55 protein-coding genes and 1 pseudogene (1 of these 56 only partly in view) are annotated in these 57,671 nt (G+C 50.1%); 29 read left to right on the top strand and 27 right to left on the bottom strand.

What is annotated here, in order from left to right:
- From BLA28_RS30605 to BLA28_RS30530, 18 genes are all read right to left on the bottom strand, one after another.
- Nucleotides 1-157, bottom strand: the beginning of a protein-coding gene (locus BLA28_RS30605; protein ID WP_008978032.1) for a hypothetical protein. The gene continues 797 nt to the left of window position 1, outside the view; only the first 157 of its 954 coding nucleotides appear in the window; the start codon lies at nt 155-157; the stop codon falls past the left edge of the window.
- A gap of 3 nt (nt 158-160) precedes the next feature.
- Nucleotides 161-3,529 (bottom strand): antirestriction protein ArdA, encoded by a 3,369-nt coding sequence (locus tag BLA28_RS30600; RefSeq protein WP_008978033.1) that lies wholly within the window; start codon nt 3,527-3,529, stop codon nt 161-163.
- A gap of 240 nt (nt 3,530-3,769) precedes the next feature.
- Entirely contained in the window at nt 3,770-5,860 is a 2,091-nt protein-coding gene (locus BLA28_RS30595; protein WP_008978034.1) for a DNA topoisomerase 3, read from the bottom strand.
- 15 nt (nt 5,861-5,875) lie between these two features.
- Nucleotides 5,876-6,064: a hypothetical protein gene (locus tag BLA28_RS30590; RefSeq protein WP_002569177.1), complete on the bottom strand. Its 189-nt coding sequence runs from the start codon at nt 6,062-6,064 to the stop codon at nt 5,876-5,878.
- A complete protein-coding gene (locus BLA28_RS30585) occupies nt 6,061-6,762 on the bottom strand; it encodes a DUF4366 domain-containing protein (protein WP_002585094.1) in 702 nt (233 codons plus the stop codon). Before BLA28_RS30585 ends, BLA28_RS30590 begins: the two co-directional genes overlap by 4 nt.
- Nucleotides 6,755-7,033 carry a DUF4315 family protein gene (locus BLA28_RS30580; RefSeq protein ID WP_002569175.1) on the bottom strand — a complete coding sequence of 93 codons (279 nt, stop codon included), beginning with the start codon at nt 7,031-7,033 and terminating at the stop codon, nt 6,755-6,757. Before BLA28_RS30580 ends, BLA28_RS30585 begins: the two co-directional genes overlap by 8 nt.
- Before the next feature lie 38 nt (nt 7,034-7,071).
- Entirely contained in the window at nt 7,072-9,141 is a 2,070-nt protein-coding gene (locus BLA28_RS30575) for a C40 family peptidase (RefSeq protein WP_002569174.1), read from the bottom strand.
- Nucleotides 9,142-9,176: 35 nt separating this feature from the next.
- The gene (locus BLA28_RS30570; RefSeq protein WP_008978036.1) at nt 9,177-10,136 is read right to left on the bottom strand and encodes a DNA-methyltransferase; all 960 of its coding nucleotides are present in this window, start codon (nt 10,134-10,136) and stop codon (nt 9,177-9,179) included.
- Nucleotides 10,133-12,571 carry a VirB4-like conjugal transfer ATPase, CD1110 family gene (locus BLA28_RS30565; RefSeq protein ID WP_067539662.1) on the bottom strand — a complete coding sequence of 813 codons (2,439 nt, stop codon included), beginning with the start codon at nt 12,569-12,571 and terminating at the stop codon, nt 10,133-10,135. The genes BLA28_RS30570 and BLA28_RS30565 overlap by 4 nt, the downstream gene beginning before the upstream one ends.
- A complete protein-coding gene (locus BLA28_RS30560) occupies nt 12,522-12,923 on the bottom strand; it encodes a PrgI family protein (RefSeq protein ID WP_067539664.1) in 402 nt (133 codons plus the stop codon). The genes BLA28_RS30565 and BLA28_RS30560 overlap by 50 nt, the downstream gene beginning before the upstream one ends.
- A 177-nt stretch (nt 12,924-13,100) precedes the next feature.
- Nucleotides 13,101-13,970 (bottom strand): VirB6/TrbL-like conjugal transfer protein, CD1112 family, encoded by an 870-nt coding sequence (locus BLA28_RS30555; protein ID WP_016289915.1) that lies wholly within the window; start codon nt 13,968-13,970, stop codon nt 13,101-13,103.
- Nucleotides 13,971-13,989: 19 nt separating this feature from the next.
- Entirely contained in the window at nt 13,990-14,205 is a 216-nt protein-coding gene (locus BLA28_RS30550) for a Maff2 family mobile element protein (protein WP_002569168.1), read from the bottom strand.
- Between the two features lie 54 nt (nt 14,206-14,259).
- Nucleotides 14,260-14,520 carry a hypothetical protein gene (locus BLA28_RS33915; protein ID WP_169897321.1) on the bottom strand — a complete coding sequence of 87 codons (261 nt, stop codon included), beginning with the start codon at nt 14,518-14,520 and terminating at the stop codon, nt 14,260-14,262.
- Nucleotides 14,521-14,616: 96 nt separating this feature from the next.
- Entirely contained in the window at nt 14,617-14,787 is a 171-nt protein-coding gene (locus BLA28_RS33910; protein WP_002569167.1) for a hypothetical protein, read from the bottom strand.
- Nucleotides 14,774-16,582, bottom strand: a complete 1,809-nt coding sequence (locus BLA28_RS30545; RefSeq protein WP_016289916.1) for a VirD4-like conjugal transfer protein, CD1115 family — start codon at nt 16,580-16,582, stop codon at nt 14,774-14,776. Before BLA28_RS30545 ends, BLA28_RS33910 begins: the two co-directional genes overlap by 14 nt.
- Nucleotides 16,579-17,055 carry a PcfB family protein gene (locus BLA28_RS30540; RefSeq protein ID WP_002569165.1) on the bottom strand — a complete coding sequence of 159 codons (477 nt, stop codon included), beginning with the start codon at nt 17,053-17,055 and terminating at the stop codon, nt 16,579-16,581. The genes BLA28_RS30545 and BLA28_RS30540 overlap by 4 nt, the downstream gene beginning before the upstream one ends.
- A gap of 41 nt (nt 17,056-17,096) precedes the next feature.
- Nucleotides 17,097-17,318 carry a DUF5348 domain-containing protein gene (locus tag BLA28_RS30535; RefSeq protein WP_002569164.1) on the bottom strand — a complete coding sequence of 74 codons (222 nt, stop codon included), beginning with the start codon at nt 17,316-17,318 and terminating at the stop codon, nt 17,097-17,099.
- Between the two features lie 31 nt (nt 17,319-17,349).
- Complete coding sequence (locus BLA28_RS30530) at nt 17,350-18,333, bottom strand: DUF6017 domain-containing protein (RefSeq protein ID WP_008978068.1); 984 nt, start codon at nt 18,331-18,333, stop codon at nt 17,350-17,352.
- A 234-nt stretch (nt 18,334-18,567) separates the two neighbouring features.
- On the opposite strand from BLA28_RS30530, the gene BLA28_RS30525 reads away from it, so the two are divergent.
- From BLA28_RS30525 to BLA28_RS30460, 13 genes and pseudogenes are all read left to right on the top strand, one after another.
- Entirely contained in the window at nt 18,568-20,295 is a 1,728-nt protein-coding gene (locus BLA28_RS30525) for a recombinase family protein (RefSeq protein WP_330393310.1), read from the top strand.
- Between the two features lie 383 nt (nt 20,296-20,678).
- Nucleotides 20,679-20,957 (top strand): hypothetical protein, encoded by a 279-nt coding sequence (locus BLA28_RS30515; RefSeq protein ID WP_010708504.1) that lies wholly within the window; start codon nt 20,679-20,681, stop codon nt 20,955-20,957.
- Nucleotides 20,958-21,025: 68 nt separating this feature from the next.
- Nucleotides 21,026-21,925: an aminoglycoside O-phosphotransferase APH(2'')-IIa gene (aph(2'')-IIa, locus tag BLA28_RS30510; RefSeq protein ID WP_010708503.1), complete on the top strand. Its 900-nt coding sequence runs from the start codon at nt 21,026-21,028 to the stop codon at nt 21,923-21,925.
- Nucleotides 21,926-21,968: 43 nt separating this feature from the next.
- The gene (gene aac(6')-Im, locus BLA28_RS30505) at nt 21,969-22,505 is read left to right on the top strand and encodes an aminoglycoside N-acetyltransferase AAC(6')-Im (RefSeq protein WP_010708502.1); all 537 of its coding nucleotides are present in this window, start codon (nt 21,969-21,971) and stop codon (nt 22,503-22,505) included.
- 147 nt (nt 22,506-22,652) lie between these two features.
- Nucleotides 22,653-23,006, top strand: a complete 354-nt coding sequence (locus BLA28_RS30500) for a hypothetical protein (RefSeq protein ID WP_010708501.1) — start codon at nt 22,653-22,655, stop codon at nt 23,004-23,006.
- A gap of 278 nt (nt 23,007-23,284) precedes the next feature.
- A complete protein-coding gene (locus BLA28_RS30495) occupies nt 23,285-24,832 on the top strand; it encodes a MobA/MobL family protein (protein ID WP_021388693.1) in 1,548 nt (515 codons plus the stop codon).
- A gap of 66 nt (nt 24,833-24,898) precedes the next feature.
- Complete coding sequence (locus BLA28_RS33290; protein WP_079746729.1) at nt 24,899-25,057, top strand: transposon-encoded TnpW family protein; 159 nt, start codon at nt 24,899-24,901, stop codon at nt 25,055-25,057.
- Between the two features lie 27 nt (nt 25,058-25,084).
- Nucleotides 25,085-25,753 (top strand): annotated as a pseudogene (locus tag BLA28_RS30485) (DNA topoisomerase); the annotation flags it as partial.
- 209 nt (nt 25,754-25,962) lie between these two features.
- A complete protein-coding gene (locus BLA28_RS33905; RefSeq protein ID WP_003525506.1) occupies nt 25,963-26,118 on the top strand; it encodes a hypothetical protein in 156 nt (51 codons plus the stop codon).
- A gap of 10 nt (nt 26,119-26,128) precedes the next feature.
- The gene (locus BLA28_RS30480; RefSeq protein WP_003525504.1) at nt 26,129-26,893 is read left to right on the top strand and encodes a hypothetical protein; all 765 of its coding nucleotides are present in this window, start codon (nt 26,129-26,131) and stop codon (nt 26,891-26,893) included.
- 467 nt (nt 26,894-27,360) lie between these two features.
- A complete protein-coding gene (locus BLA28_RS30470; protein ID WP_071699702.1) occupies nt 27,361-32,022 on the top strand; it encodes an LPD25 domain-containing protein in 4,662 nt (1,553 codons plus the stop codon).
- Nucleotides 32,023-32,062: 40 nt separating this feature from the next.
- On the top strand, nt 32,063-32,959 hold the full coding sequence (locus BLA28_RS30465; protein WP_071699716.1) for a hypothetical protein: 897 nt from the start codon (nt 32,063-32,065) through the stop codon (nt 32,957-32,959).
- Between the two features lie 3 nt (nt 32,960-32,962).
- Nucleotides 32,963-33,163 carry a transposon-transfer assisting family protein gene (locus BLA28_RS30460; protein WP_003525496.1) on the top strand — a complete coding sequence of 67 codons (201 nt, stop codon included), beginning with the start codon at nt 32,963-32,965 and terminating at the stop codon, nt 33,161-33,163.
- Between the two features lie 372 nt (nt 33,164-33,535).
- Here BLA28_RS30460 and BLA28_RS30455 read toward each other — a convergent pair whose 3' ends face one another.
- The 5 genes from BLA28_RS30455 to BLA28_RS30435 form a co-directional block, all read right to left on the bottom strand.
- Complete coding sequence (locus BLA28_RS30455) at nt 33,536-33,868, bottom strand: DUF6050 family protein (RefSeq protein ID WP_003525494.1); 333 nt, start codon at nt 33,866-33,868, stop codon at nt 33,536-33,538.
- Between the two features lie 69 nt (nt 33,869-33,937).
- Nucleotides 33,938-34,576 (bottom strand): class I SAM-dependent methyltransferase, encoded by a 639-nt coding sequence (locus BLA28_RS30450; RefSeq protein ID WP_003525492.1) that lies wholly within the window; start codon nt 34,574-34,576, stop codon nt 33,938-33,940.
- 281 nt (nt 34,577-34,857) lie between these two features.
- Nucleotides 34,858-35,211 carry a cysteine-rich VLP domain-containing protein gene (locus BLA28_RS30445; protein ID WP_025491689.1) on the bottom strand — a complete coding sequence of 118 codons (354 nt, stop codon included), beginning with the start codon at nt 35,209-35,211 and terminating at the stop codon, nt 34,858-34,860.
- The gene (locus tag BLA28_RS30440; protein ID WP_071699701.1) at nt 35,208-36,542 is read right to left on the bottom strand and encodes a relaxase/mobilization nuclease domain-containing protein; all 1,335 of its coding nucleotides are present in this window, start codon (nt 36,540-36,542) and stop codon (nt 35,208-35,210) included. Before BLA28_RS30440 ends, BLA28_RS30445 begins: the two co-directional genes overlap by 4 nt.
- Nucleotides 36,503-36,832, bottom strand: a complete 330-nt coding sequence (locus BLA28_RS30435) for a plasmid mobilization protein (RefSeq protein ID WP_071699700.1) — start codon at nt 36,830-36,832, stop codon at nt 36,503-36,505. Before BLA28_RS30435 ends, BLA28_RS30440 begins: the two co-directional genes overlap by 40 nt.
- Before the next feature lie 634 nt (nt 36,833-37,466).
- Here BLA28_RS30435 and BLA28_RS30430 point away from each other — a divergent pair.
- From BLA28_RS30430 to BLA28_RS30360, 12 genes are all read left to right on the top strand, one after another.
- Entirely contained in the window at nt 37,467-38,417 is a 951-nt protein-coding gene (locus tag BLA28_RS30430; RefSeq protein ID WP_071699699.1) for a helix-turn-helix domain-containing protein, read from the top strand.
- 132 nt (nt 38,418-38,549) lie between these two features.
- Nucleotides 38,550-39,161 (top strand): MptD family putative ECF transporter S component, encoded by a 612-nt coding sequence (locus BLA28_RS30425; RefSeq protein ID WP_003505039.1) that lies wholly within the window; start codon nt 38,550-38,552, stop codon nt 39,159-39,161.
- Complete coding sequence (locus BLA28_RS30420; RefSeq protein ID WP_069159485.1) at nt 39,158-39,856, top strand: energy-coupling factor transporter transmembrane component T family protein; 699 nt, start codon at nt 39,158-39,160, stop codon at nt 39,854-39,856. The genes BLA28_RS30425 and BLA28_RS30420 overlap by 4 nt, the downstream gene beginning before the upstream one ends.
- 10 nt (nt 39,857-39,866) lie before the next feature.
- Nucleotides 39,867-41,345, top strand: a complete 1,479-nt coding sequence (locus BLA28_RS30415; RefSeq protein ID WP_025491684.1) for an ABC transporter ATP-binding protein — start codon at nt 39,867-39,869, stop codon at nt 41,343-41,345.
- 2 nt (nt 41,346-41,347) lie between these two features.
- Nucleotides 41,348-43,162 carry an ABC transporter ATP-binding protein gene (locus BLA28_RS30410; protein ID WP_025491683.1) on the top strand — a complete coding sequence of 605 codons (1,815 nt, stop codon included), beginning with the start codon at nt 41,348-41,350 and terminating at the stop codon, nt 43,160-43,162.
- Between the two features lie 3 nt (nt 43,163-43,165).
- A complete protein-coding gene (locus BLA28_RS30405) occupies nt 43,166-44,899 on the top strand; it encodes an ABC transporter ATP-binding protein (protein WP_025491682.1) in 1,734 nt (577 codons plus the stop codon).
- 21 nt (nt 44,900-44,920) lie between these two features.
- Complete coding sequence (locus BLA28_RS30400; RefSeq protein WP_025491681.1) at nt 44,921-45,283, top strand: metal-dependent transcriptional regulator; 363 nt, start codon at nt 44,921-44,923, stop codon at nt 45,281-45,283.
- Between the two features lie 513 nt (nt 45,284-45,796).
- Nucleotides 45,797-46,240, top strand: coding sequence for an RNA polymerase sigma factor (locus tag BLA28_RS30395; RefSeq protein WP_071699698.1), 444 nt, complete (start codon nt 45,797-45,799; stop codon nt 46,238-46,240).
- A complete protein-coding gene (locus tag BLA28_RS30390; protein WP_025491679.1) occupies nt 46,237-46,476 on the top strand; it encodes a helix-turn-helix domain-containing protein in 240 nt (79 codons plus the stop codon). Before BLA28_RS30395 ends, BLA28_RS30390 begins: the two co-directional genes overlap by 4 nt.
- Before the next feature lie 428 nt (nt 46,477-46,904).
- Entirely contained in the window at nt 46,905-47,108 is a 204-nt protein-coding gene (locus BLA28_RS30375) for an excisionase (protein WP_002566648.1), read from the top strand.
- A gap of 79 nt (nt 47,109-47,187) precedes the next feature.
- A complete protein-coding gene (locus BLA28_RS30365) occupies nt 47,188-48,465 on the top strand; it encodes a site-specific integrase (protein ID WP_071699696.1) in 1,278 nt (425 codons plus the stop codon).
- Nucleotides 48,466-48,719: 254 nt separating this feature from the next.
- The gene (locus BLA28_RS30360) at nt 48,720-49,157 is read left to right on the top strand and encodes a rhodanese-like domain-containing protein (RefSeq protein ID WP_069155459.1); all 438 of its coding nucleotides are present in this window, start codon (nt 48,720-48,722) and stop codon (nt 49,155-49,157) included.
- A gap of 94 nt (nt 49,158-49,251) precedes the next feature.
- Here BLA28_RS30360 and BLA28_RS30355 read toward each other — a convergent pair whose 3' ends face one another.
- Together BLA28_RS30355 and BLA28_RS30350 are read right to left on the bottom strand one after the other, a co-directional pair.
- Entirely contained in the window at nt 49,252-49,518 is a 267-nt protein-coding gene (locus BLA28_RS30355) for a CD3324 family protein (RefSeq protein ID WP_009253968.1), read from the bottom strand.
- A 636-nt stretch (nt 49,519-50,154) separates the two neighbouring features.
- Entirely contained in the window at nt 50,155-51,054 is a 900-nt protein-coding gene (locus BLA28_RS30350; protein WP_069155460.1) for a hypothetical protein, read from the bottom strand.
- A 288-nt stretch (nt 51,055-51,342) separates the two neighbouring features.
- Here BLA28_RS30350 and BLA28_RS30345 point away from each other — a divergent pair, with 288 nt between their 5' ends.
- The 4 genes from BLA28_RS30345 (at nt 51,343) to BLA28_RS30330 (ending at nt 55,688) form a co-directional block, all read left to right on the top strand.
- Entirely contained in the window at nt 51,343-51,867 is a 525-nt protein-coding gene (locus tag BLA28_RS30345) for a helix-turn-helix domain-containing protein (RefSeq protein ID WP_009253966.1), read from the top strand.
- A 3-nt stretch (nt 51,868-51,870) separates the two neighbouring features.
- On the top strand, nt 51,871-52,584 hold the full coding sequence (locus tag BLA28_RS30340; protein ID WP_069155461.1) for an ABC transporter ATP-binding protein: 714 nt from the start codon (nt 51,871-51,873) through the stop codon (nt 52,582-52,584).
- Complete coding sequence (locus BLA28_RS30335; protein WP_069155462.1) at nt 52,577-54,190, top strand: hypothetical protein; 1,614 nt, start codon at nt 52,577-52,579, stop codon at nt 54,188-54,190. The genes BLA28_RS30340 and BLA28_RS30335 overlap by 8 nt, the downstream gene beginning before the upstream one ends.
- A gap of 172 nt (nt 54,191-54,362) precedes the next feature.
- On the top strand, nt 54,363-55,688 hold the full coding sequence (locus tag BLA28_RS30330) for a M18 family aminopeptidase (RefSeq protein ID WP_081329760.1): 1,326 nt from the start codon (nt 54,363-54,365) through the stop codon (nt 55,686-55,688).
- On the opposite strand, the gene BLA28_RS30325 is transcribed toward BLA28_RS30330, so the two are convergent.
- On the bottom strand, nt 55,670-56,971 hold the full coding sequence (locus BLA28_RS30325) for a sensor histidine kinase (RefSeq protein ID WP_069155463.1): 1,302 nt from the start codon (nt 56,969-56,971) through the stop codon (nt 55,670-55,672). The two genes, BLA28_RS30330 and BLA28_RS30325, sit on opposite strands and share 19 nt — an antisense overlap.
- 1 nt (nt 56,972) lies before the next feature.
- A complete protein-coding gene (locus BLA28_RS30320; protein WP_069156524.1) occupies nt 56,973-57,647 on the bottom strand; it encodes a response regulator transcription factor in 675 nt (224 codons plus the stop codon).
- Nucleotides 57,648-57,671 lie beyond the last annotated feature (24 nt).

Below are 57,671 nucleotides of genomic sequence, written 5' to 3'. Positions count from 1 at the left end.
AAAGGGTCTTGTCCTCCCTGTTGGGGCTTGCCGCCGCCTTTGCGATAATCTCTTTGTCAATGTCTAAGTCGCTCTGGTAAAAGCCTGTGTTCTGCTTCATAATCGCTTCAAGGGAAGCGAACAAATCCACGTTTTCAAATTTACTCTGTTCCGGCATGGGTCAGCTCCTTTCCAAGTCCTGTGACTTCTGCTTTGCGTTTTTCTTCTGCGCCTTTTCCTTGTCGGCTCTAAGCTGCGCCCGGATAGAGGGCTTTTTTTCCGGCTTCGCTCCCTTGCCGCGCTCCTTGTCGGCTTTGACAGCGTTAGCCAGGTCAACAAGGGAAATCTGCTCGCCCGCCTTTACCTTTGCTTCCAGTTCGTCAACGGTGGGGGTGTTGTTGATGATACCGTCAATCATGTTTCCGTTCTGCTCTATGGTCTGCTCGGCGGTTTTCAAGGGATTGTCCCGCTGCGCCTGTTCTGCGGCAACGGCAAACGCCCGCGTCCCATTCCCCATAATCAGATACTTTCCGTCGTCCGACTGGTGGTGAAAGCCATATCCGGCGGCTTCTATCTGCTCCCGGCTCATAGCGGTTACATGGAAAGTCCCTCTCGGTGTTTTGACAGTTTCGCCCGTTTCCAAGTCGTCCGGGGTAAGCTGCTTCTGCTCCTGTAAAAACTCCGGCACTTCCCGGAAACCTACACTGTCAACGAAATGCGCCGCGTCCTGTCCGTCCTGATGAAGCACTACCACGTCCGAAACGGAAAGGCTGTGTCCCTTAAAATCTTTGGGGTGGTCGATATTGAAACGGGTGTAAATATCTTCAAGGGAAGTTTCCGGCGCAAGGGGCGCGGAATAGACAAGCTCATAGTTCGCCCTGTCAACCACATTTCCCGCCGCCTGCAGGCGGTCGTATGGCTCAAAGCGGAAATCCCTTGTTTCGTCCCCGCCTTTTATCTGGTAAATGGAAAAGGTGTCTTTGTCCTGTCCGGCGGTCTGCGCCGTTTCCTGTGCCTTTGCGTAAAGCTGCTTTACGTCGCCCTCGGTCAGCCCGCCGCTTTTGAGCTGCCCCATAAGCTCGCGGCATTTCTCCGGCGTTCCCGTATAAAGCACGTCGCCCATTTTCGCCCGCCCGTTCTCCTGTGTCACATAGGCTTGCAAGAGGTGGCTGTTTTCCGGGCTGTCGCCGTAAGGGTTCCGGCGCATCTTGTAAATCGTTTCCGGGGTAAAGGCTTCTTTCGGGGCTGCGCCCGCCTTTTCCTGTGCGCCGGATTTTCCCGGTGCGGCTGCTTCCGGCTTCTCTTTCCCGGCTGTATCTGCCTTTGCCGGGGCTTCCGGCTGCGGCTGTTCTTTCGGGGCTGCCTTTTCCTCTCTGGTGGGCTGCTCCTGTCCGGCGGTCTGCTCCTTGTCCTGTGCCTTTTGCAGCTCCGCAAGATTTTCGTCTATGGAATTGATAATCTCGGCGGCTGCGCTGCGTATCGTTTCAAGGGAGCTTTTCAGCTCGGACAGCTCCCGCCCGCTGCTCCACCCGGCGACATAGCCGAAAGAGTAGTCCGACGTGTCAAGCCCGTAATGTTGGCAGACAGTATAGGCGACGCTTTCCGCTTCGACTTCGCGGGTGCGGCGGTCAACGTGGGGCTGCTGCTCGTCCTTTGGCGCGTTGAGGTCAATGTCGTGCAGCTTCGCATGGGCGATTTCGTGAATGGCGGTCTTTAAGGTCTGTAATTCGCTCATGCCCTCGTTGATAGCAATGCGCTTGTCCTCCAAGTGGTAGTAGCCATGAGAGCCGCCCTCGATATTCTCAAAGGCGATAGGAACGGGGGAAGTCTTTTCAAGGGCTGCGAAAAAATCCTTGTAGCGGTCAACGTCGCCCGTCAGCTCGTCAACGGCAATATCCGGCAGCTCCTTTCCCTCGGTCTGGGAAACGTCAAAGACGGATACCACCTTGTAGGCGGGTATGGTGACTTCCTTTTCCTCGGTGACGGGCTTTCCATCCTTGCCGATTATGGGCTTCTGTGTGTGCGGGTCGATTTTCTGCATTTCCTGTTTGATTTTATAGGGCGACGGGGCAATGATTTTAATTCCCTTTTGCCCTTTCATCACGTTTCGCTCAAAGTTATTCTTCCAAGCGGAAAAGCCCGCCACAAGGGAAGCGTCCGGCTTCTGCATGGCGATAAGGACGGTGTTTCGGAAGCTGTAATTATGGAATTTTGACATGACTTTCAGATATTCCTTGTAACGCTCGCTGTCAAAGAGTTCCGCAATACCCTGTTCCAGACGGTCGGTAATCTCTTTTAATTTCTCGGCGGGCTTCTCGCTCGTCAGCACGATAGGGATAACCGGGCGCGGCTCCTGTGGCTGCTCTGCGGTCTGCGCGGTTCTCTGCCCCGGCGCGGCTGCGTCAAAATCTGCTTTTTCCGGGTCGGGGCGTGACCGCTGCGGGGGCTGCGGCGTTACCCGGTATTCCTGTGGAACGTCGCGCCCGTCGTACCATTCTGTAAAGGTGTTGCGGTTGTTGTAGATATAGCCCTTTTCGGTAAACATACCGTCGTCGTTAATGGAAGCGTCGCGCCCGTATTCCTCATACATGAAATACTTTTTCGCTTCTTCGGGCAGTTCGGGTTCTTCCAGTTCATCAACCAGATAACGCCCGTATTCTTCTTCATTGTGGACGGACGGATAAATCCAGTAGCAGTCAAGGTTTTGTGCAAGGTTGATGATGTCCTGTAAGCTGTCGGCATGGTCGCCGTATTCAATGGCTGCAATGAATTTCTCCCGGTCGTCGTCAAACTGCATTTCCAAGAGCTTCCCTAAATAGTTCAGCTCGTCGGGGTGGGAATACTCGCTTAAATGTTCCGCCAAGCCGGGGATAGGGGATTGAAATTCTGTGAAATGCCATTCCTCGTAATGCTTGAAGTCAATCCCGATACGGTCAAAGACTTCTTTCAGATGTTCGGCAGTCGTGGGGAACGTCACCCATTCGCCCGCGGGTCTGCCCTCGGTGTACTTCCCAAGATTGGAAAGATAGCCGCTTAAAATCGGTTCTGCCATTTGTTCGCTCCTTTCTTTTTCAATCATGCGGTGCATAAGCTCAAAATCCTCAATGCTCATGCTCCCGTCAAATACATAGGGGTTAAAATCCTCTCCGTCCCGGTAGGGCTTTTCGGAAAAGGGAAGCCCCGCTTCATGGGCGGCTGCCCTCGCTTCCTCGATAACCTCCGGGGGAAGCCTGTCGTCATGCGCCCCGATAAAACCGTCAATGTCGTTCATGCTGTTTTCGTAGTGGTAGCGCACTCCGGCGGTCAGCTCGTCAAGGCTCATGTCCTCGCCTAAATGCCCGCAGTAATAGCCGTTTAGGATAACGGCGGCGGGGTCGGTGCTTTTGATTTCCTCTAACCGGCTCCTGTCCTCCGGGTAGAGGGTGTCGTCCATATCAAGATGAAAATATTCCGCGTTCCATGAACGCCCCTGTTTCCAGAACGCCACCCATGCGATACCGTCCCTAAGCTCGTCTTGATAGTCCTTTACGGTGTCCCGTAAACTTGCCATAGTGAAAAACCTCCTTTCTTTGGGGCAGCGTCACAAGCTGCATTTTTGGGCTGCATGGTCTACTACGGGTACGCCCGCATTTCTGCCAAAGATTTCTCAAAAATTTTTAGAGGGTGAAGCCCTCCGCAAAAGAGGGTTTGGGAAACTTCCCAACAAGCAAAATCCCCGTCCGGCGCGTCAGCGTCGCAACGGGGATTTACGGAAGTGGGTACCCGCTTCCTATGCTTGCTATTCAAGTTTTTAGTTCTTCTGTACTTCGATACGGTAGTTGACGTATTTCCCGCCAGTGTCAGCCAGAACGATAGTTCCGTCATAGGTCTTGCCTGTTTTCGGGGAATAGAGCTTCTTCACATTCACTTTGCCGGATTTAAGGAGCGCGGCGGCAATCTTCGCGGAAAAAGCGGTCTTGCGTTCCTCGAAAAAGCGGTCATTCTTCCACATGACAAAGGCACATTCTTTGTTGCTGCAATAATAGTTTTTCTTCCCCTCATGGACGGGGGAACCGCAACGGGGGCATTTGCCGACAGAGGGCTTTTCCTCCCGGAACAAATCCTTTTTCCCGTCCAGTGCTGCGGCGTGTGTCTGCACAAGCTCCCGCGCCATAGCTTCAATGCCGGACAGAAATTCGCCGGGGTCTGCGGCTCCCTTTGCTATCTGCGTCAGATTGTTTTCCCATTCTGCGGTAAGCTGCGGGGAAGTGAGCATATCCGGCAAGACTGATATAAGGGCGGCTCCGTTCTGCGTGGGGATAAGCTGCTTCCCCTTGCGCTCTGCAAAGCCGCCCTTTACCAGTTTTTCAATGACGGCGGCGCGGGTGGCGGGAGTGCCAAGCCCCCGGCGTTCCGCGTCCGGGTCGGTGTCCCCGTTCCCGGCTCGCTCCATAGCAGAGAGAAGCGACGCTTCGCTGTGGGGCTTCGGCGGCGTTGTGGTATGCTCCGTTACTTTTGCGGCGGGGTTAGGAAAGTTCTGTCCCTCGGAAAGCTCCGGCAGCGTCACGCCCTCATTTTCCCCGTCCTCTGCTTCGGGCTTATCTTTCAGCGTCGCCCGGTATCTGCGTTCAAGCTCTTTCCAACCCTCCGCAAGTACGGTCTTTCCCCTTGCGGTGAAGTCTGTCCCGGCGCATGAGAAAACCGCCGTAACCGCTTCATAAATATGCGGCTCGGCGGTGGCAAAAAGCAGACGCGCCCCCGCAAGGGTAAGGATATTCTTCTCGCTTTCCGGCAGCGCGTCCGGGTCAGCCTTTGCAAGCTCCATAGTGGGAATGATTGCGTGGTGGTCTGATACTTTCTTGCTGTCTAATACCTTTGCAATCTCCGGCGTGAAGTCCGCGCCCGCCATAAAGGGGAGCTTTTCGCAAAGCAGCGCGATAATGTCCGCTGCGGTGCCGCCCATGTCGTCAGTAAGAAAGCTGCTGTCCGTCCTCGGATAAGTAAGGAGCCGCTTTTCATAAAGGGATTGTGCAAGGTCAAGGGTCTGCTTTGCGGTGTAACCGAAAATGCGGTTCGTTTCCCGCTGCAAAGAGGTAAGGTCAAAGAGCTTTGGCGGGGCTGCGGTTTTCTTCTCTCTGGTAAGGGAAACGCATACCGCCTTTCCCGCTTCGCAAGCCCCTTTCAGCGCGTCGGCTTCTGCCTTGTCCGAAATCCTTTCGCTTGCCGCGTCCGCGCCGGATAAATCAAGGCGAACATGATAATATTTTTCTTTCTGGAAATGGGAGATAGCCGCGTCCCGGTCGGTGAGCATTTTTAAGGTCGGGGTCTGGACGCGCCCCACGTTCAAGGTCTTTCCATACAGGCAGGAGAAAAGCCGGGTGGCGTTAATGCCGATAAGCCAGTCAGCCTTTGCGCGGCAGAGGGCGGACGCAAAGAGCGCGCCATAGTCCCGCCCGTCTTTGAGGGAAGCAAAGCCCGCCTTAATCGCCCCGTCCTCCATTGAAGAAATCCACAAGCGGCGCATGGGCTTCTTGCAGCCCGCCACTTCGTAGACAAAGCGGAAAATCAATTCACCCTCGCGCCCCGCGTCACACGCATTTACCACTTCGGAAACGTCGGCGCGGTGCATAAGCTCTTTAATGGTTTTGAATTGCTTCCCCTTGTCCGGGTCAACGGCGTACTGCCATTCCTCCGGCAGAATGGGTAAGCTGTCAAAACTCCATTTTTTATATTGCTCCCCGTAGGCGGCAGCTTCCGCAAGCTGTACCAAATGCCCGACGCACCATGAAATGAGGTAGCCGCCGCCCTCGATATACCCGTCCTGTTTCCCCTTAATGCCAAGCGCGGCGGCGATAGTCTGCGCCATGCTCGGCTTTTCTGCAATCACAAGTCTAAATGCCATGAAAAAATCCTCCTTTCAGCGTTCCGGCGCGGTGTGCTTCTTCTCCTGTGCCTGTTTCAGACAATAGCCGATACAGGGGGATTGCGCCTTATAAGGGCAACGCATACACGCCGGGGATTTTGGAACGGGCGGCGCACTGTCACGCCGCCCGGTGGGTCTTTGTACCATCATTTTTTCTAAAGGGTTTTCGGTGAAAAGCGTCATGCTTCCTCGTCCTCCTGTTCTTCATCAGAAAGCCCGTCCCCCTCGTCCTCGTCGTAATCGTCAAAATCGAAATCTTCAAGGTCGGTGTCGCCCTTGACGTTCTGCTTTGGCTTCATAAACTTAAAATAATAGAACGCGCCCCCGCCGCCAAGAAGTGCCACGACAAGGAAAAGCACAAGCCCGCCTGTATTGCCTTTCTCTTTGGGCTGCTCTGTTGGTTTCTCGGTTTCCGGCTCCGCTTCCTTGCCGCTGCAAGCGGTCATGTTGTCCTTGCAGACAGGGCAGCTCACATTTACCTTTCCGGCTTCGCATTTATCGGTGCAACTGCAAACGGCGGGCGGGGCTGCTTCGGTGCTTCCGTCCTCCATAAGTGCTAAGAGGTCGGCTTCGTCCACTTGATTAAGGAAATGTACGGTGTCCTCGCCCTCGTCGTCCCGGTCAATGAGGATATAAAAGTAATTGCCGTTTTTGGTCGTTACGGTGATAAGCTGCTTGTTGCCGCCGAAATCGTCTACAAGGGTCGCGTTCCCGTCCGGGGTAAGGGGTTCTTCCTTTTGGGGTTCCTCGTAGACAACGCCGCTGTCGTTGGTGTCGTCCTCTCCCTCCGGGGTCTGTGCAAAAGCGGTGACGGAAAAGCCGCCCATAAGTACAAGGGCGGCGCAAAGTGCGGTCAAGGTTCTAAGGATTTTCTTATTCATTCTCGGTGTCCTCCATTTCTTCGGTGTCATGGTCTGCGGGTTCTGCGGGGTAGCCCGGCGCGGCTTCCATACCCGGAATACCGCCCCCGGAAAGCATAGCGGAAAGCTCATGCGGGGAAAGGCGCATGGAGCGCACAAGCTGTACGATTTGCAGGTTTTCCGCTTCGGTTTTCTGCGCTTCAAGCCCCCTTAATCTGTTCTGGTACTCGGTGATTTTCTCGCGGGTCTTTGCAATCTCTTTGTCGATACGTTCAATTTTGTTCATAGCCATCAATAAATTTCTCCTTTCAGATTTTCATTTTTTTGTTGTCAGTTCCAATTCATTAAGCCGTAGCCCTTGATACAGGAGTAATTGACGGGGTAGCTCTTTATCTTGCAGGCGTCGCCGGAATTGCCCTCGACGGTATAGACGCGCTCCCCGTCCGTTCCGATAACAAGCCCCACATGGTCTGCGCTCCCGTCCCCGTCCCAGTCGAAAAAGATAGCGTCGCCGGGGGCGATATTCTCATAGCCCCTCGCGCCCCATTGCCCGCGTGACTGGAACCAGGGTACGCCCTGTGACTGGCACCCGGCAAAGCGCGGCTCGCTCTTTCCGGCTTGATTGTAGCACCATGAAACGAAACAGGCGCACCATTCCACGCGGCTGTTAAATCCGTACCAGCTCCAAAAGGGTCGCCCGCCCACGTTGCCGACTTGCCGCTTCGCAAGGTCTACAACGGCGGTGTTGCCGGGGCGTGTGCCGTTTACAAGCTGTACGCCGCTTAAATCCTCGGACGCGCCCATATCGGGGGAGCCGCCGCCGAAAATCAGCGGTTTGTTTCCGCTTGTTTCCAGATAGACGCGGTACATTTCAAGCTGCTGTGGCGTTAGAAGTTCCTCCGCAATCTCGGAAATGGGCTTGTTCGTCAGCTTCACGTTGAGGATATGGTACTCGTAGGGTACTTCCTCGGTGGTCGTTTCCCCTGTTTCCGGGTCTGTGCTTGTTTCTGTGCGGTAGCGGATTTCCGTTTCTTCTGTCAGCGTCAAAGTGTACTGCATGGCAAAGACGCGATTTAGCTCTGCCTGTGCGCTCTGCGGGGTGTAGGTCTGCAAAAGGGCGGTGAGGTAGGACGCTAACTCATGGGGGTTATGCCCGATACTGTCAAGGTCATAGCGGTATTCGTCATAGCCGGGGTGGGTGCTTTCGATATTGTCAATCTGCTGCTGAAGCTCGTTTTCCTTTGCGGCGTAATTGTTCTCCGTCGCCACAAGGTCGCTGTCCTCCGACGTGTAGGAAGTCCCAAGTATGCCGTTCATCAAGCCGGAGAACATGGAACCGCAAGAGGAAAGCCCCGCCGATACCATGATGAATAAGAGCAGCGCGGCAACGGCGATACATACGCCCGCCGGGTGCCGCCCTACAAAAGCGATTGCCTTTTTTGTTTCCTCGGCGGTCTTTTTTGCCGCCTTGCGGGTGTTCTCTGCGGCTTTCTGCGCCGTTTTTGCGCCGCCTTTCCTTGCCGACTTTGCATACTGCCGCTTGATTTGCTGCTTCTGCATGAAGCGGGAAAGGGGATTGCCCGCAATCTGCGGATTGTCATGCAGGGCTTTATGGTACTGGAAATCCACATTCGCCTTGAACGCCGCTTTCTCTGCCTTTGCCGCCGCCCGGTAGGGTTTGAGCTTGTGGCTGTGGTAGCCCTCCTTGACTTTCCGCGCCCCGTACTTTGCGCCGCGCTCTGCCAGTTCTTCGGATTTGTGCGCCCCCTCAACGCCGGAATTGTCCTTTTCAACGGAATGTATCTTGTTGTGGACGAAAATACCCGCTTCCTGTGCGGGGCGGGATAGCGGGTTATTGTGGGGCTTATTCTTTCCTATGGGCTTTTCCTGTTCCTCAAAATGTAGGCGGGTCTTGCCTTTCCCGGTGGCTTCATCAAAGGTGCGCTCCCGTACAAGTTTCTTTTCTTTGGGGATAGCCGCCTTTGCCGCGTCCAGACGGTCGGCTGCTTTGTCCGATTTTCGGATATACCTTTCAAGCTCCGGCGTTGCCCGTTCCTCGTCGGTAAACTGCAAGCGGGAAGATTTTTCTTTTGCTGTGGCTTCTGCCTGTGCTTTCCTCGCCGCCTTTTTGCTCGCCTTTCTGGTACGCGCCCCGTCGATACGTTCCAAGACGCGCTCGGCTGCTGCGGTGTCCTGTTCCCGTTCTGCCCCCGGCGCATGGGGAAGCGGCGGCGTGTCGGTTAAGGGCGGGGAAGTTGCGCCGCCCGGTAGGGGCTGCGCTGCCTGTTCCGGCTGCGGTGGGGCTTCGGTCTTTGCAAAGTCCGCGTCCCTTATCCGCTTGCTGATACGTTTCTTTTTCCCGGTAGCGGCGTTTACCTCGACAGCCCCCTCGCGGGTCATTTTCTGCGTGACTTTTTCACGCGCCTTATATTGTTTTATGTGTCTGTCCCTCCAATCCGCGCCCTTGCAAGGGCGCAATACTCGGCGTTTATCTCAATGCCTATATAATGCCTGTCAAGCTGCTTTGCGGCTGCCCCCGTCGTGCCGCTGCCGAAAAAGGGGTCAAGCACAACGCCGCCTTTCGGACAGCCCGCCTTGATACAGGTTTCGGCAAGTTTTGGCGGGAACGCGGCGAAATGCCCGCCCTTGTAGGGAACGGTATTGATAAGCCACACGTCCCGCCTGTTCCGCATGGTCGGCATGAGGGCTTCGTCGTAGTAGCTGCCGCTTCGCGCCCGGTTAAGCCCCTGTACGTTCCCCTGTCCGGGTACTTCGTCCGCATATTTCTGTCCCGCGCTGCGCCCGGTGCGGTACCGCGCCGCCGTTGTGGGGGCTAACGGCTCGGCTATGGCGGCTGCGTCATAAAAATACTTCTTTGACTTCGTAAGCAGAAAGATATGTTCATAGCAGCGGGTAGGGCGGTCTTTCACGCTCTCCGGCATGGGGTTTTCTTTCTGCCAGATAATGTCGCTCCTTAAATACCACCCGTCAGCGCGTAGGGCAAAAGCTAAAAGCCAGGGAATACCGATTAAGTCCTTTTGTTTGCAGCCGGAAACGCGGTTGTTTCTTGCAATCTGCTGTCCGTTTCTCCCTTTCGGGTTCTTCGGGTCTGCATGGTAGCCTTTATTTCCTGTGCCGCAGTAGGTGTCCGCGATATTCAGCCAGAGCGTACCGTCAGAACGCAGTACCCGGCGCAGTTCGCGGAAAACCTCGGTCAGCCTGTCAATGTACTGCTCCGGCGTGTCCTCCCGCCCAATCTGCATATCAAGCCCGTAATCCCTAAGCGCATAGTAGGGCGGGCTTGTGACGCAACAGTGTACGCTTTCCTCTGGAAGCTCCCGCAAGGCATAGAGCGCGTCCCGGTTGATAATGGTGTCTGTCCTTAATTTTGTCATGCTTCGCCCACTTCCTCCGGCTTCGTCGTCATTACCCGGTAAAGCTCGGTGTCTTTCGGGAAGCGGTCTACAAAGGGCAGCACCACGTTCCCGTAGAAGATAAGCCCCTCGCCCGCTTCGGTGTGGGTGACATACTTCATCTGCTGCGGGGAGATGTTGAGCTGCTTTGCAAGGATAGCCCGGTCGCCCGCCGCCTGATTGAGCATGAGGACAAAATCAGAGTTTTCAAAGATATTCTCCACTTCGCGGGAAGCAAGCAAATCCTTGACGTTCTGCGTAATGGCTGTGGGTATGCCGCCCCATTTTCTGAAACGCTTCCAGATTTCAACGGAATAGGCGGCGGTCTGTTCCTCTTTCAAGAGAAGATGAAATTCGTCCATAAAATACCGGGTGGATTTCCTTTCTGCCCGGTTGACGGTGACGCGGTTCCATACCTGGTCCTGCACAATGAGCATACCTAACTTTTTGAGCTGCTTCCCAAGCTGCTTGATGTCAAAGCAGACAAGGCGGTTAGAAAGTTCCACGTTGGTACGGTGGTTAAAGACGTTCAAGCTGCCGGAAACGTAAAGCTCCAATGCCGCCGCGATACGCGCCGCTTCCGGCTCCGGCTGCTTCAAAAGCTCGTCGTAGAGGTCGCCCAAGATAGGCATTTTCTCCGGGTCGGGGTCTGCAAGGAAAGGGCGGTACACGTTCCTAACGGCGCGGTCAATGACGGTCTTATCGACGGGCTGCAAGCCCTCCTTGCCGCCGATTACAAGCTCGCAGAGGGAGAGGATAAAGTCGGATTTCAGCGCAAGGGGGCTGTCGTCCTCGGAATAGTTGAGGTTAATATCCATAGGGTTCACATACTGGGGCTTCCCGTCAATGCCCTTGCCCGTAGGCGATAACCGTATCACTTGCCCGTCAAGCCGCTGCACAAGGGAAAAATACTCTGCTTCCGGGTCGCAGATAATTATGTCGTCGTCGGTAATGAGGAAAGCGTTTGTCATTTCCCGTTTGGCGGCAAAGGATTTCCCGCTTCCCGGCGTACCCAAGATTAAGCCGTTGGGGTTCTTTAGCTGCTTGCGGTCGCAGAGTATCATGTTGTTAGACAGGGCGTTTAAGCCGTAGTACAAAGCCGCGCCCGTCTGGAAAAGCTCCTGTGTGATAAAGGGGATAAAGATAGCGGTGCTTGACGTGGTAAGCCCTCTTTGAATGGGGATAAGGTTCTCCCCAAGCGGTACAGAGGACATAAGCCCCGCTTCCTGTTGGTAGTCAAGGCGGGTCAAGGCGCAGTTGTTCTTCTGTGCAATGCCCGCCGCCGCGAATACGTCATTTTCCAGTTTCCGCTTCGTGTCCGCCATGTTCACCACAAGGAACGTCAAGAGGAACATTCTTTCATTCCGGCTCTGCAAGTCCTGTAAGAGGTTCTTCGCTTCGCTGCCGAACGTGGCAAGGTCGGACGGGATTATATCCATGTCGTAGCCGCTGCGTACCGCTTTTTTCTGTTCCTCGATTTTCATTTTGTCAAGGTCGGTGATTTTCCGCTTGATTGTCTTTATGGCTTCGGTCTGGTCGATACTGTGGATATGCAGATTGACGATAACGCCCGTTTCCAAGTCCAGAATATCCGATAAGATACGGTCGTTTAATTCCGGCGCAAGGATTTCAAGGAATGAAACCGCGCCGATTTTGCGCCCCATGCGGAAATAACGCCCCTCGCCAAAACGGAAAGAGGATGGGGCGATAAAGTCCTTTGTGGAAAGCCCGGACGGGGCAAGCCATGAAAAATCAAAGGCAAACTGCCCGCCCTCCGGGTGGAAAATGCCATGCAGCATTTTAAGGCGTTCATAGCCTGTCATGGGGCGGGCAGACACGCCCAAGAGCTTAAAGTTGTTGAGTACGTCCGTTTCGATACGGGCAAGGCGGGATTTCGCCGCGCCCAGACTGTCGGCTTCAATGGCAAAGGTGATATATTTTGCTTTGACAAGCCCGTTGTTTCCCTTTGCAAGCTGGTTTTTCAGCATATTCCGGTATTCTGTGCGGATAGAGTTGAAAGCGTCCTCCTGTGCCGGGATATTGACCGCCTTTTCCGCTTCGCCCCGCTGCGTCCCCTGATTGATGAAAGAGAGCTGCACCGAAACGGAAGCGTCAAAGTAGTTGAGGAAGTCGCACCAGTTCTCAAAAATGGCGGTCTTGTCGTCTGCCTGTGCAAGCTGATAGTTAATATCTTCAAAGGCGACGGTCTTTGAGTATTTCCGTCCCGTAACCTTGCAGATACCGTCCGGGTACATCTGGATATAGGGGATTGTCTGCTGTGCGGTGTGGGCTTTCCCGTCGCCCTTTGCCTGTCTGATGATTTCCGCAATCTGCTTTTTCTCGGCGCGGGTGAGCTTGCGGGGCGGGTTAGGCTTTGCGCTTCCCGCCGCGCTGTTTCTTCGTGTTTCCTTTTGCAATCGCTGATACCTCCTTTTCAAGTTTTCTCTGCCGTTCTAAGACGGAATAAAAGTTGTCTGTCCTGTATGGTCGTTCTTTGGGGGCTATGAATTTCGTCCGTATGATGTTCTTCACCACCACTTCAAGGGGCTGTCCATGCTTTTCATACATGGCGAACAGGAAACAGGGCAGCATGACGGCAATCATAGCCATAGACGCAAGGCTTGTGCCTGTGCTGTCTTTGAGCAGAAAGAAAAGCGGAAGCCCTAACAGGAGAGCTACCGCAAAACATACAATCTGCCGTTTGGTAAGGTTGAAAGCTACTTTTGTCTTGACTTTGGATAAGTCTTTGGGTACGGGTACATACGCCAAGTGGAAACCTCCTTTCTCTGGGTTTTTTGCTGCTGTAAGTTCCCATAGGGGTAATCAAGGCAAAGGTCAATTTCTGCCCTTTGCCCGTCCCTATTCTATGGGGTTTTCCCGCGTCAAGGTCGGGTAGTATTTTCGCCGCTTTGCTCTGAAAATCTCCACCCTACCCTTGACACGCCGCTAATGCGCGGAGAAAATCGACTTCGCCAGTGCGCCGGATTTGAACAGGGAGAAACAGAGGATAACGGTATAGGCTGCAAGGGAAAAAATCGCGCTGTGCAGGTTGTCCGCTATTATCATGTTGTTCACCAAAACCGCGTAAATGCCGACGCATATCATTATGAGGAAGCCTTGAAAGCCAAGCGCGAACAGGGATTTTAGGTAGTTGTTCCCTATCTGTCCCCATTCCCGATTAGTCATTGTTGCGAACGGGATAGGCGATACCGAACAGTAAAGGTAAATTTCTATCATTCTGCCGTAGAGGATAACGGTTATCAGTACGGACATGATTTTCATGCACAAGCTCACAAGGCTTGTTTCCATGACAAGTAAGAGCAGTTCGGGGATTTCCATAGCGTCAAGCCCGCTTTGCATGGAAGCAAGGGCGGCGGCAACATCAATCTCTGTGCTGCCGCCGATTACCCCCGCCGCGCCGGAAACAACGTGCTGCGCCATATCGAACACCGCCATAGTGATGTCAAAGGTGTGCGTCACAAGGTAGACTGCCACAAACGCCTTGAACACCCACTTGAAGAACATGGAAGTGTCAACGTCGTGCATATTGTTCTTTTCCGTTACCATGCTGATAAGCTCATAGCATAGGACGTAGGTAATGACAAGCCCCGCAATGGGTACGATTACATTCTCACTAAGCGTCTGTATCATGGAGAATATATTTGCGTTCCACCCTTGCGGGGTCTGCCCTACCTCTGCGGCGATAGTGCCGACTTTCTCGTTTACGTCCCCGAACATAGTTGACAGATTACCGTTTATGGCTCCTATGAGGATTTCCTTTATCCATTCGTTAATCGCGTCAAGTATGCTCTGCATAAGCCTTTACCCGCGCTTCTTAACCGAACAAGCCGGAAAGCAGCGGTACAAGGGTCATGCCGATAAGGGCAACGCCGCCGCCCGCCATAAGCTGCTTCATGCCCTGGCTTTTCGCGCCCGGATTGTCGTTGCCGTAGCCTTCCATGAGGTTAATCACGCCCCAGATACCAAGCCCGGCTCCAAGTGCTACAACAAGGGTCTGCAAAACGTCTACTGCGCTATTGAAAAATGCCATAAATATATCCTTTCTGCCGCGTCTGCGGCTGTCCGGCAAGCGGACAAAAGGCGGTCAGCGTATGGTCGCCGCCGCATAAAAAAACCGCCCTCTGGTAAAGGCGGCTGTCCCCGCGCTGCGTAAGTCCTGCGGCGCGGCGGTATTCAGTTGTAAGGGGTGCGGCTCCTGCCGCTGTGTACTGCGCCGGAAAGTGGGGGCGCGTATCATGTAGCCGGTATGGATAGATGTGATTGCTTCAATCGCTCCTTTCTGTGTCCCGCTGTGCTGCCGGACGTTTTTTTCAGACTTGCGGGAAGTGAATAGCTTGCGTAGCAAGGTGTTCGCTTCCCGCAAGTTCACAAAGGGGTAGCTGCCGCAAGGCAGCGTAGGGGAAGTGTAGCTTCCCCTGTCCCCCGGCGGTCTGCCATGCTGTCACTGTTGCGGGATAAGCCCCCGGCGCGTGACATACTCCGTTGCAAAACGGCGGTGTTCCGCTTCCTTTTCCCGCCAATACTCCCATAATGCAGCGTCGGCGGCTTCCGCAACATTCATTAAAAACCGTTCAAGCTGCTTTTGTTTTTCCTCTGCGCTACGTTTCCTCATGGTCTGCGTCCTCCTGTAAGTCTGCTGCGTCAATCTCGTAATAGTCAAAAACCTCGTCGGGCTTGACAATGGCGGGGCGGCGTTTAAGGTGCTTTTCCATGTCAAAGGCGTTCTTCGGGTCTGCGTCGGATAGGTACTTGTATTTCGGGTGTTTCGTTATGTCGAATTTGTCCGAAAAGAACGGGCGCACCCCGCGTAGCTGCAAGATACATTTCCCTCCGTCCATGACTGCGATTTCATCTTCCGTCATAAGCTGCTTTCCCAATTTCTGATAGTTCAGCCCATGCGAAAGCTCCCGCCCTCTGGTTTCGGAAGTGTTGAAGCTGTCTATCGTTTCCTTGCCTAAAATCTCCGATATTTCTTTGAGGGTGGTTTTCTCCTTGCCGCCCAAGAAAAGCGTGGTGTCGCAGTTGCCGACTATGGTATCGGCGTTGTCCTTGTAGATTGCCTTTAGCTGTGACTGGCTCTGCAAGATGATTGACGCGGAGATTTCCCGGCTCCGTATCGTTGCAATGAGCTTTTCAAACTTTGGTATCTGCCCGATATTCGCAAATTCATCAAGTAAGCACCTAACATGGACGGGAAGCCGCCCGCCATATTCATCATCTGCTTTGTCGCATAAAAGGTTGAATAACTGTGTGTAGAGAATACTCACGACAAAGTTAAAGGTGTCGTCGGTGTCGCTGATAATCACGAAAAGGGCTGTCTTTCTGTCGCCTATGGTGTCAAGCTCCATTTCGTCGGTTTCCATAAGCTCCCGCAGCTCCTTAATGTCGAATGGGGCTAACCTCGCGCCGCATGAGATAAGTATGCTTTTTGCGGTCTTGCCCGCCGCAAGTTTGTATTTTTTGTACTGCTTGACTGCAAAATGCTCCGGGTCTTTTTCTTCCAGACGTTCAAACATGAGGTCAACCGGGTTCTGGAAGTCCTCGTCGTCCTCGCGGGCTTCCGACGCATTTATCATTTCAAGCAGCGTCGTGAAGTTCTTCTCGTCCTCCGGGGCTTCATACCAGATATAGCCGATTAGCGCGGTGTAGTAGAGCTTTTCCGCTTTCACCCAGAAATCCTCGCCGGATTTTTCCCCGTCGCCTTTGGTGTTGGCGATAATGGTATTGACTAACTTCAAAATGTCCTTTTCGCTCCGCAGATAGGCAAAGGGATTGTATTTCATGGATTTTTTGAAGTTAATCGTATTTAGCACTTTGATACGGTATTTGTACCGCTGTAACATTTTCCCGGTTTCCAAAATCAGTGTTCCTTTCGGGTCAGTGACGATATACGACGTTGGAAAATCCTTTGACGTACATTGCATGAGCGACGGTTTCACAAAGAACCGGGTCTTGCCGCTGCCGGAACCGCCGATTACAAGGATATTTTTGTTTCTTGCGTATTTCGGCTGCTTCGGGCGGCTGTTCATGGTAAGCCGTTCCGTCTGCGTTAGGGGGATATTGTTCTCAAATACCGGGTCGGTGTACGGCTTTATGTCGTCAGCCCCGCCCCAACGCGCCGAACCGTATTCTGTCCCGCGGCGGTATTTCTTCGCGTTCTTGCCTTTGGTGTAGATAATCAGCCGGACAATGACCGCCCCCGCAATGCCTAAAGCTAAGTCTGCCGGGTGGAAGCTCGGCGCGATACTGGAAAAGGCGGCGGTAAAACCGTCCCCAAGATGTAGCAGCTTTGCGCTCGCGTCCGCGCCGGGGGAGAGCCGGACAGCCGCGCCCACTTTATCAAAGAGCCAGACAAAGAGCAGATACGGGAGATTTAAGATAAGCAGCTTCTTGATTTCCGGCTTCATAGCGATACCTCCCTGTCTTTGTTCTTGACCTTTGCCCGTTCCGCGTTCTTGCCCTGTGCAGCTTCTTTGAGGGTAGAGAGCAGCTTTCGGATTGAGGGCTTTTTCTCCTGTGTCAGCTTTTTTGCGGAAAATTCCTTAAAGGCGGCGGTCAGCACGTCCGCGTCCCGCCCCTTGAAGAAAACCAGATAGCGGGGCGGGCTTTCCGTCGCGTCCTTTTTCAGCGCAAAGTCGATACCGTACTTTTTCGCCGTACTCTCAAAGGCTTTGATATTGCCCTCGGTAATCTCAATGTTGGAAACGCCCGCGTTCTGCTTCATAAGCTGCTTTAAGCTCTGCTTGCCCTGTGGCGGTTTTGCAAGCTGCTTTTTGCCCTTTGACAGTATGGCTTTCATTGCCTTTTGGAGCGTCTGCGCGGTCAGCTTCCCGGTCTTGATGTAAAGGGCTATGGTCTTTTCGTTTACTTCGTCCTGCAATTTGTCGCGTCCTCCTTTCGCGTTTCTTTATGGGGCGGCGGTCAGATACGCACCCGCAGCCCGTTCAAGTCCTCGGCTCTGATACCCACAAGATACCAGTTGTCGCCGTACTCAATCCGGGTCGGCTTCCACTTGCCCCGCACGAATACGTCAAAGCACTCGCCGCAATGCAAGCCCCCGTAGTAGCTGTTTAAGTCAAAGCGGATGTCGTAACGGTCGGTGCGCTCGTCAAATACCAATGCTCCTGTCATTTTCTGTGCCATAATAAAATCCTCCTTTTGTGGTTGTGGGTGGTTACAGGCTTTCGCCCTCGTTGCATGAATAATAGTCCGGGTCGCCGTACTGCGGCTTTTTCGGTGACAGTGCGCCGCTTGCCATGTCATGGGCGACAAGGGAAGTGTAATAATTGCCGATAGTGGACGGGGCGTTGAAAAGGGCTGCTTTCAGATATTGCTTGATGTTGCGGATTTTCGTTGTGTTCTCCCGCATACAGTCAAGCACAAAGCGGATATGCTCGCCGTCCAGTTTCATAAACTTAGATTTCACAAGCTCTGCCGGGTAGTCGTCCCCCGCAATCCGTACCCGCTTTCTGGCGGTGCATACGGTTTCAAGCATGAGGTCTACAATCTCGTCAAGCCTGTCACTGTCAAACTTCATGTCCTGTTTGAGAATGTCGTAGTCGATATTGTCCTTGATGATTTCCCGGTATATATCAACTGCGCTCTGTGCTGTCGCTTCCGTTCCTTTCCGTTCCGGCGGCGTAGCCGCTTCTCTGCAAGGAGAGGGGTTAGGGGAAAGGATAGGAATGGAATGGGTACTTTGTTCATCAGTAATTATTTTTTCTTTTTTTGGTAAGTCAGTTCTTTGTATATCTTTATTTAATTGCGTTGGATTTTCCAACGTAGGTTTTTCCAATGTTGGTTTTTCCTGTGTTGGATTATCCAATGTTGGATTTTCCAATGTTGGTAAATCCGGCGTAGGCGGCTGCGGCTGCTCGAATATCACATAGTCCGCGCCCCGCAAGCGTCCTTTCTCGTCGCGCTCCCTTGAACGGACGATATACCCGGCGCGTTCAAGCTCCTTAATGGCTTCGCGGATAGCGTCTATCTTCTCCCGGTTGATAAGGGATAAGCCTTTCAAGGTGTAGTCCCAATCTTCGGGGAGTGACAGCATTTGCGACAACAGCCCCTTTGCCTTTAGGGAAAGCTCCTTGTTGCGTAGGTGGTGGTTGCTCATTACGGTGTAGCCCTTGTTCCGTTCCACTCTGAAAACTGCCATAGTTCATAGCTCCTTTGCTTTGGATTTGTTACGCAGTAGAAGCGCGGTTTCGGGGAATAAGGTATAAATCCCTTGCCGCGCCAGATACACACCCGCAAAACCGCTTGTAGCAAGGCTTTTTCTGCCCCTACTGCGTAACAAAGGGCATGAAAAAAGCGGCGTTCCTGTTCTCCCATGTAGAGAGTAAGAAACGCCGCTTCTGCGTCGTATTCAGTTTTTAGTACAATACCCTGCTTGTCCGTCGCTCGAAAAACCTTGATTTTCCAGTGTTTTCAAAAGTATCGTTATCTAACGTCAGCTTTTGACAGACCCGACTGGAAGAGAATGCTTGCAGATATTGAAGCTGGAAAGGTGGGAACAGTCATTGTAAAGGACATGAGCCGTATCGGTAGAGATTATTTGCAAGTAGGATTTTACACAGAAGTCATGTTTCGGGAAAAGGGAGTGCATTTTATAGCGATTTCCAATGGTGTTGACAGCGAGCGCAGGGAGAGTGCAGAATTTGCCCCATTCTTGAACATTATGAACGAGTGGTATGTGCGTGATACCAGTCGGAAGATAACAACGGTGTTAAAAGCAAGAGGTATGAGTGGGAAAGCACATACAACCAACCGCTGTTGCTATGGATATAAAAAGAGTGCAGATAACCCCGATAAATGGGTAATTGATGAAGAAGCTGCCGAGGTTGTTCGTAGGATATTTAATATGTGTCTGAATGGGAAAGGACCCTATCAGATTGCAAGGGAACTGGCAGAGGATAAGGTGGAAAGACCCGAATATTATTTGGGTATTCGTGGCAGGGGAGTTAATATAAAGTCATTTGATATGGAACATCCGTATATGTGGAGAGGTGGCACTGTTAAGACCATATTAACAAGAATGGAATACACTGGATGTACTGTTAATTTTAGAACAAAAAAGGAGTCGTACAAGGATAAGCGACCTACTAAAGTAGACTCATCCGAATGGATTATCTTTGAAGATACCCAAGAACCGATTATCGACAAGCATACATGGGAAACAGTGCAGAAGCTGGTAGATACTCCAAGAAGAAAAGGTGTATTTGATGAGAATAATCCTCTTACCGGTAAAGTGTTTTGTGCAGATTGTGGAGCAAAAATGTATCATCACAGAAATGCGCAGGGAATATGGAAAAAGAATTATTTTAAGGCAGGGGAGATGATATATCATGCACCCGAAGATAGGTACGATTGCTCCAACAATATAAGAGGCAGACAGCGTTATGAAAAATTGTGTTGCAGTCATTCCGTTACTACAAAGGCGCTGGAAACGCTTGTGTTGGAAACCATAAAAAGAACTTGTGATTATGCAGTGGAGAATGAAGCAGAGTTTAGGGAAAAGGTATGTAGTATTTCCGAAGAACAGCAGGGAGAGTTATCAGTCAGACTGGAGAAAAGGCTTGCTAAAAAGCAGAAACGAGTGAGTGAAGTCAATCGTCTGATTAAGAAGTTGTATGAGGACAATATCAGCGGTAAATTGAATGATAAACGCTTCAATGCCATGCTTAGTGATTATGAATCGGAGCTTGAAACATTAGAAGCGGATATTGACAGAGATAATGCTGAATTAGAGGGTATGAGTGCAAAGAAAACGGATGTGGATGTGTTCATGGAGCTTGTAAAAAAGCATACGACATTCGAGGAACTGACACCAGCCATGCTGAATGAATTTGTTGATAAAATCATGGTATATAAGGCGGTCGGAAGTGGTGCAAACAGAACGCAGGATGTAGATATTTATTTGAATTATATCGGTAGATTTGTAGTTCCTGAAGTGGTTGTGGAGCTGACGGAAGAAGAGAAGCTGGCAGAAGCCAAAAGGCAGGAAAAACTGGAGAAAAAGCGAGCAAGTAACCGCAAATATATGGCACGAAAAAGAGAAGAAGCGAGGAAAGCGTGGGCAGAAATAGAAGCGGAGAAAGCAAAGGCAGTAGGGCAATAATTATCGTGAATTTGCGATTGTGAAAATGGCAGACTAGGAAATTATCAAGTGAATAATAAGGAATGGTTTTGCTACGATATTTAACGAGCAAAATCAGAATAAAAAGGCATTCAAAACGAACAGTGGAACATGTTTGTAGTGGATGTCTTTTTTGATGGTCTTGTCAGTGCAACCTTCCCTTCCCCTTCCTTCTCTTCCTCTTCCTAGAGAAAAAAGAGAAAAAGAAAAGCAGAAAAGAAAGAACCAAAGAAAAGAATAAAATAAAAAGATAAAAAAGAGATATACCATCTCTATCTTATCCTATCCCATCCTATCCGCCTGCCTACGGCAGGCTTTATTATTTGCCCGCCAAAAGTACGAGTCAGAGAGAAAGGAGTGGTTTAATGGGCAGTTTATCCAAGTATGAGCAGGAAACGGTCATCAATTTTAATGCAGGGGAGCAGACAGCAGTTGTTTATACCCGAGATAAGGCAGTTATGAGAAAACTTGACGCATTAGTTATCGCATTCCCAGAGGTTTATAAGCTGGTAGGCGAAACAGATATTGATAAGACCTATTCCATGCCTAAATCATGCGTTAGTTATCGTAAGCCGAGAAAACTGGATGATAAATACAGAGAACAAAAAAGAAGGCAAATGGCACAGTATAATATGCAAAGGTAAATCGTTGAAAAAATGTATGTTCAATGATATAATTCTCTCTACTGAAGGTATGTGTAAAGGAGACTAAAATGGTTAACTTGGACGCTGAGATATATGAGCACTTAAATAAACAGATAAAAATAAATGAACTCCGTTATTTATCGTCCGGCGATGATAGTGATACTTTTTTGTGTAATGAACAATATGTTGTGAAAGTTCCTAAACGAGATTCTGTTAGAATTTCTCAGAAACGAGAGCTTGAATTGTATCGTTTTTTAGAAAACTGTAAGCTATCTTATCAAATCCCTGCGGTAGTGTATCAAAGTGACCGATTTAATATTATGAAATATATTAAAGGGGAACGTATTACTTATGAGCAGTATCATAAGTTGAGTGAAAAGGAAAAGGATGCCCTTGCATATGATGAAGCGACGTTTTTGAAAGAGTTACATTCCATAGAGATTGATTGTTCTGTCAGTTTGTTTTCAGATGCTCTGGTGAATAAGAAAGATAAGTTTTTGCAAGATAAAAAATTACTTATAAGTATTCTGGAAAAGGAGCAGCTGTTAACTGATGAGATGTTGGAACATATCGAAACAATATATGAAAACATATTAAGCAATGCTGTTTTATTTAAATATACCCCTTGTTTGGTACATAATGATTTCAGTGCAAATAACATGATTTTTAGAAATAATAGACTGTTTGGAGTTATTGATTTTGGCGATTTTAATGTAGGTGACCCGGATAATGATTTTTTGTGCTTGCTGGATTGTAGTACAGATGATTTCGGGAAAGAATTTGGCAGGAAGGTATTAAAATACTATCAGCATAAGGCGCCGGAAGTAGCAGAAAGAAAAGCAGAGCTTAATGATGTATATTGGTCGATAGACCAAATCATTTATGGTTATGAAAGAAAAGATAGGGAAATGTTGATTAAGGGTGTTTCTGAATTGCTACAAACACAAGCAGAGATGTTTATATTTTAGCAGGAAAAGATGATGTGAAATTATATTATGGAAGAGGTGAATTATGTTGGAAAAAAAGCGAGTTTCCTTTCGCCCGATGAATGAGGATGATTTAGTTCTAATGTTAAAATGGCTGACAGATGACCGTGTTCTTGAATTCTACGACGGTAGAGATAAAAAACATACACAGAAAACGATTCGTGAGCATTATACAGAGCAATGGGCGGATGAGATTTATCGAGTCATCATTGAATATGATACAATTCCTATCGGTTACGCACAAATATATAGAATTCAGGGGGAACTTTTCGACGAATATAATTACCATGAGACGGAAGAAAAGATTTATGCGATGGACCAATTTATCGGTGAGCCGGAATATTGGAATATGGGAATCGGTGCAGAATATTGCAGAGTAGTATGCCAATATCTACGAACGGAAATGGATGCCGATGCGGTGATTCTTGACCCACGAAAAAATAATCTACGAGCAGTACGAGCATATCAGAAGGCAGGATTTAAAATAATTAAGGAACTTCCCGAACATGAGCTACACGAGGGGAAAAAGGAAGATTGTGTGCTGATGGAATGGAGAGTGTAATGCTAAAAGATTCCCGCTTATGTAGGGTTAAATTTTCAGTTCCATAAAGCAGTTTATTTAAATATCGCACACCCAAAGGTGGCATGGAAATTAAAACCATGACCACCTTTTTTATTATACAAAATCAAGGAAAAGGAGATTGAAAATATGTTACAGAACAATGAAAAATCAGCAGAGGTTTTAAAAGCAGAGAAGATTGTGGAACAGGCTAAGGCAAGACTGGCAGAAGCCAAGAGAAAGGCAAGTCAGCAGAAGCGAAAAGAGGAAAATCAGCACAAGTACATGATGGGTGGCATTGTTCACAAATATTTCCCAGAGTGTTATCAGTTTGATGAGCAGGAGCTGAACAGAATTATTGCTTCGGGGATGAAGTCGGAGCAGTGCCAGCGCATTATTGAAATCGTGAAAAAGGAAAGTGCTGACAAGCGTGAGAATGCAGTTGTAAAAGCTGAAAGTGAGGTGGCAGGGGATGAAGGTACTGGCAAAAGTGAAAATGCCTAAGACCAGTCAACGAGATTTTCTCGTTGCGCACAGATATACCATCTGCGATGGTATGTGCGCTCTCCGAGGGGTCTTGCAGACAGCTGTTGCCTGCCCAAGGCAGTCAAAAGGGAACACTGCGTTTTCCCTTCGGTGCAGAGGGCGCACCTACCCATTTGCATACTTTGCGTTCAGTGAAGCTCTAAAGAGCGGAGCTGCACTGCCCACAAAGTCAACCGATACCGCACAATCCACAGTATCGGTCTGCCACAGCCTATGCAGGAGAGTGAGGTGTGGCTATGGCAGTTAAAAACCTAAGTACCCGAGTTGCCATTATCGGAAGAGGTGCAAAGTGCAGAGGTGGTTCATCCGCAGTTGACAAGTCTGCATATATCAGCCGTACCACCATGTACTCTGAATATGACGGAACAACCTATTACCCGAAGTATACCGAGGATTTGGTGCATAATGAGGTCATGCTTCCGGTCAATGCACCAGCAGAATATTCAGACCCATCGGTGCTATGGAACTCCGTTGAAATGAGGGAGAGTAAATCTGCCAAAGCACAGCTGGCGAGGTCATATAAAATCAATCTGCCGAATGAGTGGAGTTATGAGCTTGCCATAGAGGTAATGAGGGATTATGTGAAAAGGAATTTTGTGGATGATGGAATGTGTGCGCAGTTTGCCATCCATGACTCCGAAAACCCGAATACGCACCAGCGCAATCTTCACTGTCATATTATGCTTACCATGCGCCCGATTTTGGAAGATGGTTCATGGGGAGATAAGCAGAAGAAGATTTATGCACTGGACGCAGACGGAAACAAGATAAGAAAAAAGAATGGGCAATATAAATGCACCACGCAGGATGTGACTGGATGGAACAGCAGGGAGAATGCCAGGAAGTGGCGCAAGGATTTAGCTGACACCATAAATGCGGTCAATGATAAAAACGGATTAAGGGAGAATTTTTGGGAGCATAGGTCATTTGCGGAGCAGGGCCTTGATACCATACCACAGATACATTTGGGAGAGAAAGCCAGTGCGCTGGAAAGGGCAGGAATACAGACAGAGAGAGGGAATGTCAACCGCAGGATAATGGAGCAGAATAAGGCTATTCTTACTGCAAAAATGCTTGTGGCAAAAGCAGAGGAACAGTTGCAGAAGCTTGTTAATTCCAAGCCAGTTGAAGCAGTACGCAATACTGCAAATGAAGTCCTTGATATGATTAGGGCAGTTGTCGGCAAAAAGGGCAGACTGGAATTGCCAGTAATCAAGAGCAAATATTTGAGGAAGATTTCTCAAAGACAGGCATTGCAGGAGCAGGAGAGAATGGAGCGTTTTGTTGTGGTAAATCAGATTGAGAGCTTTGAGCAGTTGCAGGAGTTTAAGGAACAGCGAGAGCCAGCCTATGAGAAGCTGTCAGCGGAGCGACAGCAGATTGCAGAGCAGATAGCAAGACTGGAGCAGTTGCTTGTGGCATACAGCGAGTATGAGCCTTATATCGTGTATCATAAGACAAGTAATTCGCTGAAAGGATTTGCCAAGCGTAAATATGATAAGGAGCATGAAACGGAGCTTAGAGAATACGACAGTTATCGTGCGAAATTAAAGAAAATGCTGTCCTCTGATGAGAAGATTACACCGAAGAAATGGACAGCGGAAAAGGCGAAGCTGGAAGGGCGATTGCAGGAGAGCAATCCCGACTATGCAAGAGTGGTTACAGAGCTTGCATCCACAGAGGTTATTGAGCATAACCGTAAAATGCTTGCCATGACACGAGAAGCCGAGCAGAACCAACGCAGTCAGATACACAGCAGGAATAAAAATGAACAGTTATTATAACAGCGAAAGGGCAGTTTACAAGTAATGGTTTGTAGCTGTCCTTTTTGCATGAAGGGAGAGAAGAACATGGAAGAAGTAAAGAAAGTGAATACAGAGAATTTCAAGAAAAGGATAGGAAATACCACTTATCGTGTAAGGGTGCATTTTCCGCAGAATACCAAGCGCACTTTTACGGACAGCGTGAATACGCTGATTATGAATGAATGTACCAGCAAAAAGAAATAAATCCACATCCTACCTTGACAAATACTCACAGAAGATACCCTCCTTTCCGCTATGGAGCGCGCCGGTGCGGACGATCTGCCGGAGGACGCAGAACGGCAGGGATTGGGAACCCCGGCCACCCGCGCCTCCATCTTAGAAAAGCTGGTGCAGATGGGCTTTGTAGAGCGCAAAGGCAAACAGCTACTTCCCACCAAGGACGGCCACAACCTTGCCTGCGTACTGCCGGAGGTGCTGACCTCTCCCCAGCTTACGGCACAGTGGGAAACGGAGCTGACGGCCATTGCCAAGGGGCAGGCCGACCCGGAGGGCTTCATGCAGGGCATTGCAGAAATGACAAGGGGCCTGATCGCAAACTACTCCCAGATCAGCGAGGACGCGCAGAAGTTGTTTCAAGCCGAGCGTGTGGTTATCGGCAAATGTCCGCGCTGCGGGGAAAGCGTCTACGAGGGCAAAAAGAACTACTACTGCGGAAACCGAAGCTGCCAGTTTGTCATGTGGAAGAATGACCGATTTTTTGAGGAACGGGGCAAGGCGTTCACCCCGAAAATCGCCGCCGCGCTCCTTAAAGACGGAAAGGCAAAGGTAAAGGGCCTGCGCTCCATGAAAACCGGCAAGACCTATGACGGGACGGTGCTTTTGGCCGATACTGGCGGCAAGTATGTGAACTACCGCGTGGAACAGAGGGGCAAGAACTAAAAACAGCAAGCATAGGGAGTGTAGCCACACACCCGGAAAAATCCCTGTCCCGGCCATTCTGCCGGGTCGGGGATTTTCTCTTTGGGGAAGCCCCAATCCCCTGTATGACGGATGCTCTGGTAGGACTAATTTCATTCAGATTTACTTTTCAAAATCGGATAGCCCTGCTATACTATGCGTAAAGAGCATATCATGCAAGGGAGGCACCAATGAAACAACCAGATAAAAAACAACGTTTTCATGGTATGGCTGCGATTGGGATGGGGCTTGGCCTGCTGTTCGGGATTTTATGGGAGAACCTCCCGCTTGGACTTTTGATGGGAGCGGCATTGGCTGGCTTTGGAAATATGACAACGAAAAGGTAGGTGGATGATTATGAACGGACAGATGTATCAGATATGCTCCATAGTGGCAGCCGCCAGAAGGGCATTAAAAAACCGCAGCTCGATTTGTTACATACCCGCAGACTATGAGAACCCCTCACAATTTCTGTGTTTGACGGGGAGTGGAGGCTTACCATATACCGCTCACGATGTATCACAATGGTATGAACATCTCAAAGAGCAACATTTGACAGATATTCAACTCTATTGCCCTACTTCTGTCAGAGATCGCAGCCTGTTAGGGTTTTCCAATACGACCCAGGCAAGTATAGTGTGTTTTTTTAAGGGAAATCGAATGACCTATTTTATTGCTGATTGGAAGTTTGATTCCAAAGAGCGAAAGTGGAATGTCCTCTATACGGAACATCCATGGAATGACCCGCCGAAAGCATGGCCACGTTTTGAAAATAACACGCAAGCGTTCCGAAGTGTCTTGCACGATATTCAGGACTTGGCGCACCGGCTTGGATTTGAAGGTTTTGCAAACATCTTTTATCAAGCAGGAACGATTTTGGACGGCGGCAAGGAATATCCCGATAAAGCATATGGCCTTTCACTGCCGCCACTACCGAACGATCACTTGCGTGTGTTTGAGGCAGCCAGCCGAGCGGATGTATTTGGAGCGATGGGATCATGGAATGATTCGCCTCCGTGGGCAGCGCACGAAAAAGGATTGGAGCAGGAGTATGAAACACTGTCTGCGGAACTGTTGAAACAAATCCGGTTTGGATTATTATATGCCATCAATGAATGGTAGTCCGTCTGCTCTATGCGGATGTCCTACTTGTTGGAAGCGTTCAGCTTGTCAAAATAAACCGGATCGATTAGGCTGAATGAGGTGAGATAATGTATACGAACAGCAGAGAAAACGAAGTACGATTACTGAAACAGTTATGGGCAGGGCTTCCAACCATGTGTCCCAAATGCCGCCAAGCGGAATTAGTGCATCTTCATAAGAAAGCGAAAAAGAGTAATATAGATTGGAAGTGCCCTGCCTGCGGAGAAATTTACCGCACCATAAACATGCTGACGGAGTTACCAGATTCTTAAAAGTCCGTATGACCTTAGACTTGAAATATCGGCACACATTTAAAACAAAGGGCGTGTAGGCCCTCTTATTCACAATTAAATACCAGCCGCCCATGGGCGGCATCACCCAGCAGGAAATCTTTCAAAGGTTTCCTGCTTTTCTTATGCCATTATTTAGAAAGGAAGTGAAACTAAATGTCTTATAGCTCTTACGACTACGACAACTTAGAAACTGCCGACACCATGAAAATTGAGCGCCGGATTTACTTTGAAAGCGGCAAGTCCGATCTGTCCGAGCTTGTGAAGCTCCCCCTTGCGGAGCTTCTTTCCCTGCGGGCGGAAAGCGCCGCCGCAGAACAGGAAGTGTTTGACCGTTTGAAAACGCAGGCCGCCGCATGGGAGGAACAGGCCGGAAAGACCCTGCTTCTGGACAAAGCCCTGGAATATGCCCGGACACTTCCCGTCACCCACACTGCCAACCAGTGGGAGCAGCCGGATCATTACCGGCATATCCGCAGCAACATGGTTTATCAGATGTATTATTCCATTTCCGAGAACACCCGGTACGACAGGGCCGCCCAAGCCTCCGTCTCTTATTCCTGGACATTAAGCTGGAGCCTGCGCACCAACGCGCCGGGCACCTATCGGCAGGCCCGGATCGCCGGACAGGATCGGAAAGTCTTTGCCAGCCGGGAAGCACTGGACAAATATCTGAATGGCCGTATCAAGGCCCACGCCCATTACTTTACGGAAATCTCACCGGCCATCCCCAAGGAATACGCCGACTGTTTCAAGGTCAACGGCTGCCTGCTTCCCGGCTACACCATCGAGGGGGAGGAACCGGCAAAAGCCGCAGCACTTCCCACACAGGAGGAAGCCGCACAGCCGCCGCAGACCGCAGCCACCCCGGAAAGGAGGGAACCTGTGAACGAAGTATTTTCCATTTTTCTTGATAACCGCGCTGAGGCGCAGACCGGCGGGCCGCATGGCTACTGGCTTTCCCTGCCGACTTCCGCCGAACAGGTACAGGAAGCCCTAAAGGAAATCCATATCACCGCCGACAACCAGCAGGACTTGTTCATTGGCGGCTTTTCCGCCCCGGAGGGAAAACCGCTGGAACTGCCGGAGGATTTGATAAAAGCCGCCAGCGTGGACGAACTGAACTTCCTTGCCGCCCAGCTTCAAAAGCTGGATGCCGTGGAGCTTGCGGAGTTGAACGCCGCCATGCAGTCCCCGGCAAAAATGCAGACCATCGGGCAGCTTTTGGACTACACCGAAAACACCGATTGTTTTGTCTTAATCAACGCCAAGGACAACCGCAGTCTGGGGGAATATTATCTGAATGATTCCGGGCTGTTTGTCGTCCCCGACCCGTGGAAACCGGCCATTGACACCGACCGGCTGGGGAGCTTTATCGCCAACGAGGAACAGGGAACCTTTACCGATTACGGCTATATCCTGCGAACCAGCGACGAATGGCAGCGCGTCCATGAGGGCCAGCCAGTGCCGGAGGAATACCGGGTGATGGCCTATCCTGCGTCGGAAATCTTGCGGGAGGAAAGCAAAGTGCAGCCGGAGGCGGCAGCGCCCGCAAAGTCCCCGCAGCCCGTCACCCCCATTATCCTGAACAGCCAGAACAGCGCCGAGCGCATGAAAGAGATTACCGACCGGCTGGAAACCGGCATACAGGAGCTTTTCGAGAGTGAACGCTACAAAGCCTATCTCACCACCATGTCCAAGTTCCACAGTTACAGCTTCAACAACACCCTCCTGATCGCCATGCAGGGCGGACAGCTTGTGGCAGGCTACAACAAGTGGCGGGATAATTTTCACCGCAATGTGAAGAAAGGCGAAAAGGCCATCAAGATACTGGCCCCGGCCCCGTTCAAGGCGAAAAAGGAGGTGCAAAAGCTGGACGCACAGGGCAGGCCGGTGATGGGTAAGGACGGAAAGCCTGTTACCGAAGTACAGGAAATACAGGTTCCGGCCTTTAAGATTGTTTCCGTCTTTGATGTGAGCCAGACCGAGGGGGAACCGCTGCCCTCAATCGGCGTGGAAGAACTGACCGGCAGCGTGGAACGCTACGGGGAATTTTTCAAGGCACTGGAACAGACCTCCCCGGTTCCCATTGGTTTCGAGGATATTCCGGGCGGTTCCCACGGCTACTACCACCTGACGGAAAAGCGGATTGCCATTCAGGCGGCCATGAGCGAATTACAGACCCTAAAGACGGCCATCCATGAGATCGCCCATTCCAAGCTCCACGCCATCGACCCGGAAGCCCCGGCCATTGAGCAGGCCGACCGCCCCGACAGCCGCACCCGCGAGGTGCAGGCCGAAAGCGTGGCCTATGCCGTCTGCCAGCACTACGGGCTGGACACCTCCGATTATTCCTTTGGCTATGTGGCCGGTTGGAGTTCCGGCAAGGAATTGAAAGAGTTAAAAGCCTCCCTTGAAACCATCCGGGCCACCGCCCATGAACTGATTACCACCATTGACGGCCACCTTGCCCAGCTTCAGAAAGAACGGCAGGCCGCACCGCTGGAACAGGCCGCCGAGCAGCCAGACCCGGACAGCGTATTTTCCAAGCTGCCCCCGGAGCAACAGCAGGAAATGACCGACAGCGTAAAAGCCATGCTGCAAATCCTGATTGAAGCGGATTTGAAATCCACCGGCGAAGTGTCGCAGGGAACCAAGGAGGCGGCGCAGGCGCAGGGCTTTACCATTGCCGGGGATGGAACGCTGGAACAGGCAGAAGCCCAGCAAGAGGCCGCCTACCGTCTGGAAAGCGGCGATTATTTGTATATCCAGACATCGGAAACCGGCTATGATTACACGCTGTACGGCCCCGACTACAAAGAATTGGACGGAGGCCAGCTTGACAATCCGAACCTGTCCCTTGCGGAAGCCGGAAAAGAAATCCTTGCCATCCATGAGCTACCGGCTGGGACAATGGAACCCCTGACCGGCGACAGGATGGATGATTTTCTGGAAGCAACCGAACAGGCCAACGCCATTCCCCAGCCGCAGGCGTGGAACGGGATCGACGGCCTTTTGAATGGAAACCCGTTCATGCCGGAGGCGTCCCCGGCGGACCGAGCCGCTGCCCTGATTGCGGTGGCCGAGCAAAACGCCCCGCGTTTGGGCGGCGAGGAACGGCAGTTGATTATGGCCTATGCCGAGGCCGTGGACGATACCGAAAAGGTGATTGGGCTTATCAACCGCCTGTGTGAACAGGGCTATGAAATGCAGCACGGCCACATGGATGATTTTATGAAAAGCCAGATTGAAAGCGAGATTGCCGTTGAAAGGGCAGAACAGACCATCGCCCATGACCCGGCAGCGGAGCCGATTGTCACGATTCTTTGGAGTGAAAGCCCCCATTTAAAAGACGGCCAGCAAATGCCGTTGCACGAGGCCGAGGCCGTTTTCGGGGCGCTGGACAGTTCCAAACGCTTGGAACGGGAACAGCCAGACCACGCGGGGAGCTGGTACGATAAAACCAAGTTCCGCATTGATTTTACGATGCAGGGCCAGCCAGACAACTACGAGGGACGGCAGGATTTTGGCGACGGCGACGGTTCCCTGATCGAGCATATCCAAGGGTATCACGAATACTACGCGCAGGATGAAAGCTGGAAAAACCATGTGCTGCACCACGAGGGGCCGGAGGCATGGGAGGCGGACAAGGCCCAGCGGGAAATGCTTCTCTATGAGTTTGTCCCTTACATGAAGCAGCACTGTACCCTTTCCCGTATGGAACAGGAAGCCCAGCGCCTTTTACAATCCGGCGATTCCCTCCCGCCAGAGCAGACCGCCTATTTGACCGCCCTTGTAGACTATGTAACGGAGTGCCGCCCTCTTCTCAATCAAGGCCAGTATCAGTTGCCGGAGCCGCCGCAGCTTTCCGACTTTGATAAGAGCTTGCAAGACTATAAGGTACAGGTACAGGCCGAGGTCGCACAGGAAGCCGAGGATGCCGGATTGACGGTGGAGGAATATCTTGCCTCTGGTTCCGATGCCCCAGCGCAGCCCAACTTTTCCATTTATCAGGTACCGCGCGGCCCGGAAGGGCGCGACTTCCGCTACCGTTCCTATGAGGGCTTGCAGGCGGACGGGCTTTCCGTAGACAGGAAAAATTACCAGCTTGTCTACACAGCCCCGTTGGATCAGAACACCTCTCTGGACGAGATTTACCATCGCTTCAATATGGAACATCCCACTGATTACACGGGACGTTCCCTCTCTCTGGGGGATATTGTGGTATTCCGGCAGGACGGGAAACAGACTGCCTACTATGTGGATAGCGTCGGTTATCGGGAGGTGCCGGAATTTTTCAAGGAGCAGGGACAGCCGCTTACCCCTGACAAACTGGAAACGGGTGAAATCATTCAAACGCCGAGGGGGACTTTCTATGTAACCGCCATGAACCGAGAACAGATGGAGGCTGCCGGGTATGGCTTCCACCACCAGTCGGAGGACGGTCGGTATCTCATTATGGCAAACGGTACAAGGGCCTTTGCCATCCCGGCCCAGCACGACAGCCACATCAAAACCGCTGAAATGTCCACCGAACAGAACGAAAATATGATTGACGGCATCCTGAACAACGCTCCGTCCATGGGAGAACTGGAAGCCAGAGCAAAAGCCGGAGAACAGGTTTCCCTTTCGGATGTCGCTGCGGCAGTGAAAGCAGAGAGACAAACACAAAAACAGGCCCACAAGAATGCTAAGGCCAACCATAGCAAGAAAAAGCCCTCCATCCGGGCGCAGCTTGCGGCGGCTAAGAAGGAACAGAAGAAACAGCCCCCGGCGAGGGAGAAGTCAAAGGATATGGAGGTGGGAGGCCGTGAATAAGTTTGAGAATGTGGATGTTCTGGCCGCGCTGGAACAAATCATGTGCCAGAATACCGCCTTTTATCAGGATGATTTTGAGATTGACAAAGAAATGATCCGTAAGGCCGCCGCCAGTGATAAGGCCGAAGATAAAACCCTGCTGTGGATGTCGCGCCCCTCCGGGACGTACTGTTTCCGGGAACGTGACGTATTCTTGAAGGACACCCGACAATACAACACATGGAAATTTTATGGGGAGCAGACCCGCGACCATGTTCTTGCCTACGCCGTGGAGCTGACCGGCAAAGTGGGCGGGAAAATCCGTGGAACTCTCTATGAGCTGGACTACCAGCAGCATTTCCGGCACGTTATAGCCGAGGCGGTAAAAGCGGACAATCTCATTTTGCATTATGAAAAGGGCGACAAGGAGCAGCCCGCCGCGCAGTATTTTAACGGGAGCCCTGACCCCAAGTTGGGGGCGTTCCTGCGGTATGAGGCCAAGCCCAACGAGCCGGAAAACCTGCGTGAAGTGCTGCGGCAGGAGCAGAGAAGCCGGGAGCCGCTTGCCCCCGGCGACTTCAAAAGCCACGTCGCTGTCCTGCGGAATGAACTGATTATGAGGGAGGCCCGGCGCATAGTGGCAGGACTGAAAGAGCTGTCCGCCCCCAACAGCCCAAACAAGACACATTTCATGGTGGAGCTGTCCCCATACTTTGTGCAGATCGCGTCCAGCAAGGACACTGACCGCCTCTTTTCCATGCTGCCTTATAAATCCCTGTGCTTTACCGGCATGAGAGATCGGCATGGGCTGTATGCGGTGATACACAAGGACGAAAACCGGGAGAAAGAGGTGCGGAGGCCCCGTGCCTCCATCCGCAGACAGCTTTCCGAAACGAAACAGGCTAGTGCCCCGAAAAAGGCCCCGCCCCACACCAAGAAAAACGAATTGGAGGTATGAGGAATGTATTTCACCGTAGAAGAAGAAAACATGATTGGTATGTATCATAAGAGTGACCGGCGCAGGACAGCGGGAGCAATCCAGGCCGTTCTGCCAGAGGTGAACGAGGATATGGCGGCGCTGGCCCGTCAGTCCCTTGATAAGCTGGAGGCCATGAGCGACGCCGCCTTTGAGGCGCAGCGGTTCTATTTCACAGGCGAATAACCCAAGCAGGCAAAAGCGCCGGGCGCGGGGGCTATATAGCCCTTGCGTCCGGCGCTTTTTTTCGCGTGTCATACCAATCCATCCCGTTTTGATACATCAAACGTGACCGTTTGCAGCAGTGCAGGGATTATTCGCTTTGGCTGCTCTTTCGTTTCAACCTTCCCGATATACAGGCTGCGGCAGAATCAGGCAAACAAGGAGAAAGAAGCTACGCTGCCATTTGTAGAAAAAGTAACCTCTGATTCCGGGGGGAATGATAATAACACGCAGATATACTCCCGACTAAGAAAAAATCCCCCATATTTCAGGGCTTTTCCCCGTTGCTTTTTCTACGTATTCCCTGACATTTTAGAACTCAACCAGAAATCCAACTCAATTTGTGAGCAATCGGTAAATGGTAAGAGGAATATACCATACAGCAACCACCAGACGCCAGGTCAGGATGACCCCGCCGATCAGGCCGCCTATTATAAAGTTCACCGCAATAATACCAACCGAACCGCCTAAGTCATATCCATGGGGAACCAGCCAGACAAACATCCTCCGAATCCCAAAGGGAATCCCGCAACAGAGCCAGACATAAAAATATTCCGTTTCGCCGTTTTTGGTAAAAACAGACTTGAAGATCAAAAACAGAAACAGTGCGATTACCAAGGTCAAAACAGTATGTTTCAAAAAATCTTTCCAAATCTCTCCGCGTGTCATTCTATCCCTCCATCCTATGTTGTAAGTAAGAAATCTCTATAAATCCGAATTTTGAATCGGCGATTCCTCTTACCGTGCTTTCTCCGCCAGGAGACAAATCCAGTGTTGTTTCCGATTTACATGTGCGGCTATCTGGGAAAAGCCTGCATCTTTTAAGTATTGTGTCAACCGCTCCTGCGTAAAAATACGCATTCCATCGATGATACCAGCCCATTTTTCGTCTTTTGTGTTCCTACCATCCGATTCATTCACAATCATAAATGTGCCACCCGGTTTCAGTACCCGCCAGACTTCTTGAAAGCTCTCCACTGGCCCCGGCCAGAAATAGACCGTTTCAAAGGCAGTGATCACATCAAATGTCGCCGCTTCAAAGGGAAGGCGGGACACATCCCCCTGCACAACGTTACATCTCCCAGCCTGCACCTCATTCCGATTGAATTGCTTTGTTTTGTCGCAAGCGACCTTGGAATAATCCAGGGCTGTCACTCTTGCCTCCGGAAACCGTTTTAAAAGTTCTGCGGTATTGCGTCCTCCACCACATCCGAAATCCGCCAGCATAGAATGAGCTGCCCCCGGTACATCTGGAAAATAGGAAAGGCCCCAATCGGAAACAGCGGCATGCCCTTGATTCATACCGTTGACCATCAATTTCCCCATCCAACCGTTCGGCTTTCGGGTGTTGTTAAAAAACTGTTTGAGAATCCCCATGGAATAACCTCCTTGCTCTTACTAAGTTCGCATTAACTAACTGATTTTATTATATAGAAACTCCATCGAAAAATCTACTGATTTTTCAAGGATATATGATTGTGGGGAAAGCCATAGGAAAAAGAAACAGAATGGCAACGCAGAAATGAGAGCGGGATATCGGTATCACCTTGTAGAAAAAGTAAATGCCGCTTCCAGGAGAAAAGGTAGTAACATAGTACCCACCCCTCTGACCAAAGGAAAAAGCCCTGATATTTCAGGGCCTTTTCCCATTACTTTTTCTACGCATGCTCCCGGTGTTTCCTTGCCCACAGCTTCTTGCTCTGGCGCTTGCGTTTCTTGGCACAGTCTGGACAGTAGAGGCAGTTTGGACGTCTGGGAGAAAACAGTGCCCCGCATTCCCGGCAACGCCGCGCTTGGCTTCGCTCCATCAGTTCGGCATAAAGTGTCGCGTCCAGCGGGAGGACGGCAGCCTGAAACCATCGGCACAGCACGGAATAGGAAATGCTCTGCACACAGACACATTCCTCGCCATCGTCCAGCAGGAGGCAGTTTCCGTCACAGTAATTACAACACTCATGCGTGAGCCGCCGGGCCTTGCGGTACTGGCGGTAATTCATTCTCGGTATGTTCATAGCTCCTGTATCTGCTCCTTTCCCGGCGTCACCCGCAAAATGCTGTCCACATTCTGCTTGATAATGCCGTATTCTTTCAGCTCTTTCTTTACCTCGTTATACTGTTCTGACAGCCGTTCCCGTTCTCCGTCCAGCTTTTTATACTCGGCTTTGAGCGCATACAGATTGGGGAGCTTCTTCATCCCGGCCTCTTTGAGCGCCCTCGCCGCAGCTTCATACAAAATAAGCTGGCTCTCATGCTCTCGCCGGAACGCGGCCTTGTCTTTGGCCCTGTGGTATTCCAGCGCCACGGGCCTGGTCTGCTTGTAGGTGGAAATCTGCTTTATCAGCAGAGCCATTTCTCCAAGGCGGCGCTCCACTGCTTTCAGGGCAGCGGCGGCTTCGTCGTTGGCTGTGCTGATCTCGTCCAGCCTGCTTTCCAAGCCCTCGTAGCTCTCAATCTGGTGTTCCGTCAGGAAGTTTAAGGCTTTGGCGGCCTGCTTCAAGTTGTAGAGCTTCGCCCACCGCGCATAGCCCGCCGATTGCTGCGCCTTGATATTGTTTTCAATCTCAATACGCAAGGAAATTCCCTGTTCCACTTTACGCTTCGGCCCTCTGTCCACAGCCAGCCCCTTGATACGCCGGGTAATGGCTTCTTCGGTGTAGTCCACCCCCAAGGTTTTGCAGCGGGTAAAGCGTTCCTGTCCGGGGGAGCGGAATGAAATGAATTTCCCGCGTTTCATCTCGTAGCCCTGCGCCTCCATGAGCCGCAGGAAACTGTCAAAATCTCTGGCCTGCGGGATGGCCGCGTCAATGGCGGTTTTCAGCTTTGCTTTCCAGCTCTTGCCCTTGCGCTGGGCGTCCCATTCGGCATAGCTCTTTCCCTTGTCCTTGCCCGGCATCACCACGGACAGGCCGTGTTCCCTGCACAGCCGGTCATTGGTGCGCCGGATATAGGCATAGCTCTGGCGGTTGGAAATATACTTGCGCTGGTTTGCCATATCCACCGCGCAGAAAATGATGTGGTTATGCAGATGGCCCTTGTCTATGTGGGTGGTTATCACATAGGGATATTTCCCGCCAAGCACTTCATCGGCAAGCTGCCGCCCGATCTCGTGGGCCTGCTCCGGCGTGGTTTCGCCCGGCTCAAAAGCTTGTATCAGGTGGTGAGCCAGATTGTTGCCTTTCTTGAGCGCCTGATCTAACAGCATTTGAAACTCAATATCCGCCGTTTCATAGGAACAGCCATAGGAAGAAACGAACAGCTTTTCATCGGTCTTGTCCGGGTTCTCGATGTAGTCCAGCGCTTTTCTCAGCGTTGACTTGATAGGATGTATCTTTGTAACTGCCATATCTGTGCCAGCGCCCCCTTGATGTCCTCCACGTCCTGCGCGTACACAGCCCCGGTACTGTTGATACGCCTTGCAATCTGGTTGACGTTGACGCCGATTTTTTGCAGCTCTGCGGTCTGCGCCCGGATGTCGCTGGTGTCCATGTGGACGATATAGCCGTCGATCAGCACTTTCCGGGCGTAGGCAGAAAAGTTCCTTGTGCCAAGCTGGGCCATCTTCGCTTGAATGAGCGCCCTTTCCTCCGGCGTCACGGGGACGCGCAGCACAAACTTCCGTTTTCGGTTTGCCATTTTCTCACCTTCCTTCATTCAGGGGTTTGGGGACTTCCCCAAGATACAAACGGGAAGCCGTTTGCCGGGAGTGTAGCCACACTCCCTATGCTTGCTGTTTTTCTTTTCCTCCACTCCTAATACTCTGAAAAGCTTTCAAACTACCCGCAAAATAGCGCTTTGGAAAGAAAAATTTGCAAAAAAATAAGAGGCCTTTTTGTGGCCTCCACAACACACAGAATAGAGAATATTATTTTGTGTACTGGTCAATAATTGTGCTGATAAACTGTGAAAAATGATATTCACTTTGTGTGCCTTCCTCTATCTGTTGGTTAAGAGAAAAATTTTCAGTTCCTAGGCTCTTTCGGTTTGTTCTATATTGTGTTGACATTACTCTTATATCTGATCAGGCTTCATGGTCTGCATATAGCGTTGTTTTCAGAGTTTATTAGCACAGAGGCTTTTGAACGGCTCCAGGCTGCCTGCCCTCATCAAGAAACAATAACATAATTTGCCCGTGCAGCAACGGACAAAGCGTCTTCGCTTCCTCTACCAATACTGTTATCTGCAAGTCTTACTTTGGCTTTATCTTGACTGCTTCCTTCAAATGGCATATTATAGTTAGAAGCAGCTAACCAAAAGGAGGGCTATTCTGATGATCCAACATCATGGCTTAGAATGGTATGGTGAAGGTGCGACATTCGCTGAGGTGTGCAATGATTACACGAAAGTTGAATACAAGTGCAATGGAATAGGGGTTCTATATGATTATGCGCTGTTCCTTGGTATTGATTTGATCTTTATGGACTTTAATTGTACAGACACCTTCCGTGAACCCATTCCAAATAAAAATATCATTGAAATTCGTCATTACCAAAAGGGGCGCGTTGAATTTGAACTAAGGAATAATAAGGTTTTTCATATGAAAGAAGGAGAATTATGTATCAATGCTCTTGCTAATATTCCTGCGGCCTATTCTTTTCCCTTTGGATATGGCGTAGGACTAAGCTGTGTGATTGATAAGGATTCTGTCGATGCGGAAACGCAACAGATTTTTTCGTACTACAACATTGATGTTCTAAATCTGGGACGAGAACTGGAATTAGAAAAAAAGTGGTTTTTATGTCGAACGCCTCAGCGTCTGTTACATATCTTCGATGAATTGTACGCGGCAAAAGGTATTGAAGGGAGAAATTACTTCCGGATCAAATTATTGGAACTATTTTACCATATCAAACAGCTGCGGATTGAAGATCAGTATGAGGCAACGTATTATGCCAAAGAACAAATTGAAATCATCAAACGCATCCGCCAACAGCTCATAGAAAACCTCGACAAAAAAATATCCATAGAAGAACTTTTGCGAAAGGAGCCAATGAGCAAGGTCACATTTCAAGCTATTTTCAAACAGATTTATGGCGATACGCCCTATGCACATATCAAAAAGTATAAAATGAATCTTGCGGCTGTTTATTTGCAGGAAACAGATCAATCAATCACGCAAATAGCCGGTGAACTTGGATATTCAAATATTAGTAAATTTGCGCGAGCCTTTCAAGAAGTGTTTGGAATGCTTCCAAAGGATTACCGTAAAGCAAAAAAGTGATTTAACTTTTGGGCTGTTTTCTTGATTTACTTTTCCCTTTGGAGTAGTTAGAGACTGCAAACCGGTGTAGAATGACAGCGTAGTTAGTTATTACTAACTACGCTGTCATTTTATTTTAAGGAGGTTTCAAAGATGGAACAAACGGTGAAGAAAAAGTTTGGCATTCGCGATATTATGACGATTGCCGCAATGATGGTCATCAATTTTGCTATTGCAATGATAATTGGTATGGTTACATTGCCTTTTCCGGTAGTATATTTGTACGGCTCTGCCGGAATTGATGCATTTATCGGCGCAATCTTTTATCTGGTTGCAGCAAACCGCGTCAACAAACACGGACTGTTGTTTGCATGGGCTGCGGTTTATGGGGTGATTCAAGGAGTTATGGGTTATATGTTCTTGATTCCCTATTTTTTGATTGTAGCTCTCGTTGCCGAACTGTGCATGGTTGGCAAGAATACATACCAAAGTGCGGTTCGTAACCGAATTGGCTGGATGGTCAACTCAATCGGTAATTTTGTAGGTTGTGCCGTACCGTTGTGGTGGTCCTGGGACAGTTATCAGGAAATGGCTGCAAACAGTGGTTTTGATGCCAACACTTTAAATATGCAGCTCTCTATGGTAACGTCTCCTGCGCTGATGCTTTTGGGCGTTGTTATTACTGCGGTTCTTGCAATCCTCGGCACGTTGTTTGGCCAGCGTCTGCTCAGAAAGCATTTCCAAAAGGCAGGCATTGTAGGATGATGGCCGTATCAAAAAGCAGACGGATTGATCGAATTGACGGGCGCACAGTTCTTTTCCTGACGCTGTGCGCTTGTCTTGTTACTTTCCTTACAACAAGTTTTTTAGGACATGGAATTTTTACCCTTTGGATTTGTTTGATCCTGTGCTGGTTTAGTTTGTTTCGTCAGGCGATTGGGTGCTTTTCAATTTATATGGTTGCACTTGTATGGCTACTGATTGAAATGAAATATAAAATCAGTGTCCCATCTCCACTGTTGCTCAGCATGGTCTACAAACTTTTGCTTCCGGCTATGCCTGCCTATCTTCTGGCTAAAATCCCCTCTGGCAAATTAACGGCCAGCTTGAGAAGAATGCCGATTTCTACCCATATCATGCTTGTATTGATCGTCATGCTCCGCTTTGCGCCGACTGTGCTGCATGAATTTGGAGAAGTCAGGGAAGCCATGAAAATTCGTGGCTTCTTAAAATCGGTCGGCAATGTTTTGAGGCATCCAATGGACACGTTGGAATACGCCATTGTTCCGATGGTGTTCCGCTCCTTAAAGATCGCGGACGAGTTAGCAGCTTCTGCCATAGTCAGGGGAATTGAAAGCCCCTACAAGAAAGAAAGCTACTATGTCAGCCGGATCGCTGTGCTGGATTGCGTTTTGATTGTTGTCAGCGTGGGAGCTGCCGTGTGCTGCTGTCTTTTATAGGAGGAATGGAATGGGAAAAGAAATTATGATCCGTGACCTGACCTTTTCCTATGGCGGGAACGGAAATCAACTGGAACATATATCATTAGACATTGCCGCCGGGGAGGTCATTGTTATGACCGGCCCATCGGGAAGTGGGAAAAGCTCTTTGACAAGAGTAATTAACGGCCTGATCCCCTACTTTTACGAGGGAGAATTAAGCGGTGAGGTTTTTGTGGATGGAAAACTGCTGAAAGAGATTCCTTCCTGGGAACGCGGCAAAATCGCAGGAAATGTATTTCAAGACCCGAGGAGCCAGTTTTTTGCCAATGAGGTCGCAGGCGAGATTGCTTTTGGCTGTGAGAACTACGGTTATTCCCATGAGGAAATTCAGAACCATGTTCACCGGGCAGCGGCGAACATCAAGATTCAGGATATTTTGGATCACAGCCTGCACAGCCTGTCCTATGGAATGCGTCAGAAGGTTGCGATTGCATCCGCAGAGGCGATTGATCCTGAAATCTATGTCATGGATGAACCGTCTGCCAATCTGGATATTGCATCTACCTACCGCTTTGCAGATATTATTCACGATTTGAAGAAGAAGGGAAAAACCATCATTATAGCGGAACACCGGCTTTATTATCTGATGGATCTGACAGACCGTTTCCTGTGTGTCCAGAAAGGGAAAATTGTGCGGGAATTTACTGCACAGCAGATGAAAGCTCTGACTAATAAGGAAATCCAGGCGCTGGGGCTTCGCACTCCTAACCTGCATCAGATTGAGCAGACGGAAATCCCGTCTGCGGCAACCAGTGAGGTTGTTCTGGAAGTGAAAAAACTGAACCACTCTTTTGGTGAAACGATTGTATCTAAGGATATTGACTTTCAATGCCATAAGGGAGAAGCGATAGCCCTGATCGGCCCAAACGGGACGGGCAAAAGCACCATAGGGCGAATCTTGGCAGGGCTTTTGAAAGAGAAATCCGGCGAAGTCGTTTTATTCGGAAAGCATTGTAGACCGAAAGGCCGCTTGGGAAAGGTCTGGTATATTCCCCAGGATTTAGACAGTCAGCTATTCGGTGAGGATTTGCTTGACGAACTGACTACCGGTGCAGAAGTCAACCCGGAGCGGAAACAAGCGGCGGAAGAAATCCTGGAGGCCCTGGAACTGACGCCATTCATCAAACAGCATCCCTCTACGCTGTCAGGAGGGCAAAAGCAGCGGCTGGCTCTTGGCGTGGCTCTAATGCACGAAGCGCCGATTATCGTACTGGATGAACCGACAAGCGGGCTGGACGGTACGAATATGCGGAATGTCAGCCGGATGATCCGCAAGCTGGCGAAAATGGGGCGCACCATTATCGTCATTACCCATGACGCGGAGTGTGCGCTTGCCTGCTGTGAGCGGGCAATACGCCTGGAGAACGGCTGCATTACCGATGATTTTCAAATCAGAGGCGCAGAGCTTCTCTTAGACAAAATTGGATATGACAAAAAGGAGGGTTAGAAATGGCACAGCAAAACAAGAAGCAGCCGAAAGCGAAAACCGGACTGGCACGCTGCCTGGAACTGGCTTCCGGCCATAAAGGGCTGGTGTTCCTGGCAGGGTTTTTGGCGGCGCTGGCTGCGATCTGTTCTTTTGTTCCGTACTTATCAATCTACTACATCATTCGGGAAATCCTGTTTGTTTACCCGGATATGTCGCTCTTGAATGTTTCCGCAATCTCGACCTGGGGATGGCTGGCCCTGGCTGGAATTTTGGGGAACATCGTATTTTACTTTTTTGCCCTGTTGTGTTCCCACGTTGCGGCGTTTGGAACGCTTTATGAATTGAAGGTGGCCTTTGCCGACCACATCATGCAGATTCCCCTTGGGTATCATCTGACCCTGGGCAGCGGCAAAATGAGAAAGATCATGGATGAAAACATTGAAAGTGTTGAGAAATTCATCGCTCACCAGCTCCCGGACTTTGTGGCCTCTTTGGTCGCGCCGCTTGTTCTGGTTATCATTCTTCTTGGAATTGACTGGCGGTATGGCGTGGTTTGTCTGGTCGGTATTGTTCTGGCCTTTATCGTGCAGTTTGCGGGCTTCAACGGAGAAGCAAAGGAAAAAATGCACCGTTTTCAGACCGCCCAGGAGAACATGAACAGCGCTTCTGTGGAATATGTACGTGGTATGTCGGAGATCAAAGCATTTAATCAGACCGCCGATTCCTTTAAGCGGTTGGGCAAATCCATTACAGACTATACCTCTTTTGTGTTGGAGTACGCATTGGGCTGGCAGAACTGTATGCCTGCTTTTACCACGATCATCAACAATATTTATCTGCTTTTGATTCCGGTGGGCATTCTGATCGGGATGCACACTACGGATTTCAGGGAGTATTCGCTGACATTTATTTTCTACCTGATTATTGTCCATGCGATTTCCGGTGTCCTGAATAAAATCATGTATATCTCTGAGTCCTTTACGCAGATTGACGGCAGCGTGGAGCGTATGGATGAAATCCTGCGTATCCCGGCCCTGCCCGAAAAGAGTACGGCGCAAGCAATCGAAAACTATGGGATTGCTTTCCGGGATGTCAGCTTTTCCTACGAAGCCGATTCCCAGGTCAAGGCCCTGTCTCATGTTTCTTTCTTTGCGGATCAGGGCAAGGTGACAGCCATTGTCGGCCCCTCCGGTGGCGGTAAAAGTACCATCGCCAGCCTAATCTCCCGGTTTTATGATGTGACGGACGGAAGTATTCAGATCGGCGGCGTTGACATTCGGGATATTCCTCTGGATGCGCTGATGGATAAGGTCAGCTTCGTATTTCAGGATACGTTCCTGTTCAAACAGAGCATCCTGGATAACATCCGTATGGGAAATCCAGATGCAACGGAAGAACAGGTGATTGCGGCGGCAAAGGCTGCAAGATGCCATGATTTTATTGAGCAGCTTCCAAACGGTTATCAGACTGTGATCGGCAGTACCGGCGTCCATCTCTCCGGTGGTGAGCGTCAGCGGATTGCCATTGCAAGGGCTATCGTAAAAGACGCGCCCATCATCGTTCTGGACGAGGCTACTGCGTTCAGTGACCCGGAGAACGAGTACCTGATTCAAAAAGCCTTTGAAAAGCTGATCCAAAATAAAACAGTTGTAATGATCGCCCATCGCCTGTCCACGATTCGTAATGCTGACCAGATACTTGTCATGGAAAAGGGCTGCCTGATTGAATCCGGCACCCATGACGAGCTGCTGAAGAAGGACGGAAAATACGCGCAGATGTGGAGCAGCTATACGGAGTCGATCAACTGGAAAATTGGCACAGGAAAGGCGGTGTGATCTATGAGTAAGCTGAAAGAAAAGCTAATGCTGTCGGAGAAAGGCTATTCCGACCTGAAAAAAGCAATTACGGCCTGCACAATAACCAATATCGCGTTATTGCTCCCATCAATGGTAGCCTGCCTGATCTTTTGGGAGCTGTTAAAGCCGTTTACGGGAGAAGCAATTTCGTGGGCCGCGTTGTGGAAGCTGCTGGGCCTAGGGCTGGTGGCGGCTATTCTGGTATTCCTGGCCGCGAAAAACGATTATAGGAAAACCTATATTGCTTCCTATAAGGAGGCCAGCACGACCAGACTTCGGATCGCGGAGCATCTTCGCAAGCTCCCCATGAGCTTCTTTAACACAAAAGATTTGTCCGATATTACCACCAACATGATGGCAGATTGCAGTAGCATGGAATCCATGCTTAGCAGTACCATCCCGCCGCTGATTGCAAATATCATCTCTGTTACCCTGACCTGCGTTTGTCTGGCATTTTTTGACTGGAGAATGGCCCTTGCGATTTTCTGCACAATGCCGGTTACATTCCTTATCATCTTGTGCGGGCGCAAGCTACAACTTCGTCTGTTTGACAAACAGGTGGATGTGAAACTGGAGGCATCTAGCCAGATTCAGGAATACCTGGAAGGTATCAAAATTATCAAATCCTGTGGTCTTGGCGGTTCCCGCTTCGATGCGTTGGATAAAGCACTCCAGGCTATGAGAAAAATCGCCATCAAGGTAGAACTGGCCTCCGGTATTCTGGTTCAGGGAGCCAGCCTGATCCTGCAAGCAGGGCTTGGCATTACTATTTTCATTGGAACGGTGCTGATAACAAACGGTAAAATTGAACTGCTTTCTTTACTGGTTCTACTGATGTTCTCTACGCAAATTTACGGTCCGATCCTTGCCATTCTCTCGCAGTTGACCTCTCTGTTTCACTTGGGGACTGTTACCAACCGTATGCGTACCCTGCTGACCACGCCCACCATGGAGGGCGTGGACAAAGATGTATCCAAATATGACATTGAACTGAAAAATGTCACCTTCGGATATAACCAGGACGATGTTATCAAGGATGTGTCTTTCTCTATTCCCGCTGGCAGCGTAACGGCTCTGGTAGGGCCTTCCGGCAGCGGCAAAAGCACGATTTCCAAACTGATCGCCCGTTTTTGGGATGTAAGAAAAGGCCAGATCACCATTGGCGGCATAGATGTCAGCACCATTGAACCGGAACACCTGATGCGCTGTATGTCCTTTGTATTCCAGGATGTGACCCTGTTCAATGATACTGTTTTTAACAATATCCGTGTAGGCAACATGAACGCTACCGAGGAGCAGGTCATGGCGGCGGCAAAGGCGGCATACTGTGACGAATTTATCCAGCGATTGCCGGACGGTTATCAGACTGTCCTTGGAGAGAACGGCAGCACTCTTTCCGGTGGTGAGCGTCAGCGGATTTCCATTGCCCGCGCGCTTTTGAAGGACGCACCTATTATTCTGCTTGATGAGGCAACAGCGTCCCTTGACCCAGAGAACGAGGTTTTGATTCAGCGTGCTATTGCAAAACTGGTAGAGGGTAAGACGGTTATTATGATTGCTCATCGGCTCCGCACTGTGGTGGATACTGACCAGATCATTGTCCTGGATAATGGTAAGTTGGTTGAGCAAGGCACTCATGAGGAACTAATGAAGAAGAACGGTCTATACCATAAGTTATTTCATATTCAGCAGGAAAGCCTTGGTTGGGCCGTATAATTTTTGTACTAGGAGGCTGAGATGAAACTTCATGCATCCGGGGAGGACTACTTGGAAGCTATCCTCGTTCTGCATAAGAGAATAGACATGGTGCGTTCCGTAGATGTAGCCCGGCACATGGAGGTGTCAAAACCCAGCGTGTGCCATGCAGTAGGCATTTTGCGTGAGGGCGGCTTTCTGACAATGGATGAAGAACACTATCTGCATCTAACAGACATTGGTCGAGAAGTGGCCGTAAAAATCTATGAGCGCCATTGCTTTTTCATGGAACAGCTCATAGCCGCAGGCGTTGATCCTAAAATTGCAGAAGCCGATGCCTGTCGGTTGGAACACGTTATTAGTAGTGAATCTTTTGAACGGTTAAAAGAAACAGCCGACCAATAGGAAGTGAATCACACGAAACACGCTTCACCGCCCAATAGGCAAAAAAAAACGTTGCAGGGACAGAGGCTTTCCTGCGCGTAAAATAGATTCCTTAACCTTCGGCGGTTCAAGACCAAGTCTGCCGTTTCTTCGCCTTCTATTGGAAATGGCGTCCTGACACTGGCGTGATTGGCGGCTCTAGGAGGAAGCTGTCATGTGTAAAAAGGGAGATCGACCACCAGAAACGGGAGTAGCACCGTTAAAAAAAGCCATCCCCCGGCCAGTCAAAAATGCGGCCGGACCCATGCATTATCCCATGCAGTAAAATATCATACTATTTTTACGTTCGCCCGGAGGGTTTACACCCTTCCGGGCGAATTTTGTTGTTTCCTGCGTCCCGTGCCACCGGCCACACATTTTTTCAAAAAATGTTGCAAAAAGTGGTGTTTAGCGGGTAGCTGGCGGCTTTTCAAAAGTAACTTTGGCGGAAAGGGAGAGAACCACCGAAATCACCCACAGAAAGGGGGTGAGAAGATGGATACGATCCCCCGCAATGACTTTATCCTGCGGCACCGCTATGACGCATTTTGCAAGGCGGTACTCCGCAATGAGGCCAAAGATTATCTGCGCGAGATGGGACAGCAGCGCGACCGTGAAAAGTCGCTGGACGCCCTGACACAGCAGGAATTGGACAAGCTCTCCACGGTAGATTATTACCCCAGCGACAGCTACGTTTTTTCGTCGCATGGATATGATTTGCTCATTGACAACGAGCTTGTAGCCGAGGCATTCGCCAGCCTGCCACAACAAGAACAAAGCATTTTGATTTTGCACTGTGTTTTGGATTTGGCAGACGGAGAAATCGGAAGCCTCATGGGAATGTCCCGCAGCGCCGTACAGCGCCACAGGACAAGCACCCTGAAACAGTTGCGTTTGAAATTGATGGCGCTCATGCCAGAGGGAGGGAAACGCGGATGAAGGAACCCACATTCAACGGCAGAAAACTTCTGCCCCTTTCGGTGATGGAAGCTGCCCACGCTGGGGACGCAATGGCTATGGAACAAGTGCTACGGTACTATGCAGGCTACATAAACAAGCTCTGCACCCGCACCTTGTACGACAGCAACGGCATCCCTTATGTGTGCGTGGACGAGTATATGAAGCACCGTTTGGAACTCAAGCTCATCCATTCCATCATCGTTGCTTTGAAGTAACGGCCCGGCCACGGTAACGGAAATGTTTTCTAACTCCCTTTCCGCATTTCCGCAGACCTGGTGGCTGATGGATGCACCTTGACAAATACGCCCGCAGGACAATGGCGGTGCGTCATAGGGCATACGGACACATTCTGTCTGTACCGAGCCGGACGGCGGGTGCGCCATGATGCTGGTTTCTACGAAAACAGCGGAGCGACCACCACCCAGCCGCCACATAGGCGTGGCTGCTTATGGGCGACGACGTGCAGGCAGGACAATGATACTCCCTTACAGCCACAGTCCGAGCGTTAAAAGCGTCGCAGGCAATGGGTATGGCCGTGTGAGAACCACGCGGGGGTGAAAGTCCCGTGGAGCTGGGCCGCCAGCCGTCCGTGTTTTGCCCATAGTTACAAGAATCCTTTTTTTGAACATAAGGAGGCAAGATTATGAGTAATAACGATGTGCCTATTTGGGAAAAATATACGCTTACCATTGAGGAAGCGTCGAAATATTTTCGCATTGGAGAAAACAAGCTGCGGCGGCTTGCCGAGGAAAACCCATCCGCTGGCTGGGTGATTTTGAACGGCAACCGCATCCAGATCAAACGGCAAAAGTTTGAAAAAATCATTGATTCTCTGGACACAATCTAGTGAAAAAGAGCCTTGACTATGCTATAATACCCTTAGAGTGTGTCAAGGCTCTTTCCGTCATGGAAAGGAGCATGACGAAATGTCAAAAAAAGAACGAGATGAAAAAAGACGGGACAGCAAAGGCCGCCTTTTGAAATCTGGAGAGAGCCAGCGAACAGACGGAAGATACACCTACAAATATACGGATGCCTTTGGAGAACCGAAGTTTGTGTACTCATGGAAGTTAGTCCCCACGGACAAAATCCCTGCCGGAAAACGCCCGGATATTTCCCTGCGTGAGAAAATCAAGCAGATACAAAAAGACCTTGACGATGGGATTGACACCATCGGCAAGAAAATGACCGTGTGCCAGCTCTATGAAAAGTACATCCGGCAGAGGGGCAATGTGAAGCGGGGAACCCATAAGAGCCGCCAGCAGTTAATGAAACTTCTGTCCGAGGATAAAATCGGAGGGGCCAGCATCGACAGCGTAAAGCTGTCTGACGCCAAAGAATGGGCTTTACGTATGCAGGAAAAGGGTGTGGCCTATCACACCATCTGCAACGGCAAGCGTTCCCTGAAAGCCATTTTTTACATGGCCGTACAGGACGATTGCCTCCGCAAGAACCCCTTTGACTTCCAGATCAATGAGGTTATCAACGACGATACCGTACCAAAGGTGCCGCTTACCCCTGAACAGGAAAAGGAGCTTTTGGACTTCATGCAGAGTGACCCCGTTTATGCCAAGTATTATGACGAGGTATTGATTCTGCTGGAAACCGGGCTTCGTGTTTCCGAACTCTGCGGCCTGACACCTGCCGACCTGAATTTTGAAAAGCGCTTTGTGAATGTAGACCACCAGCTTTTGAGAAGCACCGAGGACGGCTACTACATCGAAGCGCCAAAGACCGACAGCGGTTATCGCCAGGTGCCTATGAGCGCAGCAGCCTACAAAGCATTTCAGCGCGTGCTGCACAGGCGAAAGGATGGCAAAGGCGTTGTGGTGGACGGATATAAGGGCTTCCTGTTCTTAAACCGGGATGGACTGCCGAAAGTGGCTGTCCACTATGATGCCATGTTTCAGTGCCTTGCTAAGAAGTTCAACAAGTTCCATAAGGAACCGCTGCCGGAGGTCATGACGCCGCACACCATGCGGCATACATTCTGTACCAGAATGGCAAACGCAGGCATGAACCCAAAGGCATTACAGTACATCATGGGGCATGCCAATATCGTTATGACGTTGAACTATTACGCTCACGCCACGTTCCATTCCGCACAGGAGGAAATGGAACGGCTGCAAGCTCAGGCACAGACCAGCGCAACCGTCAACACGCAGCCAGCGTCAGAGAGCGCCCAGGAAGCCCAAGCCGCATAGAATGCGCAGAATGTACTACTGTTTGTACTACGTTTGAGAGCGAAAACATGAAGGGTAATAAGAACGTTTGTGAGGTTCTTCCGATAGGAAAAGTGCCGGAAAAGCCCGAAGTTACGGGCTATACCGGCATATAAGAAAACCTAAAGAGATAATTGGAAATCTATTAAATGATTCTATTAAATATAATATTGAGCTTGACAAATATAACTGTAATTAATATAATTACAGTATAGAGAAAAAGGAGGCAGCCTATTATGAACCGAATAAAAAGAATAATTCCGGTTATTCTCATAACCGTAGTACTTGTGGGAATTCTCGCAGCCTGCGGCAGCCGCAGTGAAAATAGTGGAACAAAACAGGAGGACGAAATGAAAGGGGAATATCATAAAATTACGGCAGAGGAAGCAAAAGAGAGAATGGATTCGGGAGATGACATTATTATCCTGGATGTGAGGACGCAGGATGAATATGAGGAAAGCCACATACCCGGAGCGATACTGATACCTAATGAGACGATAGGCACGGAAATGCCGGATCAGCTTCCGGATGCAGGTCAGGAGATCCTCGTATACTGCCGCAGCGGCAACAGAAGCGCACAGGCCGCTAAAAAGCTGGTGGAAGCGGGATACACGAAGATCTATGATTTTGGAGGAATCATGGACTGGCCTTATGAAACGGTAAGCGGAGAATAAAAGAAAAACAGAGCCCGTAATTGATTTGCTTCCTTTTAAGCAGCATCACTGATAAAAGGAAAACATTTCAACTTCCCGGGGCTCTGTTTTTTTGTTATTGTTTGCCATATATAATTTTTCTTACCGTATTTTCTGCCAGATGGAAGGTCTCCGCAAGTTCGGGTACGGTGCTTCCGGCCTCATATAAACGGTTCATTTCTTCGTTTCGTTTCCGGTAAAAATTCCGGGAGCCGTTATTTTCACCCCAGCCCTTTCTCCGGGATTCTTCCGGAATATAAAGAAGCCGTTCCCCATTGGTATAGCGGCGTATTTCCGCCAGCAAATCTTCCGGTAATATCTGTGCTGCATTTATGCATTTCATAATCAATCCGCTCCTTATTATTTTTCGTATAATAAGTGCAGAACATGAATATGTGATGCGTACGTCCTTGTTTTCCCATACAGAACATTTCACCCTACCCGGCTGAATATCAGCCTCCGATAAAGAAAAATGCCTTCACATAATCAATGCTCTGCATGGGATAATTTTTGTCTTTGAATATGCTTCTTAAATATTTCGTCTGATTTGTGATTCATCAGTTACCCACCTCCCTTATAAAACTAAGTTCTCAAAATAAAGAAATATTATTTGTCCCCTATAGTATACCAGAAGAAGAGATCCGATGTAAAGAAAAGCTTAATGCCGGGAGCGGATAAAAAACATGTGCCCTGCTTCCCTGCCCCGCCCTCTGTCCGGCAGTGTGTTTTATACGTCACCAGGCGCATCTCAAAAAAAGAGAGCTGTTTCTTACTATTTTGCTCCTACGCTCCACTGCCGTCCCCAGCGGCGTTGTTTGACGACCAAAGGGAGGAGTTCAGCCGCGTTGGCAGCGGAGTGAAGGAGCAAAATAGTTAGAAACAGCCTCTTTTTTTGTCTGCACCTGGTGACGTATAAAACACACTGCCGGACAGAGGGCGGGGCAGGGAAGCAGGGCACATGTTTTTTATCCGCTCCCTCTCAGTCTTCCGGCGGAATTATCCGCATACCCCCTGCACGGTCAAAAGACGGGTCGAATTCCGGTACGGCTCCTTTATCAGGGATAAGGAGTTGATCGAGGGTTTTTTCGTAGGTATATCCCAGGGTATCTGTTATGACCAGGCGGAGGCTTAATATGTCGCCGTCTTCCGGGGGGAAGGTAGTTTCGATGCAGGAGCCGTTATTGGAGTAGCCATAGGCATTTTCGAATAACAGTGTTTTTTCAAGGAGTTCTTCATTACGGTATAAATAAAGCATGGCACGGCTTCCTTTATTGCTGTCAGGCCCGGTACTGCTGATTTCGGCGTTGGCTGTGAAGGTGGTTTCCGGGGAACCGCCTGTCCGGTGCCAGCCAAGATCTCCGTAGGCGTTCCATTGGATTAAATAGTGGGAAAAAACATCCAGGTTCGGTTCCGGAATCTCTACGGTATCTGTGCTTCCATCATTGTATATCAGGCTGATGGTGCCATTTCTGCAGGTTACGGGTATGGAGAGGTCAGCTTCAAAGAAACCGTTTTCAGCAGGGCGGGCTTCCTGTGTCTGTTCCTTTTCTCCGTCATACCATCCTACGTGGACAGTACTTCCTGCCGCCATTTCCTTCAGGGCAAAACGTACCTTTGTATCTGCCATTCCTTTTTCCAAGGCTCCGAAATCAATGGAAAAATAAGAAGTGATGCTCTGGGACTCATTCTGAAGCGCGTCTATGCGTGCCAGGGCAGTCTGCAGGCTGGCGTCGACTTGCTGGGGAATGGCGGATATTTCCCCGCTCAGCTGTGTGTTCTGTTTCTTTAAGCCCAGGCAGAAGCAAAGGAGAATGAGGTTGAGAGTGACGGACAGAACCAGAAGAACCATGACAGCGGCTTCCCATATTTTTTTCTTCACGAAATGCCCTCCCTTTTTATCGGTGATGTTATTTCTTTTACTGTAGCAAAGGAGACAGAGGATTGTCAATCCCGGAGGAGGATCGTTGGAGGAGCGTGTGAGGGGAATGGGTATTAAGAGAATGGGGGATTATCGGATTGTTCGGAAGGAAAATGGAAGGGACAAAATGGAAAACTGTATTATTGGGTTGACACAGTAATACAAAAGTGATAATATCAGGGTAAGAAAAATGTTATTACTTATGAGAATAATATCATAAATGATAATAATGAGAAGGGAGCGGTTGGAATGAACCAGCAGGAATTTATCCGGGTGGTAATGAATCCTGTGAGGCAGCGTATTATCCAATATCTGATACTGCATGAGGAAGGGACGGCGGCTTCTTTTAAGGAGGAGCTGAATGATATTCCCACAGCCAGCCTTTACCGCCATATCAAGGTGCTGTATGAGGCGGGATGTATTGAGGTGATACGGGAATGCAGGAAAAGGGGGACGGTGGAGAAGACGTATGCTCTGGTGAAACAGCCTTTGGGTGAAGGCGACAGGAAGAGTGTGGAAGGGCTGATTCAATCCGCCCTGTTTTCCCTGATGGCTTCTTTTACCGGTTATTTCGCTGATGAAGGCAATGATTTCAGGAAGGATATGCTGAGTCTGACCACTTCCACTTTGCTTCTTACGGATGAGGAGTATATGGAGATGTCGGGTAAAATCGGAGCCGTATTTAATGAGTACATTTATAACAAGCCTGAGGAAGGACGCAGGCCCAGGAGGATTACATTTATTTCCTCTCCATGTGAGGAAGAACAGGAGTGAAGCATGTTAAAGATTACTGATTTTTCAAAAACCTACAAGGGCGGGAAAAAGGCGGTTTCCCATTTGAACCTGGAAATCCTTCCCGGTGATATTTACGGATTTATCGGACATAACGGGGCGGGCAAAACAACAACGATCAAAGCGGCGGTGGGAATCCTGGATTTTGAAGAAGGAGAAATTCTCATTGACGGGCATTCCATTGAGAGGGAACCGCTGCTGTGCAAATCCATGCTGGCCTATATCCCGGATAATCCGGATTTATATGAGCATCTTACCGGAGTTCAGTATTTGAATTTTATTGCGGATATTTTCCGTCTGGATTCCGGGGTGAGAACGGAGCGGATCCGGGAATACGCGGAACAGTTCGGAATTACGGACAGTCTGGGAGATTTGATTTCTTCCTATTCTCATGGCATGAAGCAGAAGCTTGCCATTATATCCGCTCTGATTCATAAGCCGAAGCTTCTGGTTCTGGATGAACCCTTCGTGGGGCTGGATCCCAGCGCCTCCGTAGTGCTCAAGCAGAAAATGCATGAGCTTTGCAAGGAAGGCAGCGCCATTTTTTTCTCCACGCATGTGCTGGATGTGGCGGAAAAGCTGTGCAATAAAATCGCAATCATCAAGAATGGAGAACTTGTGGTGTCAGGGGAGACTTCGGAGCTGACTCACGGGAAATCTTTGGAGGAGGTATTTATGGAGGTGGTCAAAGGTGATTAGCCAGAGCTTCTTGCTGTTGAAAATACAGCTTTTAAAGGGATTCGGTATCAATGAGGCCATACACTGCAGGGATGCAAGGAAAAAAAGGCGGTTGCTCCTGCTGCTTTCCGTATATATCCTGTTAGGAATTATGCTGGTGTTCTATACGGCGGGAGCTGCCTTTATGCTGTGTGCCGCGGGGGCGGCCGACAGTGTTCCCGGGTTTGTGGTTGCTGTTTCCAGTCTTGCCATATTTGTGTTTACCTTGTTCAAGGCCGGTCCGGTTTTATTTGCCGCAGGGGATTATGATATGCTTACGGCACTGCCGGTCAGACCCTTTTCCATCATTGTAAGCCGTCTGCTCCATATGTATGTGAGCTCGCTTATGCTGTCCCTGCTGACTATGGTTCCCTCCTGTCTGCTGTATGGCTGGATGGCAGGCCCTTCCCCCTGGTTTTACGCGGCAGCAGCCATAAGCGTCCTGTTTGTGCCGCTGGTTCCTCTGACCGCAGCCTCTTTGCTGGGAACATTGATTATGGCGGCCGGTTCCAGGGTAAAACATAAAAATATACTTATCATTTTCCTTTCTCTGGTTTGTACCATGGGAGTCCTTGCCCTTTCTCTGCTGTTTTCCTTCCGGGCGGAGGATATGAATATGGCGGATATGGCAGGAATGATTAAGCTGGGAGTGGATCAGGTAAATCGTATTTATCCGCTGGCCGGAATGTATACGGCAGGGATTGTCGGCGGAAATATTGCGGCGATTGCAGGATTTCCTGCGATATCGCTCGGGGTTTTCCTGCTGTTTTCCGCTTTGGTGCAGTGGAAATATGTGAGTATCAGCAGCGCCCTGCACTCTCATGCTGCAAAAAAGAATTACCGGATGCAGGCACAAAAAAAGAGCTCTCTTCTTAAGGCTCTGTATATAAAAGAGATTAAGAGGTACTTTGCATCAAATATTTATGTCCTGAATACCTTGATTGGGTATATTCTTATGGTAGCGATTGCCGTTATGCTGGCATTCACAGGAATCGATAAGCTGGAGGGATATCTGACCATGAGCGGCGGGGAATCGCTGACATTGCCATTCCCTTTGGGAAATTTGGTTCCCTTCCTTCTGTCCCTGATGCTGATGATGGGCAGCACCACCGCCTCTTCCATATCCATGGAGGGAAAGCAGTGGTGGATCCCCAAATCGCTTCCGATACCTGCCCGGACGATTCTGGACAGTAAGATGCTGGTAGGCCTTTCCCTGATGCTGCCGGCGGTTTTGATATCCGGGGCGGTCCTTGTCATCTCAGGACAGACAGGAGACGTCAATCCGGTCTGGCTGTTTCTGGTTCCCGGAGCCTATGCCTGTTTTTCCGTGGTATTCGGGATCACGGTCAATCTGAAGATGCCGGTATTCAACTGGGATAATGAGACTACAGTTGTCAAACAAAGCGGGGCTACTATGACAGCTGTCCTGGGAGGAATGCTTTTTGCTCTTGTGCCCGTAGGGCTGCGCGTACTGCTGGCAGGGATTTCCGATGATTTGTTCATGGGAATGATGGTGATGGTTCTTCTGGCGGTTTCTTTTCTTCTGTATCAGAAAAACAGCAGATGTGATTTGCGCAAAATAGAATAAATGCGGTATACTATAGGCTGGTCAGGGTGGTATAATATAGATTACGTGGAAAAAAAGATACCACCGGATAACTGAAAAAAGCGGTAACTGAAAGGTACGGAACCGTTGCCGCTTTTTGGTTTGAGAGCGGCTTTGGAAGTATATATGCAAAAGCGCGCAGACAGGAGCACGAATGGAGAACAAAATGACAGAAACAGGAAAAATGACTGAGGGGCTGTTTCGTTTTATCGATAACAGTCCCACCGCATTCCATGCCGTTTCCAATGCGGCAGAGATGCTTGAAAAGGCGGGATACGCCAGGATTACAGGGGAAGAAGCAGCAGGAGTGAAACCCGGCGGAAGATACTATACGGTAAGAAATGGCTCGGCATTGATCGCCTTCCGGATTCCGGAAGGGGAGATAAAGGGGATACGCATCGTGGCATCCCACAGCGATTCCCCTTGCTTTAAGGTGAAGGAAACACCCGAAATGGATGTGGAAGGGCGTTATGTGAAGCTGAATGCGGAAGGCTATGGCGTTATGATTATGTCTACCTGGCTGGACAGGCCTCTGTCCATAGCGGGGCGGGTTGTTGTGAAGGAAGACGGTAAGCTTGTCACCCGTCTTTTGAATATTGACAGGGATTTATGCGTCATTCCCAATGTAGCCATCCATTTTAACAGGGAAATCAACAAAGGATTTGCCTATAACCCTCAGGTGGATCTGCTTCCGCTTTATGGAGGCGGGGATGGAGAGGAAAAAGAAAAGAAGAACAGCCTGAAAAAACTTTGCGCGGATACGCTGGGGATCGAGGAAGAACAAATCCTGGCCTCCGATCTTTATCTTTACTGCCGGGAAAAAGGAAGACGCATGGGAGTGGAAGGCGAATTTATCGGCTCTCCCAGGCTGGATGATCTGCAGTGTGCCTATGGGACTCTTATGGGCTTTCTTGCTTCTGAGAAGGGGAAAGAGGACAGGGCGGCCGCAGGGGAATACGGCGCGGTTTATGCACTTTTTGATAATGAGGAAATCGGAAGCGGCACCAAGCAGGGGGCTGATTCCACCTTCCTGTCCGATATAATAGACTGTATTTGTGATGCCTGCGGGCGAAACGGCATGCAGAAGAGGGATATTCTGTCGGAAAGCTTCCTTTTGTCGGCCGATAATGCCCATGGAGTGCACCCCAATCATCCGGAAAAATCGGATCCTACCAACCGCCCTTACTTAAACGGCGGTATTGTGCTGAAATTCCAGGGAAGCCAGAAATATACCACGGATGCCTATTCGGCGGCGGTGATACGAGACATCTGCCGGGAGCAGGATATCCCCTGCCAGAACTTTGCCAATCGTGCCGATGTTCCCGGAGGTTCTACGCTGGGGAACATATCCTCAGCACATGTTTCCATACCTGCGGCGGATATCGGCCTTGCGCAGTTGGCAATGCATTCCGCCTTTGAAACGGCAGGAGAAAAGGACACGGAATATCTGGTTCGTCTGTGTCAGGGCTTTTTCCGGTAGTTGTTCAGGATTAAGGTAAAGGTGGAGCCGCCGCCCGGAGTGTCGGAAACGGTGAGGCTTCCATGATGGGCATCCATGATTTCCCGGGCAATGGAAAGCCCCAGGCCGAAATGCCCGGTGTCCTGGCGGGAGGAATCCCCCCGGTAGAAGCGATCGAACAGATGGGCTTTTCTGTCGTCCGGTATTCCCGGTCCATTATCGGCAACGCTGACGGAGGTTATTTTGTCCTGCTGGCTCAGGGAGAGGGTAATCCTGCTTCCGGAAGGACAGAAGCTGAAGGCATTATGAAGTAAAACAGACAACACCTGACGGATGCGATCGCTGTCGCAGAAGACGGGTGTTGTTTTTTCTTCAGGCAGCTGTATGGAAAGATGATATCCTTTTTCCCGCGCAAGAAGCTCAAAGGCTTCAAAGGTATCCAAAAGCAGGGTATCCGGTTCACAGGAAGCAGCCCGGATGGTAAAAGAATGGCTGTCCGCGCCCGCAAGGGTAAGCAGATCGGAGATCAGGCCCGACATGGCATCCCCTTCTTTTTTTATGATGTCAAAAAACATTCCCTGCTCCTCAGGCGGAGCCTTCCGGCAGGCGTTGCTGGCGGAGAGAATCACGGATAAGGGGGTCCTGAGCTCATGGGATGCGGCGGCGACAAATTCAATCTGGCTCTGCCGGCTTTTTTTCAGGGGCTTCAGAAGCAGGCCTGTAAAAAGGTAGGAAAAAAAGGCCAGGACAAGTGAGGCGGAAACAATCAGGATAAGAAAGGAATTTCGCTGCGTCTGGATGCGTTCCTGCAGGTTTCCCATGGAACGAAGAATCAGGATGGTGAGAGTGCCGGTATCACGGGAAGAAAAAGCGATGCATCCGTAATAATCGTCATTTTTTCCGCCGGAAGAGGAAAAAGAAAATTCCTGATGCCGGATAGTAAAAGGCTGCGCGGAAGGAAACCCGCCGGAATTAGCATCATAATAATTCCAGCCGGCGTCAATGGCTTCCCGGTAGGCGGGATCGTGTTCCTGGCGCCCCCAGAGAAAATCCTGCCCGTTATCTCTCAGGCTCAGGAGATATTTACCGTTTCCTTCCATCTTGGAAAGCCATTCATGGGTGATGACCGTCTGGTTTTCCAGATTGGACAGCAGGGTATTCATATCGTTTTGAAAAGAGGTAAAACTGGATTCCCTCAGATTTTTTTCGGAAATATAAAGATAGCTGCAGGACATGAGGATCAGTACCAGGATTGTGATGCCTGCACATAAAAAGGTGAGACGGCGGTGTACTTGACGGAACATTTCAGCAGTCCTCCATACGATAGCCGATACTGCGGACGGTTTTCAGCTGCACGCGGCTGCCCACTGCTTTCAGACGCCTGCGCAGAAAATAAATATAGTTATCCAGATTTCCCTCCTCCACGTCCGTATCCGGCCCCCAGACCCGGTACAGCAGAATCGGGCGGGAGAGGGACTGGCCAATGTTGCGCAGAAAGGTTTCCATGAGAGCCCCTTCCCGTCTGGAGAGGGAACAGGTATCCTCAGGGCCGGTAAGCCTGGCCTCCACCGGTTCATAGCTGATGTCTGCGAAGGTGAGCTTTTCAGTGGCTTCCATCCGCCGGGGCCGCCTTCCTATGCTCCGGATGCGGGCGGCCAGTTCTTCAAAATCGAAGGGCTTTACCAGATAATCATCGGCCCCGCAGTCCAGGCCGGTTATTTTATCCGTAAGGGCTCCCAGAGCGGTGAGCATGATGACAGGAGTCATGTCGCCTTTTTTCCGCATTTCCGTCAGCACCCCAATGCCGTCCAGCTTCGGAAGCATCCGATCCAGAAGGACGAGATCGTAGAGTCCTTCTTCCATATAATAGCAGGCTTCTTCCCCGTCCAGACAGGAATCCACGGCAAAGCCTTCTTTTTCCAGCTGATAGGTAAGAGTCCGGTTCAGTTCTTTGTCGTCTTCTACAAGTAATAATTTCATGGTTATCCTTTTTCTCAGATACTC

The organism is Eisenbergiella tayi, assembly GCF_001881565.1.
GTDB lineage: Bacteria > Bacillota > Clostridia > Lachnospirales > Lachnospiraceae > Eisenbergiella > Eisenbergiella tayi.
The sequence above is the reverse complement of the archived record's forward strand: the minus strand, read 5'-3'. Positions and strand labels throughout refer to the sequence as shown.

Excerpts from the sequence above, each read along its gene's own strand:
- BLA28_RS30600 (WP_008978033.1), bottom strand. The coding sequence starts at position 3,529 with ATGGCAAGTTTACGGGACACCGTAAAGGACTATCAAGACGAGCTTAGG.
- BLA28_RS30595 (WP_008978034.1), bottom strand. The coding sequence starts at position 5,860 with ATGGCATTTAGACTTGTGATTGCAGAAAAGCCGAGCATGGCGCAGACT.
- BLA28_RS30590 (WP_002569177.1), bottom strand. The coding sequence starts at position 6,064 with ATGACGCTTTTCACCGAAAACCCTTTAGAAAAAATGATGGTACAAAGA.
- BLA28_RS30585 (WP_002585094.1), bottom strand. The coding sequence starts at position 6,762 with ATGAATAAGAAAATCCTTAGAACCTTGACCGCACTTTGCGCCGCCCTT.
- BLA28_RS30580 (WP_002569175.1), bottom strand. The coding sequence starts at position 7,033 with ATGGCTATGAACAAAATTGAACGTATCGACAAAGAGATTGCAAAGACC.
- BLA28_RS30575 (WP_002569174.1), bottom strand. The coding sequence starts at position 9,141 with ATGACCCGCGAGGGGGCTGTCGAGGTAAACGCCGCTACCGGGAAAAAG.
- BLA28_RS30570 (WP_008978036.1), bottom strand. The coding sequence starts at position 10,136 with ATGACAAAATTAAGGACAGACACCATTATCAACCGGGACGCGCTCTAT.
- BLA28_RS30555 (WP_016289915.1), bottom strand. The coding sequence starts at position 13,970 with ATGCAGAGCATACTTGACGCGATTAACGAATGGATAAAGGAAATCCTC.
- BLA28_RS30550 (WP_002569168.1), bottom strand. The coding sequence starts at position 14,205 with ATGGCATTTTTCAATAGCGCAGTAGACGTTTTGCAGACCCTTGTTGTA.
- BLA28_RS33910 (WP_002569167.1), bottom strand. The coding sequence starts at position 14,787 with ATGAGGAAACGTAGCGCAGAGGAAAAACAAAAGCAGCTTGAACGGTTT.
- BLA28_RS30545 (WP_016289916.1), bottom strand. The coding sequence starts at position 16,582 with ATGAAGCCGGAAATCAAGAAGCTGCTTATCTTAAATCTCCCGTATCTG.
- BLA28_RS30535 (WP_002569164.1), bottom strand. The coding sequence starts at position 17,318 with ATGGCACAGAAAATGACAGGAGCATTGGTATTTGACGAGCGCACCGAC.
- BLA28_RS30530 (WP_008978068.1), bottom strand. The coding sequence starts at position 18,333 with ATGGCAGTTTTCAGAGTGGAACGGAACAAGGGCTACACCGTAATGAGC.
- BLA28_RS30515 (WP_010708504.1), top strand. The coding sequence starts at position 20,679 with ATGGGCAGTTTATCCAAGTATGAGCAGGAAACGGTCATCAATTTTAAT.
- BLA28_RS30500 (WP_010708501.1), top strand. The coding sequence starts at position 22,653 with ATGTTACAGAACAATGAAAAATCAGCAGAGGTTTTAAAAGCAGAGAAG.
- BLA28_RS30495 (WP_021388693.1), top strand. The coding sequence starts at position 23,285 with ATGGCAGTTAAAAACCTAAGTACCCGAGTTGCCATTATCGGAAGAGGT.
- BLA28_RS33290 (WP_079746729.1), top strand. The coding sequence starts at position 24,899 with ATGGAAGAAGTAAAGAAAGTGAATACAGAGAATTTCAAGAAAAGGATA.
- BLA28_RS33905 (WP_003525506.1), top strand. The coding sequence starts at position 25,963 with ATGAAACAACCAGATAAAAAACAACGTTTTCATGGTATGGCTGCGATT.
- BLA28_RS30480 (WP_003525504.1), top strand. The coding sequence starts at position 26,129 with ATGAACGGACAGATGTATCAGATATGCTCCATAGTGGCAGCCGCCAGA.
- BLA28_RS30470 (WP_071699702.1), top strand. The coding sequence starts at position 27,361 with ATGTCTTATAGCTCTTACGACTACGACAACTTAGAAACTGCCGACACC.
- BLA28_RS30465 (WP_071699716.1), top strand. The coding sequence starts at position 32,063 with ATGTGCCAGAATACCGCCTTTTATCAGGATGATTTTGAGATTGACAAA.
- BLA28_RS30460 (WP_003525496.1), top strand. The coding sequence starts at position 32,963 with ATGTATTTCACCGTAGAAGAAGAAAACATGATTGGTATGTATCATAAG.
- BLA28_RS30455 (WP_003525494.1), bottom strand. The coding sequence starts at position 33,868 with ATGACACGCGGAGAGATTTGGAAAGATTTTTTGAAACATACTGTTTTG.
- BLA28_RS30450 (WP_003525492.1), bottom strand. The coding sequence starts at position 34,576 with ATGGGGATTCTCAAACAGTTTTTTAACAACACCCGAAAGCCGAACGGT.
- BLA28_RS30445 (WP_025491689.1), bottom strand. The coding sequence starts at position 35,211 with ATGAACATACCGAGAATGAATTACCGCCAGTACCGCAAGGCCCGGCGG.
- BLA28_RS30440 (WP_071699701.1), bottom strand. The coding sequence starts at position 36,542 with ATGGCAGTTACAAAGATACATCCTATCAAGTCAACGCTGAGAAAAGCG.
- BLA28_RS30435 (WP_071699700.1), bottom strand. The coding sequence starts at position 36,832 with ATGGCAAACCGAAAACGGAAGTTTGTGCTGCGCGTCCCCGTGACGCCG.
- BLA28_RS30430 (WP_071699699.1), top strand. The coding sequence starts at position 37,467 with ATGATCCAACATCATGGCTTAGAATGGTATGGTGAAGGTGCGACATTC.
- BLA28_RS30425 (WP_003505039.1), top strand. The coding sequence starts at position 38,550 with ATGGAACAAACGGTGAAGAAAAAGTTTGGCATTCGCGATATTATGACG.
- BLA28_RS30420 (WP_069159485.1), top strand. The coding sequence starts at position 39,158 with ATGATGGCCGTATCAAAAAGCAGACGGATTGATCGAATTGACGGGCGC.
- BLA28_RS30415 (WP_025491684.1), top strand. The coding sequence starts at position 39,867 with ATGGGAAAAGAAATTATGATCCGTGACCTGACCTTTTCCTATGGCGGG.
- BLA28_RS30410 (WP_025491683.1), top strand. The coding sequence starts at position 41,348 with ATGGCACAGCAAAACAAGAAGCAGCCGAAAGCGAAAACCGGACTGGCA.
- BLA28_RS30405 (WP_025491682.1), top strand. The coding sequence starts at position 43,166 with ATGAGTAAGCTGAAAGAAAAGCTAATGCTGTCGGAGAAAGGCTATTCC.
- BLA28_RS30400 (WP_025491681.1), top strand. The coding sequence starts at position 44,921 with ATGAAACTTCATGCATCCGGGGAGGACTACTTGGAAGCTATCCTCGTT.
- BLA28_RS30395 (WP_071699698.1), top strand. The coding sequence starts at position 45,797 with ATGGATACGATCCCCCGCAATGACTTTATCCTGCGGCACCGCTATGAC.
- BLA28_RS30390 (WP_025491679.1), top strand. The coding sequence starts at position 46,237 with ATGAAGGAACCCACATTCAACGGCAGAAAACTTCTGCCCCTTTCGGTG.
- BLA28_RS30375 (WP_002566648.1), top strand. The coding sequence starts at position 46,905 with ATGAGTAATAACGATGTGCCTATTTGGGAAAAATATACGCTTACCATT.
- BLA28_RS30365 (WP_071699696.1), top strand. The coding sequence starts at position 47,188 with ATGTCAAAAAAAGAACGAGATGAAAAAAGACGGGACAGCAAAGGCCGC.
- BLA28_RS30360 (WP_069155459.1), top strand. The coding sequence starts at position 48,720 with ATGAACCGAATAAAAAGAATAATTCCGGTTATTCTCATAACCGTAGTA.
- BLA28_RS30355 (WP_009253968.1), bottom strand. The coding sequence starts at position 49,518 with ATGAAATGCATAAATGCAGCACAGATATTACCGGAAGATTTGCTGGCG.
- BLA28_RS30345 (WP_009253966.1), top strand. The coding sequence starts at position 51,343 with ATGAACCAGCAGGAATTTATCCGGGTGGTAATGAATCCTGTGAGGCAG.
- BLA28_RS30340 (WP_069155461.1), top strand. The coding sequence starts at position 51,871 with ATGTTAAAGATTACTGATTTTTCAAAAACCTACAAGGGCGGGAAAAAG.
- BLA28_RS30330 (WP_081329760.1), top strand. The coding sequence starts at position 54,363 with ATGGAGAACAAAATGACAGAAACAGGAAAAATGACTGAGGGGCTGTTT.
- BLA28_RS30325 (WP_069155463.1), bottom strand. The coding sequence starts at position 56,971 with ATGTTCCGTCAAGTACACCGCCGTCTCACCTTTTTATGTGCAGGCATC.
- BLA28_RS30320 (WP_069156524.1), bottom strand. The coding sequence starts at position 57,647 with ATGAAATTATTACTTGTAGAAGACGACAAAGAACTGAACCGGACTCTT.